General features: G+C 67.3%; 50 protein-coding genes and 4 tRNA genes (1 of these 54 only partly in view). 17 read left to right on the top strand and 37 right to left on the bottom strand.

From position 1 onward, the window contains the following. The first annotated feature begins 241 nt into the window (after positions 1-241). Genes DTA15_RS22000 through DTA15_RS21985 form a run of 4 tightly spaced genes read left to right on the top strand, consistent with a single transcriptional unit; the run spans position 242 to position 3,336 of the window. Positions 242-703, top strand: coding sequence for a Fur family transcriptional regulator (locus DTA15_RS22000; RefSeq protein ID WP_006483754.1), 462 nt, complete (start codon positions 242-244; stop codon positions 701-703). A gap of 44 nt (positions 704-747) precedes the next feature. After that, positions 748-1,659, top strand: coding sequence for a metal ABC transporter solute-binding protein (locus DTA15_RS21995; protein ID WP_006483752.1), 912 nt, complete (start codon positions 748-750; stop codon positions 1,657-1,659). Between the two features lie 17 nt (positions 1,660-1,676). Further along, the gene (locus tag DTA15_RS21990; protein ID WP_006483750.1) at positions 1,677-2,561 is read left to right on the top strand and encodes an ABC transporter ATP-binding protein; all 885 of its coding nucleotides are present in this window, start codon (positions 1,677-1,679) and stop codon (positions 2,559-2,561) included. Continuing rightward, positions 2,554-3,336: a metal ABC transporter permease gene (locus DTA15_RS21985; RefSeq protein ID WP_006483758.1), complete on the top strand. Its 783-nt coding sequence runs from the start codon at positions 2,554-2,556 to the stop codon at positions 3,334-3,336. The genes DTA15_RS21990 and DTA15_RS21985 overlap by 8 nt, the downstream gene beginning before the upstream one ends. A gap of 133 nt (positions 3,337-3,469) precedes the next feature. Here DTA15_RS21985 and fghA read toward each other — a convergent pair whose 3' ends face one another. From fghA to DTA15_RS21970, 3 genes are all read right to left on the bottom strand, one after another. Further along, the gene (fghA, locus tag DTA15_RS21980) at positions 3,470-4,318 is read right to left on the bottom strand and encodes an S-formylglutathione hydrolase (RefSeq protein WP_006483753.1); all 849 of its coding nucleotides are present in this window, start codon (positions 4,316-4,318) and stop codon (positions 3,470-3,472) included. A 16-nt stretch (positions 4,319-4,334) separates the two neighbouring features. After that, a complete protein-coding gene (locus tag DTA15_RS21975; protein WP_006483756.1) occupies positions 4,335-5,441 on the bottom strand; it encodes an S-(hydroxymethyl)glutathione dehydrogenase/class III alcohol dehydrogenase in 1,107 nt (368 codons plus the stop codon). 214 nt (positions 5,442-5,655) lie between these two features. Continuing rightward, on the bottom strand, positions 5,656-7,122 hold the full coding sequence (locus tag DTA15_RS21970) for a xylulokinase (RefSeq protein WP_020979426.1): 1,467 nt from the start codon (positions 7,120-7,122) through the stop codon (positions 5,656-5,658). 438 nt (positions 7,123-7,560) lie between these two features. Between DTA15_RS21970 and DTA15_RS21965 the strand changes: the two genes are divergently transcribed. Next, positions 7,561-8,937, top strand: coding sequence for a nucleobase:cation symporter-2 family protein (locus DTA15_RS21965; RefSeq protein WP_006487579.1), 1,377 nt, complete (start codon positions 7,561-7,563; stop codon positions 8,935-8,937). Between the two features lie 374 nt (positions 8,938-9,311). On the opposite strand, the gene DTA15_RS21960 is transcribed toward DTA15_RS21965, so the two are convergent. Genes DTA15_RS21960 through DTA15_RS21950 form a run of 3 tightly spaced genes read right to left on the bottom strand, consistent with a single transcriptional unit; the run spans position 9,312 to position 15,325 of the window. Then, the gene (locus DTA15_RS21960; RefSeq protein WP_012492848.1) at positions 9,312-10,835 is read right to left on the bottom strand and encodes an efflux transporter outer membrane subunit; all 1,524 of its coding nucleotides are present in this window, start codon (positions 10,833-10,835) and stop codon (positions 9,312-9,314) included. Next, a complete protein-coding gene (gene bpeB / locus DTA15_RS21955) occupies positions 10,835-14,035 on the bottom strand; it encodes an efflux RND transporter permease BpeB (RefSeq protein WP_006482626.1) in 3,201 nt (1,066 codons plus the stop codon). The genes DTA15_RS21960 and bpeB overlap by 1 nt, the downstream gene beginning before the upstream one ends. A 15-nt stretch (positions 14,036-14,050) precedes the next feature. Further along, on the bottom strand, positions 14,051-15,325 hold the full coding sequence (locus DTA15_RS21950; protein WP_006497328.1) for an efflux RND transporter periplasmic adaptor subunit: 1,275 nt from the start codon (positions 15,323-15,325) through the stop codon (positions 14,051-14,053). Between the two features lie 400 nt (positions 15,326-15,725). Here DTA15_RS21950 and DTA15_RS21945 point away from each other — a divergent pair, with 400 nt between their 5' ends. Further along, positions 15,726-16,367, top strand: a complete 642-nt coding sequence (locus DTA15_RS21945) for a TetR family transcriptional regulator (protein ID WP_006486802.1) — start codon at positions 15,726-15,728, stop codon at positions 16,365-16,367. A gap of 37 nt (positions 16,368-16,404) precedes the next feature. Here DTA15_RS21945 and DTA15_RS21940 read toward each other — a convergent pair whose 3' ends face one another. Continuing rightward, positions 16,405-17,082: a cysteine hydrolase family protein gene (locus DTA15_RS21940; protein ID WP_006497329.1), complete on the bottom strand. Its 678-nt coding sequence runs from the start codon at positions 17,080-17,082 to the stop codon at positions 16,405-16,407. Between the two features lie 152 nt (positions 17,083-17,234). On the opposite strand from DTA15_RS21940, the gene DTA15_RS21935 reads away from it, so the two are divergent. Next, on the top strand, positions 17,235-18,242 hold the full coding sequence (locus tag DTA15_RS21935) for a helix-turn-helix domain-containing protein (protein WP_006490095.1): 1,008 nt from the start codon (positions 17,235-17,237) through the stop codon (positions 18,240-18,242). 51 nt (positions 18,243-18,293) lie between these two features. On the opposite strand, the gene DTA15_RS21930 is transcribed toward DTA15_RS21935, so the two are convergent. The 6 genes from DTA15_RS21930 to DTA15_RS21905 all read right to left on the bottom strand — a co-directional run bounded on the left by DTA15_RS21930 (position 18,294) and on the right by DTA15_RS21905 (position 23,663). After that, a complete protein-coding gene (locus DTA15_RS21930) occupies positions 18,294-19,001 on the bottom strand; it encodes an SRPBCC family protein (RefSeq protein ID WP_006490089.1) in 708 nt (235 codons plus the stop codon). A gap of 28 nt (positions 19,002-19,029) precedes the next feature. After that, positions 19,030-19,389, bottom strand: a complete 360-nt coding sequence (locus tag DTA15_RS21925) for a DUF427 domain-containing protein (protein ID WP_006497332.1) — start codon at positions 19,387-19,389, stop codon at positions 19,030-19,032. Between the two features lie 129 nt (positions 19,390-19,518). Next, a complete protein-coding gene (locus DTA15_RS21920; RefSeq protein ID WP_006490101.1) occupies positions 19,519-19,956 on the bottom strand; it encodes a carboxypeptidase-like regulatory domain-containing protein in 438 nt (145 codons plus the stop codon). A gap of 108 nt (positions 19,957-20,064) precedes the next feature. Continuing rightward, on the bottom strand, positions 20,065-21,549 hold the full coding sequence (locus DTA15_RS21915; RefSeq protein WP_006490099.1) for a DegQ family serine endoprotease: 1,485 nt from the start codon (positions 21,547-21,549) through the stop codon (positions 20,065-20,067). A 101-nt stretch (positions 21,550-21,650) separates the two neighbouring features. Next, positions 21,651-22,997: an ATP-binding protein gene (locus tag DTA15_RS21910; protein WP_012492850.1), complete on the bottom strand. Its 1,347-nt coding sequence runs from the start codon at positions 22,995-22,997 to the stop codon at positions 21,651-21,653. A 3-nt stretch (positions 22,998-23,000) separates the two neighbouring features. Further along, positions 23,001-23,663, bottom strand: coding sequence for a response regulator (locus tag DTA15_RS21905; RefSeq protein ID WP_006481728.1), 663 nt, complete (start codon positions 23,661-23,663; stop codon positions 23,001-23,003). A 187-nt stretch (positions 23,664-23,850) separates the two neighbouring features. On the opposite strand from DTA15_RS21905, the gene dacB reads away from it, so the two are divergent. From dacB to DTA15_RS21890, 3 genes are all read left to right on the top strand, one after another. Further along, the gene (dacB, locus tag DTA15_RS21900) at positions 23,851-25,374 is read left to right on the top strand and encodes a D-alanyl-D-alanine carboxypeptidase/D-alanyl-D-alanine endopeptidase (protein WP_012492851.1); all 1,524 of its coding nucleotides are present in this window, start codon (positions 23,851-23,853) and stop codon (positions 25,372-25,374) included. A 332-nt stretch (positions 25,375-25,706) separates the two neighbouring features. Beyond that, positions 25,707-26,621 carry a sterol desaturase family protein gene (locus DTA15_RS21895; protein WP_006481727.1) on the top strand — a complete coding sequence of 305 codons (915 nt, stop codon included), beginning with the start codon at positions 25,707-25,709 and terminating at the stop codon, positions 26,619-26,621. A gap of 95 nt (positions 26,622-26,716) precedes the next feature. Further along, positions 26,717-27,853, top strand: a complete 1,137-nt coding sequence (locus DTA15_RS21890; protein ID WP_006481733.1) for an SGNH/GDSL hydrolase family protein — start codon at positions 26,717-26,719, stop codon at positions 27,851-27,853. Positions 27,854-27,943: 90 nt separating this feature from the next. Here the strand turns inward: DTA15_RS21890 and DTA15_RS21885 are convergent, their stop codons facing one another. The 9 genes from DTA15_RS21885 to DTA15_RS21845 form a co-directional block, all read right to left on the bottom strand. After that, entirely contained in the window at positions 27,944-28,972 is a 1,029-nt protein-coding gene (locus tag DTA15_RS21885; protein ID WP_006481731.1) for an L-threonylcarbamoyladenylate synthase, read from the bottom strand. Between the two features lie 11 nt (positions 28,973-28,983). Next, a complete protein-coding gene (locus DTA15_RS21880) occupies positions 28,984-30,180 on the bottom strand; it encodes a 5-(carboxyamino)imidazole ribonucleotide synthase (RefSeq protein ID WP_006481737.1) in 1,197 nt (398 codons plus the stop codon). Between the two features lie 90 nt (positions 30,181-30,270). After that, positions 30,271-30,792 (bottom strand): 5-(carboxyamino)imidazole ribonucleotide mutase, encoded by a 522-nt coding sequence (gene purE, locus DTA15_RS21875; RefSeq protein WP_006481724.1) that lies wholly within the window; start codon positions 30,790-30,792, stop codon positions 30,271-30,273. Between the two features lie 16 nt (positions 30,793-30,808). Beyond that, on the bottom strand, positions 30,809-31,699 hold the full coding sequence (locus DTA15_RS21870; protein WP_006477945.1) for a phosphoribosylaminoimidazolesuccinocarboxamide synthase: 891 nt from the start codon (positions 31,697-31,699) through the stop codon (positions 30,809-30,811). Between the two features lie 234 nt (positions 31,700-31,933). Further along, entirely contained in the window at positions 31,934-32,998 is a 1,065-nt protein-coding gene (gene fba / locus DTA15_RS21865; protein WP_006481730.1) for a class II fructose-bisphosphate aldolase, read from the bottom strand. A gap of 318 nt (positions 32,999-33,316) precedes the next feature. After that, positions 33,317-34,753, bottom strand: a complete 1,437-nt coding sequence (gene pyk / locus DTA15_RS21860) for a pyruvate kinase (RefSeq protein WP_006493398.1) — start codon at positions 34,751-34,753, stop codon at positions 33,317-33,319. A 284-nt stretch (positions 34,754-35,037) separates the two neighbouring features. Further along, positions 35,038-36,234: a phosphoglycerate kinase gene (locus tag DTA15_RS21855; RefSeq protein WP_006481732.1), complete on the bottom strand. Its 1,197-nt coding sequence runs from the start codon at positions 36,232-36,234 to the stop codon at positions 35,038-35,040. A 280-nt stretch (positions 36,235-36,514) separates the two neighbouring features. Next, positions 36,515-36,838: an AzlD domain-containing protein gene (locus DTA15_RS21850; protein ID WP_006477942.1), complete on the bottom strand. Its 324-nt coding sequence runs from the start codon at positions 36,836-36,838 to the stop codon at positions 36,515-36,517. Next, positions 36,835-37,590 carry an AzlC family ABC transporter permease gene (locus DTA15_RS21845; protein WP_006481734.1) on the bottom strand — a complete coding sequence of 252 codons (756 nt, stop codon included), beginning with the start codon at positions 37,588-37,590 and terminating at the stop codon, positions 36,835-36,837. The genes DTA15_RS21850 and DTA15_RS21845 overlap by 4 nt, the downstream gene beginning before the upstream one ends. Positions 37,591-37,797: 207 nt before the next feature. Here DTA15_RS21845 and DTA15_RS21840 point away from each other — a divergent pair, with 207 nt between their 5' ends. Beyond that, on the top strand, positions 37,798-38,721 hold the full coding sequence (locus DTA15_RS21840) for a branched-chain amino acid transaminase (protein ID WP_006481735.1): 924 nt from the start codon (positions 37,798-37,800) through the stop codon (positions 38,719-38,721). Between the two features lie 16 nt (positions 38,722-38,737). Here DTA15_RS21840 and DTA15_RS21835 read toward each other — a convergent pair whose 3' ends face one another. Beyond that, positions 38,738-39,703: an IS110-like element ISBcen8 family transposase gene (locus DTA15_RS21835; RefSeq protein WP_006476181.1), complete on the bottom strand. Its 966-nt coding sequence runs from the start codon at positions 39,701-39,703 to the stop codon at positions 38,738-38,740. Positions 39,704-40,003: 300 nt separating this feature from the next. Here DTA15_RS21835 and msrC point away from each other — a divergent pair, with 300 nt between their 5' ends. After that, a complete protein-coding gene (msrC, locus tag DTA15_RS21830) occupies positions 40,004-40,507 on the top strand; it encodes a free L-methionine (R)-S-oxide reductase MsrC (protein ID WP_006482190.1) in 504 nt (167 codons plus the stop codon). Between the two features lie 120 nt (positions 40,508-40,627). On the opposite strand, the gene map is transcribed toward msrC, so the two are convergent. Next, a complete protein-coding gene (gene map / locus DTA15_RS21825; protein ID WP_006482199.1) occupies positions 40,628-41,434 on the bottom strand; it encodes a type I methionyl aminopeptidase in 807 nt (268 codons plus the stop codon). Then, positions 41,434-41,670 carry a ParD-like family protein gene (locus DTA15_RS21820; protein WP_006482191.1) on the bottom strand — a complete coding sequence of 79 codons (237 nt, stop codon included), beginning with the start codon at positions 41,668-41,670 and terminating at the stop codon, positions 41,434-41,436. The genes map and DTA15_RS21820 overlap by 1 nt, the downstream gene beginning before the upstream one ends. A 147-nt stretch (positions 41,671-41,817) precedes the next feature. Between DTA15_RS21820 and DTA15_RS21815 the strand changes: the two genes are divergently transcribed. Together DTA15_RS21815 and DTA15_RS21810 are read left to right on the top strand one after the other, a co-directional pair. Then, positions 41,818-42,438 (top strand): helix-turn-helix domain-containing protein, encoded by a 621-nt coding sequence (locus tag DTA15_RS21815; protein WP_006493610.1) that lies wholly within the window; start codon positions 41,818-41,820, stop codon positions 42,436-42,438. Positions 42,439-42,488: 50 nt separating this feature from the next. Beyond that, positions 42,489-43,037 carry a GNAT family N-acetyltransferase gene (locus DTA15_RS21810; RefSeq protein WP_006482197.1) on the top strand — a complete coding sequence of 183 codons (549 nt, stop codon included), beginning with the start codon at positions 42,489-42,491 and terminating at the stop codon, positions 43,035-43,037. A gap of 94 nt (positions 43,038-43,131) precedes the next feature. On the opposite strand, the gene DTA15_RS21805 is transcribed toward DTA15_RS21810, so the two are convergent. The 8 genes from DTA15_RS21805 to uvrC all read right to left on the bottom strand — a co-directional run bounded on the left by DTA15_RS21805 (position 43,132) and on the right by uvrC (position 49,730). After that, the gene (locus DTA15_RS21805) at positions 43,132-44,064 is read right to left on the bottom strand and encodes an alpha/beta fold hydrolase (protein ID WP_006482187.1); all 933 of its coding nucleotides are present in this window, start codon (positions 44,062-44,064) and stop codon (positions 43,132-43,134) included. 184 nt (positions 44,065-44,248) lie between these two features. Continuing rightward, positions 44,249-45,727 (bottom strand): sensor domain-containing diguanylate cyclase, encoded by a 1,479-nt coding sequence (locus DTA15_RS21800; RefSeq protein ID WP_006482189.1) that lies wholly within the window; start codon positions 45,725-45,727, stop codon positions 44,249-44,251. Positions 45,728-46,370: 643 nt separating this feature from the next. Continuing rightward, positions 46,371-46,444: transfer RNA gene (locus DTA15_RS21795), tRNA-Cys, on the bottom strand. Between the two features lie 99 nt (positions 46,445-46,543). Then, a tRNA-Gly gene (locus DTA15_RS21790) sits at positions 46,544-46,619 on the bottom strand. Positions 46,620-46,670: 51 nt separating this feature from the next. Next, positions 46,671-46,746: transfer RNA gene (locus DTA15_RS21785), tRNA-Gly, on the bottom strand. A gap of 52 nt (positions 46,747-46,798) precedes the next feature. Next, a tRNA-Gly gene (locus DTA15_RS21780) sits at positions 46,799-46,874 on the bottom strand. A 141-nt stretch (positions 46,875-47,015) separates the two neighbouring features. After that, positions 47,016-47,603 carry a CDP-diacylglycerol--glycerol-3-phosphate 3-phosphatidyltransferase gene (gene pgsA, locus DTA15_RS21775; protein WP_006482193.1) on the bottom strand — a complete coding sequence of 196 codons (588 nt, stop codon included), beginning with the start codon at positions 47,601-47,603 and terminating at the stop codon, positions 47,016-47,018. 90 nt (positions 47,604-47,693) lie between these two features. After that, the gene (uvrC, locus tag DTA15_RS21770) at positions 47,694-49,730 is read right to left on the bottom strand and encodes an excinuclease ABC subunit UvrC (RefSeq protein WP_006482194.1); all 2,037 of its coding nucleotides are present in this window, start codon (positions 49,728-49,730) and stop codon (positions 47,694-47,696) included. Positions 49,731-49,806: 76 nt separating this feature from the next. Between uvrC and earP the strand changes: the two genes are divergently transcribed. The 3 genes from earP (at position 49,807) to DTA15_RS21755 (ending at position 53,348) form a co-directional block, all read left to right on the top strand. Further along, a complete protein-coding gene (gene earP / locus DTA15_RS21765) occupies positions 49,807-51,000 on the top strand; it encodes an elongation factor P maturation arginine rhamnosyltransferase EarP (protein WP_012492436.1) in 1,194 nt (397 codons plus the stop codon). Positions 51,001-51,137: 137 nt separating this feature from the next. After that, complete coding sequence (efp, locus tag DTA15_RS21760; protein ID WP_006485608.1) at positions 51,138-51,695, top strand: elongation factor P; 558 nt, start codon at positions 51,138-51,140, stop codon at positions 51,693-51,695. Between the two features lie 267 nt (positions 51,696-51,962). Beyond that, complete coding sequence (locus DTA15_RS21755; RefSeq protein ID WP_006485607.1) at positions 51,963-53,348, top strand: sigma-54-dependent transcriptional regulator; 1,386 nt, start codon at positions 51,963-51,965, stop codon at positions 53,346-53,348. 173 nt (positions 53,349-53,521) lie between these two features. Here the strand turns inward: DTA15_RS21755 and nagZ are convergent, their stop codons facing one another. From nagZ to recO, 4 genes are all read right to left on the bottom strand, one after another. Continuing rightward, positions 53,522-54,550 (bottom strand): beta-N-acetylhexosaminidase, encoded by a 1,029-nt coding sequence (gene nagZ / locus DTA15_RS21750; protein ID WP_006485604.1) that lies wholly within the window; start codon positions 54,548-54,550, stop codon positions 53,522-53,524. 16 nt (positions 54,551-54,566) lie between these two features. Beyond that, the gene (gene acpS, locus DTA15_RS21745; protein ID WP_006485603.1) at positions 54,567-55,001 is read right to left on the bottom strand and encodes a holo-ACP synthase; all 435 of its coding nucleotides are present in this window, start codon (positions 54,999-55,001) and stop codon (positions 54,567-54,569) included. An 81-nt stretch (positions 55,002-55,082) separates the two neighbouring features. Then, positions 55,083-55,859: a pyridoxine 5'-phosphate synthase gene (pdxJ, locus tag DTA15_RS21740; RefSeq protein WP_006485609.1), complete on the bottom strand. Its 777-nt coding sequence runs from the start codon at positions 55,857-55,859 to the stop codon at positions 55,083-55,085. After that, positions 55,856-56,484, bottom strand: partial view of a DNA repair protein RecO gene (recO, locus tag DTA15_RS21735; protein ID WP_006497720.1) — the 3' portion only. 208 nt of this gene lie beyond the right edge of the window; the window shows 629 of its 837 coding nt (coding positions 209-837); its start codon lies beyond the right edge, outside the window — the gene reads right to left on this strand; its stop codon occupies positions 55,856-55,858. The genes pdxJ and recO overlap by 4 nt, the downstream gene beginning before the upstream one ends.

Here is a 56,484-nt window from a genome sequence, read left to right as displayed (position 1 = left end):
TGATCGGATACGCGATACGCGCTGTCAAGACGACGCGACGGCTTTCTATGACGCGCTGCGGCACGGCGGCGCATGGCGACGCCCGGTCGCGCCCGCGCGGCAAGGTGCGGCGCGCACGGTGCGGCGCAGTGGGAGCGGTCATGAAGGGGACGGAGCGCCGGCGGAACGCGGAATTCGCGCTGCACGGCGCGGCGATACGTTATATCATCGCCGTACTGTGTTTCATCGCCTGCTTCACGCCATGGCTACCTCATCGCCCATTGACGCCCGGCTGTCCCGAGCCGACGCATTCGCCGCCGAACACGGGCTCGCGTGGACACCGCTGCGCCGCCAGGTCTACGAACGCGTGCTGGCCGCGCAGCGCCCGATCGGCGCGTACGACCTGCTCGCCGAACTCGAACCGCAACGCGGCCGCGTGCCGCCGACGACCGTCTATCGCGCGCTGGATTTCCTCGTCGAGCACGGCTTCATCCACCGGATCGAATCGAAGAACGCATTCTTCGCGTGCTGCGAGATCGGCGTGCCGCACGAAGGCCAGTTCCTGATCTGCGATTCGTGCGGCGACACCGTCGAGATTCCCGGCGGCGACCTCGCGAAACAGTTGTCCGCGAGCGAGCCCGCGCACGGTTTCGAAGTCCACCACCAGGTCGTCGAGCTGAGCGGCCTGTGCGGACACTGCAAGCGCAAGCCCGCGCAGCGCTGACGCCGAATCGCGGCGTACGCGCCGCCCTTCCAACGAGGAGTTCCATGTCAATTGCCCTGAAGCGCGCGCCGCGGCGCGCCCTGTCGCCTGTCCGCTGGCTGGCCGCCGCCGTCGCCGCGCTGTCGTTCGCCGCGCCCGCGTTCGCGCAGGCCGCGACCGTCAACGTCGTCGCCGCCGAGAATTTCTACGGCGACGTCGCGTCGCAGATCGGCGGCCGCCACGTCGCGGTCACCAGCATCCTCAGCAATCCGGATCAGGATCCGCACCTGTTCGAAGCGAGCCCGAAGACGGCCCGCGCGCTCCAGCACGCGCAGGTCGTGATCTACAACGGCGCCGACTACGATCCGTGGATGAGCAAGCTGCTCGGCGCGTCGAAACAGGCGAAGCGCGCGACGATCGTCGTCGCCGATCTCGTCGGCAAGAAGGCCGGCGACAACCCGCACCTGTGGTACGACCCGGCGACGATGCCGGCGGCCGCACGCGCGATCGCGGCCGAACTCGGCCGCGCCGACCCGGCGAACAAGGCCGAATACGAGGCGAACCTGCAGAAGTTCGTCGCATCGCTGAAACCCGTCGACGACCAGGTCGCCGCACTGCGCGCCAAGTTCAAGGGGGTGCCCGTGACGGCCACCGAGCCCGTGTTCGGCTACATGTCGGACGCGATCGGCCTCGACATGCGCAACCAGCGCTTCCAGCTCGCGACGATGAACGACACCGAGGCGAGCGCGCAGGACGTCGCCGCATTCGAGAACGATCTGCGCAAGAAGCAGGTGCGCGTGCTGATCTACAACAGCCAGGCCGAGGAGCCGATGACCAAGCGCATGCTGAAGGTCGCGCGCGACGGCGGCGTGCCGACCGTCAGCGTCACCGAGACGCAGCCGGCCGGCAAGACCTTCCAGCAATGGATGAGCGGCCAGCTCGACGCGCTCGGCAACGCGCTCTCAGCCGGCAAGTAACCGACAACCGTAACGTCATGACCGCCACTCCCCACGCCCTCGCCGTCGATCGCGTCACGCTCGAACTGGGCGGCCGCACGATCCTGCGCGACGTCAGCTTCTCGATCGAGCCCGGCGAATTCGTCGGCGTGCTCGGGCCGAACGGCGCGGGCAAGACGACGCTGATGCGCGCGGTGCTCGGCCTCGTGCCCGTGTCGGCCGGCACACTGTCGGTCGGCGGCGTGCCGGTCGTGCGCGGCAACCCGTCGATCGGCTACATGCCGCAGATCCGGAGCGGCCTCGCGAACCGCCGGATGCGCGGCTACGACTTCGTCGCGATGGCCGCCGACGGCCACCGCTGGGGCCTGCCGCACACGAACGCGGCCACGCGCCGCGACGTCGATCGCGTGCTCGACCTCGTCGGCGGCCCGTCGCTCGCGCGCCGCCCGCTGTCCGAACTGTCGGGCGGCGAGCGGCAGCGGCTGCTGCTCGCGCAATGCCTGCTCGGCGACCCGAAGCTGCTGCTGCTCGACGAGCCGCTGATCAGCCTCGACCCGAACCACCAGCGCGGCGTCGTCGAGCTCGTGCGCAACGTGCAGCGCGAACTCGGCATCACCGTGCTGTTCTCCGCGCACGAATTGAATCCGCTGCTGAACGCGCTCGACCGCGTGCTGTATCTCGGCAACGGCGTGGCGGCGCTCGGCACCGTCGACGAGGTGATCACGAAACCCGTGCTGTCGCGGCTCTACGGATCGCCGATCGACGTGATGCGCGTGAACGGCAAGATCTTCGTGATGTCGGGCGACGTCGAGATCGAGAAGCACGATCACGAACACGAGGACGACGACGGCCATTCGCACGGCGGCGGCCACGGCCACCACCACCACGGACATGCTCATCCCGGGCATTCGCACGATGTTTGAATACGACTTCATGATCAATGCCTTCGCGGCGTCGGGAATCGTCGCGGTGCTCGCGGGCATCGTCGGCTACTTCCTGGTGCTGCGCGGGCAGACCTTCGCCGGCCACGCGCTGTCGCACGTCGGCTTCACCGGCGCGACGGGCGCGGTGCTGCTCGGCGTCTCGCCGATCTGGGGGATGGTCGGCTTCACGCTCGCGGCCGGGATCGGGATGGGCGCGCTCGGCGAAAAGCTCGCGGGCCGCGACGTCGCGATCGGCGTGATCCTGTCGGGCGCACTCGGCTTCGGCCTGTTGTTCCTGCACTTCTACACGTCGTTCGCGACGCAGGTCACCGCACTGCTGTTCGGCAACGTGCTCGCGGTCAGCCACGACACGCTCGCGGTGCTCGCGGGCATCGGCGCGGTGAGCCTCGCCGCGCTCGCGCTGATCGCGCGGCCGTTGCTGTTCGCGTCGCTGCAGCCCGAACTGGCCGAAGCCAAGGGCGTGTCGCTGCGCACGGTGTCGATGCTGTTCCTCGCGGTGTGCGCGCTCGCGGTGGCCGCGGCCACGCAAATCGTCGGCGTGCTGCTCGTGTTCACGCTGCTGGTCGGGCCGGCGGCGGCCGCGCAGAATGTGTCGACGCGACTGTCGACGGGCGTGCTGCTCGCCGCGCTGTTCGCGCTGTTCGAAGCGTGGGCCGGCATCGTGCTCGCGTATCACACCGACTGGCCGACGAGCTTCTGGATCACCGCGCTGTCGGCGCTCGTGTACGGCGCGAGCCTGTTGCGACGCAACTGATCGCGGCCCGGCGCATCGCCGCCCGGTGCCGATCAAAGAAAACGCCGGCGTGCCCGAGGGCAGCGCCGGCGTTTTTTCATGCGCTCGCAATCGCGTGCGGCGCGCCGTGTGCGTTACCGGCTTGCGCCCTTGCTCACCGCGCCAGCACGCGCGCGTGATGCGCGAGGTGATCGGCGATGAACGTCGAGATGAAGTAGTAGCCGTGGTCGTAGCCCGGATGGCGGCGCAGCGTCAGCGGCTGGCCGGCCTTCGCGCACGCGGCTTCGAATACGTCCGGGTTCAGCTGGTTCGCGAGGAACTGATCGGCCAGCCCCTGATCGACGAGGATGCCGTCCGCGAACTTCGGCGCATCGGCGCGCGCGACCAGCTCGCTCGCGTCGTGCGCCTTCCACGCGTCGCGATCGGCGCCGAGATAGCCGGAGAACGCCTTCTCGCCCCACGGGCAGCGCGTCGGCGCGGCGATCGGCGCGAACGCCGACACCGACCGGTACAGCCCCGGATGACGCAACGCGAGCGTCAGCGCGCCGTGCCCGCCCATCGAGTGGCCGAAGATGCCGAGCCGCGCGCCGTCGATCGGCAGTTCGGCCGCGACGAGCTCGCGCAGCTCGCCCGTCACGTACGACTCCATCCGGTAGTGCGTCGACCACGGCGCTTCGGTCGCATCGACGTAGAAGCCCGCGCCGACGCCGAAGTCCCACGCATCGGTCTCGCCCGGCACGCCCGCGCCGCGCGGGCTCGTGTCGGGCATCACGAGCGCGATGCCGTGCTGCGCCGCGTATTGCTGCGCGCCGGCCTTGATCGCGAACGTCTCGTCGGTACTCGTGAGCCCGGCGAGATAGAACAGCGCCGGCACGCGGCCGTGCGCGGCCTGTGGCGGCAGGTACACCGAGAACTTCATCGGCAGGCCGATGACTGCCGAATCGTGACGGTAGAAGCGCTGCTCGCCGCCGTGGCACGCATGCGAGGAAACGAGTTCGAGCATGACGATTCGCTCCCGGTCAGTACAGCACGACCGAGCGGATCGACTCGCCGGCCTTCATCAGGTCGAAGCCTTCGTTGATCCGCTCGAGCGGCAGCGTGTGCGTGATCAGGTCGTCGATGTTGATCTTGCCTTCCATGTACCAGTCGACGATCTTCGGCACGTCGGTGCGCCCGCGTGCGCCGCCGAACGCCGAGCCCTTCCATTCGCGGCCCGTCACCAGCTGGAACGGGCGCGTGCTGATTTCCTCGCCCGCTGCCGCCACGCCGATGATGAACGACTGGCCCCAGCCCTTGTGCGTGCACTCGAGCGCCTGGCGCATCAGCTTCACGTTGCCGACGCATTCGAACGAGTAGTCGGCGCCGCCGTCGGTCAGCTGCACGATGTGGTCGACGACGTTCTCGACCTCGTTCGGGTTGATGAAGTGCGTCATCCCGAACTTCTTCGCGAGCTCGACGCGCTTCGGGTTGATGTCGACGCCGATGATCTTGTCCGCGCCGACCATCTTCGCGCCCTGGATCACGTTCAGGCCGATCCCGCCGAGGCCGAACACGACCACGTTCGCACCGGCCTCGACCTTCGCCGAGTACACGACCGCGCCGACGCCCGTCGTCACGCCGCAGCCGATGTAGCAGATCTTGTCGAACGGCGCGTCCTCGCGCACCTTCGCGACCGCGATCTCCGGCACGACGATGTAGTTCGAGAACGTCGACGTGCCCATGTAGTGGAACAGCGGCTTGCCGTCGAGCGAGAAGCGCGACGTCGCGTCCGGCATCAGGCCCTTGCCCTGCGTCGCGCGGATCTTCTGGCACAGGTTGGTCTTGCGCGACAGGCAGAACTTGCACTCGCGGCATTCGGGCGTGTAGAGCGGAATCACGTGGTCGCCCTTCCTCACGGTGCCGACGCCGGGGCCGACGTCGACCACCACGCCCGCGCCTTCATGGCCGAGGATCGCCGGGAAGATCCCTTCCGGATCGGCGCCCGACAGCGTGTAGTAGTCGGTGTGGCAGATGCCCGTCGCCTTCACTTCGATCAGCACTTCGCCGGCGCGCGGCCCTTCGAGATCGACTTCCTCGATCGTGAGCGGCGCACCGGCCTTCCATGCAATCGCGGCTTTCGTCTTCATCGTGTCACTCCTGTATGTCTGTGAGATCGGCCCGGGCCGGCGGATCGGCGCCGGCCGGGGTTTCGTGCAAAGCGGTCGAAGCCGTGCCGCGGGGCACGGCGAAAGAATCTCGTGCTCGCCATGATGGCCGCTCCCGCCGCGCATCGCGTGCGGGAAACGGTCGCCGGCTTGCCAGGATGCGTCATCGCTGACGCAAAAGAACAAGTGCTCGAGTTTAAACGCCCGTCGTGAACCATGCATCCGTGCGAACGTACAGATCGACGAAGCGCGCGTGGCGGGCAGCCAGCCGGCGATCGTCGTGCGGGGTCGCGACCGGCGACGCAGTCGGCGCCAGCGCGCGCAACGCATCTTCACGCCAATGTCCGATCGCGACGCCTGCGAGCAACGCGGCGCCGCGCGTCGCGGCGTTCGGGCAATCGATCGCGTGCAGCGACGCGCCGAGCGCGTCGGCGAGCAACTGGCGCCAGCGCGGATCGACCGAGCCGCCGCCCGCGAGACGCAGCGTCGTCACGGCATCACGGCGATCGGCGTCGCGGATCGCATCGAGCCCCGCGCGCAACGCGAACGCGACGCCTTCGAACGCGGCGCGCATCATCGCGCCGCGCGTGTCGCCGAGCCCGAGGCCGAGCCAGCCGCCGCGCGCATCGGGGTTCATCCATGGCGAACGTTCGCCGGTCAGGTAAGGCAGGAAGCACAGCCGCTCCGACGCCGGCTGCGCGAACGCATCGTCATATGCATCGGCCCATCGCGCGTAGCCGAGCCAGCCGCGCACGGCTTCGAGCGCGAGCCCGACGTTCTGCATCGCGGCCATCGTGTAATAGCCGCCGCCGGCCGCCGCACGATAGCGATGCAAGCCGCGCCGCGCGGGCGGCAACGCGTCCGCGAGCACGACGATCTGCCCGCCGCTGCCGGTCGTCAGCAGCGCGTCGCCTGCGACGGCCAGCCCGCTGCCGAGCGCCGCGCACGCGGTATCGGCCGCGCCCGTCGCGAGCGGCACGCCGGCCGGCAGGCCGAGCGCGGCGGCAGCCTGCGCGCCGAGCACGCCGCAGCGCGCGGTGGACGCACGCACCGGCGCGAAGCGGTCGGTCGGCAAGCCGAGCGTGTCGATCAATGCGTTGTCCCACGCGCCGTCGGGCGTCGCGAGCGCGGTTGCGCACGCGTCGCTCGGATCGGCCGCGACATCGCCGCCGAGCGCGATGCGCAGCCAGTCCTTCGGCTGCACGGCCCAGCGCGCGGCGCGCAGCGCAGCGGGTTCGTGCGTGGCCAGCCAGCGCAACAGCGGGCCGGCCATGCCGGGCGCGACGGGATTCGGGGCGACGGGCAACCCGGCGACGGGCGATCCGGACGCCGGCCAGCTCGCTGCATCCGCCTCCCGCACCGCGCGCGTGTCCGGCCACAGCAGCGCGGGCCGCACCGGCTGGCCGGCCGCGTCGATCAGCACGACGCCATGCATCTGGCCCGAAAAGCCGATCGCCGCGACCTGCGCGCGCTCGTCGGCCGGCAGCCGCGCGGCCGCGCGCACCAGCGCCTGCCACCAGGTGTCGGGCGCGATTTCCGCCCAGCCCGGCTGCGGCGACGACAACGCATAAGGTTCGCTCGCGACCGCCCGCTCGACGCCGTCGGCATCGAGCGTGACGAGTTTGACGGAGCCGGTGCCGAGGTCGATTCCGAGCAGGCGCATGACGTGAGGGGGATTCGTATGAACGGATGTCGATGATAACGGGATCGCGATGTGCGCCCCGTTTTTTGCCGTCACGTCGACGCGTCGAAACGGCGCTCGGCCGGCGGGTTTGACCGGGCTGCACCTTGCACGCAAAAGCGGCCGCTCGCGGGTTAACCCGGCACGCTTTCCGCCCCCCCCTTTTTGCCACTATGCGGCCGACCCGATACACACCATAAAGCGGCCCATATTTGACATGGGGGCCGGCGCTATTTTGAAGCGCTATAAAACCGGTGAACCTCACTCCTGCGGCAGTTTCCCGATGATCGCCCCCCTGCTCCATGCCGAAATGGCATATCGAACCAGCAAAGAACGGAATAGAACCCAGTGCTCTTGTTGCATGGATTCATTCCGAATAACTTCGTATCACCCCGAAAACAAGATCATGGAGTGAGACAGATGCAATCGAACACGGTCCATCCGTGCGATGAGGTGCTGCCGACCGGCAAGCTGGTAACGCTTGGCCTGCAACACGTCCTCGTCATGTACGCCGGCGCCGTCGCCGTGCCGCTTATCGTCGGCGCCGCGCTCAAGCTGCCGAAAGACCAGATCGCGTTCCTGATCAGCGCCGATCTGTTTTCGTGCGGCATCGCCACGCTGATCCAGACGCTCGGCCTGTGGATCTTCGGGATCCGCCTGCCCGTCATCATGGGCTGCACGTTCGCGGCCGTCGGCCCGATGATCGCGATCGGCACGAACCCCGGCCTCGGCATTCTCGACATCTTCGGCTCGACCATCGCGGCCGGCATCATCGGCATCGTGCTCGCGCCGATGATCGGCAAGCTATTGCGGTTCTTCCCGCCGGTGGTCGTCGGCACGGTGATCGCCGTGATCGGGCTGTCGCTGATGGAAGTGGGCATCAACTGGGCAGCCGGCGGCGTCGGCAACCCCGAGTACGGCAGCCCGGTCTATCTCGGCCTGTCGCTGCTCGTGCTCACGCTGATCCTGCTGATCAACAAGTACGGCCGCGGTTTCGTCGCGAACATCTCGGTGCTGCTCGGCATCGTCGCCGGCTTCGCGATCGCCTTCGCGATCGGCCGCGTGAACACCGACGGCGTCGCGCATGCGCCGTGGGTCGGCTTCGTGATGCCGTTCCACTTCGGCCTGCCGCACTTCGATCCGCTGTCGATCGTGACGATGGTCACGGTGATGTTCGTCACGTTCATCGAATCGACCGGCATGTTCCTCGCGGTCGGCGACATGGTCGATCGCCCGGTCAATCAGGAGCGCCTCGTGCGCGGCCTGCGCGTCGACGGCCTCGGCACGCTGATCGGCGGCATCTTCAACTCGTTCCCGCATACGTCGTTCTCGCAGAACGTCGGCCTGATCGGCGTGACGGGTGTGAAGAGCCGCTTCGTGTGTGCGACGGGCGGCGTGATCCTCGTGCTGCTCGGCCTGTTCCCGAAGATGGCGCAGGTCGTCGCGTCGGTGCCGCCGTTCGTGCTCGGCGGCGCAGGCATCGTGATGTTCGGGATGGTCGCCGCGAACGGCATCAAGGTGCTGTCGAAGGTCGACTTCGTGAACAACTCGCACAACCTGTTCATCGTCGCCGTGAGCGTCGGCATGGGCCTCGTGCCGGTCGTGTCGCCGCACTTCTTCTCGAAGCTGCCGCCCGCTCTCGCACCGATCCTGCATAGCGGCATCCTGCTGGCATCGGCCTCGGCCGTGATCCTGAACATCGTGTTCAACGGCGTGAAAGGCGAAAAGGATGCGCGCTGCGAGATTCGGCGCGCGGGACACGACTTCGACGGGCGGCCCGCCGACGTGCACCACTGATCGCGCCGCGCCGGACGATGGCGCGAAGCGGTGACGGCGGTAACGAGAAACGCCACGGCATGCCGTGGCGTTTTGTTTTGGGGGTGCGGGACCACGCGTGGTGCGGGGGTGAACGCGCTTCGCGCGAGCAGATGGATCGCCGGCGCATGATGCGGAATGCCGACTGACCGCCAGGCGTGACGCGGTTGGTGCGGTCGGCGTGATCGGTACCAGCGGAACGCCGCGCACGCATCGTCACGACGACAGCGCCCGTCCCCCGCACGATTCGACAACACAAAAGAAAACGCCACGGACCTTCGTCCGTGGCGTTCTCGTTTCCGCATACAGCCGGTTCGAAGCGCAAGCGCGATAACCCGCGCCTGCCTTCTCGGTGCTTACCCGTTCGTCGCGGTTGCCGACGCGGGCGCCGGCGCAGCCGCCTTGTCGTAATCGACCGGCGCATCCGGCGCGCGCGGCGTCTCGCCGGCGCGCTGGATCCACCCGCCGCCCAGTGCGCGGTACAGGTCGACCAGATTCGTCCAGCGTGCCAGACGTGCGCTGATCAGCGACTGCTGCGCGGCGTACAGATCCGTCTGCGCGGTCAGCACCGACAGATAGCTGTCGACACCGTTCTTGTAGCGCAGGTCCGACAGATCGAAGCGTCGCTGCTGCGCGTGCTCGTTGCGCTCGAGCGCCGCGATCTGCTGGTCGTACGTGCCGCGTGCGGCCAGACCATCCGACACTTCGCGGAACGCCGACTGGATCGCCTTCTCGTAGTTCGCGATCTCGATGCGCTTCTGCACGTTCGCGAGATCGAGGTTCGCGATGTTCTGCCCGCCTTCGAAGATCGGCAGCGCGATGCTCGGCGCGAACGACCACGCCGCCGTGCCGGCCTTGAACAGGCCGCCCAGCGTCGGGCTCGCGGTGCCGAACGCGCCCGTCAGCGAAATCTTCGGGAAGAACGCCGCGCGCGCCGCGCCGATGTTCGCATTCGCGGCCAGCAGCGTCTGCTCGGCCTGCATCACGTCAGGACGACGCGTCAGCAGGTCCGACGGCAACCCGGCCGGCACGTCCGTCAGCAGGTTCTGCGCATCGAGCGGCATGCCCGCCGGCAGATCGTCCGGCAGCGGCTCGCCGATCAGCAGCACCAGCGCGTTCAGCGCCTGCGCGCGGGCTCGCGCCTGCGCCTGCTGGTTCGCGAGCGCCGTCTCGACCACCGTCTGCGCCTGACGCAGCTCGAGCTCGGAGCCCGTGCCGTTGTCGAACTGCAGCTTGGTCAGGTCGTACGATGCCTGCGCGGTCTTCAGCGTGTCCTCCGTGACCTTCAGCAGATCATCGGTCGACAGCAGCGTCAGATATTGATCCGCGACCTGCGACACCAGCGAGATCTCGGACGCCTGCCGCGCGTACGACGTCGACAGGTATTGCGCGAGCGCCTGATCCTTCAGGCTCTGCACGCGGCCGAACAGGTCGAGTTCCCATGACGCGGACAGCCCGACGTTGTAGGTCGTCGTGATGTTCCGGCCCGGCACGGCCGTCAGCGAATTCGGCAAACGCTGACGGTTGCCCGTACCCGTACCGTCGAGCGTCGGGAACAGCCCCGCACGCGTGATCTGGTACTGCGCACGCGCGGCCTCGATATTGAGCACCGATACGCGCAGGTCTCGGTTGTTTTTCAGCGCGATCTCGATCAGCCGCTGCAGGCGCGGATCGACGAAGAATTCGCGCCAGCCGATGGCAGTCGCCGCCTGGCCATTCGCGCTGCGCGCGCCGGCCGCGCCCGGCTGCGTCGCGTAGACGCCGCTGGCCGGGTACGCCTGCGCGACGGGTGCGTCGGGCCGCTTGTAGTGCGGCGCCATCGTGCAGCCCGTGGCAAAGAGCGCGACTGCGATTGCAGTCAAAGCGTGTTTTTGCATCATCACTGTCCCTTGTTGCCTTCGTCGCCGTTGCCCGGCTTCTCTTCGTGGTGCGAGTGCTCCTGAGCCAGGCGCAGCGCCTCGTCGACGTCTTCCTTCTCGCCGCTGAAGATCGCGCGGATCTTCACGAAGAACATCGGGATCATGAAGATCGCGAGGAACGTCGCCGTGATCATCCCGCCGATCACGCCCGTACCGATCGCGTGCTGGCTGGCCGAACCCGCGCCGTTGCTGATCGCGAGCGGCATCACGCCGAGAATGAACGCGAGCGACGTCATCAGGATCGGACGCAGCCGCAGGCGCGCCGCTTCCAGCGCGGCCTCGATCGGCCCCATCTTCTCCGTCTGCTGCAGTTCGCGCGCGAACTCGACGATCAGGATCGCGTTCTTCGCGGACAGGCCCACGGTGGTCAGCAGGCCGACCTGGAAGAACACGTCGTTCTCGAGGCCGCGCATCGTGGCCGCGAGCAGCGCACCGATCACGCCGAGCGGCACGACCATGATCACCGAGAACGGGATCGACCAGCTTTCATACAGCGCCGCGAGACACAGGAACACGACGAGGATCGAGATCGCGTACAGGATCGGCGCCTGCGAACCGGACTGGATTTCCTGGAACGACAGGCCCGTCCACGAATAGCCGATACCGACCGGCAGCTTCTTCGCGAGCGTTTCCATCGCGGCCATCGCCTGACCGGTCGACTTGCCCGGTGCGGCCTGCCCCTGGATTTCCATCGCCGACACACCGTTGTAGCGCTCGAGCTTCGGCGAACCGTACGTCCAGTGACCGGTCGCGAACGCGCTGAACGGCACCATCCCGCCCGACCCGTTGCGCACGTACCAGATGTTCATGTCTTCCGGCGTCATCCGGAACGGCGCATCGGCCTGCACGTACACCTTCTTGATCCGGCCGTCGGTGTCGAGGAAGTTGTTCACGTACTTCGACGCCCAGGCGATCGAGAACGTCTGGTCGATCGCATCCGCCGTCACGCCGAGCGCATTCGCCTTCTCGCGGTCGATGTTCACCTTGTACTGCGGCGTATCGTTCAGGCCGTTCGGACGCACACCCTGCAGCGTCGGGTCCTTCGATGCCATCCCGAGCAGCTGGTTACGTGCGGCCATCAGCGCGTCGTGGCCGAGACCGGCGTTGTCCGTCAGCTCGAAGTCGAAGCCGGCAGCCGTACCGAGCTCAGGAATCGACGGCGGGTTGAACGGGATCACGAGCGCGTCCTTGTAGCTCCCGTAGCGCCCGAACATCCGGCCGATCAGCGCCTGCACCTTCTGGTTCGCATGCTGACGCTGCGAGTAGTCCTTCAGGCGGACGAACACGAGACCCGAGTTCTGGCCGCGACCCGCGAAGCTGAAGCCGTTGACCGTAAACGCCGATTCGACGATTTCCTTCTCGTCCTTCAACAGGTAGTCGGAAATGTTCGCGAGCGTCTTCGCGGTCGTTTCCTGCGTCGAGCCCGACGGCGTCTGCACGATCACGAACATCAGGCCCTGGTCTTCATCGGGCAGGAACGACTTCGGCAGGCGCACGAACAGCAGCCCGACCGCGACGATCACGACCAGATAGATGATGAGCCAGCGGCCCGAGCGCTTGATCACGTGGTGCACGCCGACGTGGTACTTGTCGCGGCTGTTGTTGAACGTGCGGTTGAACCAGCCGAAGAAGCCCTTCTTCTCTTCGTGATGCCCTTGCGGGATCGGCTTGAGGATCGTCGCGCACAGCGCCGGCGTCAGAATCAACGCGACCAGCACCGACAGCACCATCGCCGACACGATCGTCAGCGAGAACTGACGATAGATCGCGCCGACCGAGCCGCCGGAGAACGCCACCGGCACGAACACCGCCGACAGCACGAGCGCCACGCCGACGAGTGCGCCGGTGATCTGGCCCATCGCCTTGCGGGTCGCTTCCTTCGGTGACAGCCCCTCTTCCGCCATCACGCGCTCGACGTTCTCGACCACCACGATCGCATCGTCGACCAGCAGGCCGATCGCGAGCACGAGGCCGAACATCGACAGCGTGTTGATCGAGAAGCCGACCATCGACATGATCGCGAACGTACCGAGCAGCACGACCGGCACCGCGATCGTCGGGATGATCGTCGCCCGCAGGTTCTGCAGGAACAGATACATCACGAGGAACACGAGCACGATACCTTCGAGCAGCGTCTTGACCACTTCCTCGATCGACAGCTTCACGAACGGCGTCGTGTCGTACGGATACTTCACGACGAGGCCGTGCGGGAAGAACGGTGCGAGCTCGTCGATCTTCGCGCGCACGGCCTTCGCGGTCGCGAGCGCGTTCGCGTTGGTCGCGAGCTGGATACCGAGTGCCGCGGTCGGCTGACCGTTGTACTTCGTGTCGAAGTTGTAGTTTTCGCCGCCGAGGCCGATCTGCGCGACGTCCTTCAGGCGCACCTGCGAGCCGTCCTGGTTGACCTTCAGCAGGATGTTGCCGAACTGCTCGGGCGTCTGCAGCAGCGTCGATTCGGTGATCGTCGCCTGCAGCACGGTGCCCGGCGTGGCCGGCGTGCCGCCGATCTGGCCGCCCGCGATCTGCACGTTCTGCGCGGTGATCGCCGAACTGACGTCGACCGGCGTGAGGCCGTAGTTGGTCAGGCGGTTCGGGTCGAGCCAGATCCGCATCGCGTACTGCGAGCCGAACAGCGTGACGGTACCGACGCCGTTCAGCCGGCTGATCGGATCCTTCACGTGCGACGCCACGAAGTTCGCGAGGTCGTACTTGTTCATGCTGCCGTCTTCGGAGTTGAAGGCGAGCACCAGCAGGAAGCTGCTGCTCGACTTCGTGACCGACAGACCGAGCTGCTGCACGACCTGCGGCAGAACCGGCGTCGCGAGCGACAGCTTGTTCTGCACCTGGACCTGCGCGATGTCGGCGTTGGTGCCCGGCGCGAAGGTCAGCGTGATCGTTGCGTTGCCCGAATCGTCACTCGTCGACGACATGTACAGGAAGTTGTCGAGACCGCTCATCTGCTGCTCGATCACCTGCGTCACCGTGTCTTCCACCGTCTTCGCGGAAGCGCCCGGGTAGTTCGCGGTGATCTGGATCGATGGCGGCGCGATCGTCGGATACTGCGAGATCGGCAGCGTGAAGATCGCCGCAACCCCGGCCAGCATCAGGATGATGGCGATCACCCACGCGAAGATCGGGCGATCGATAAAAAACTTTGCCATGAAACAGGCTCCCTGTTATTTCGCGCTCGAAGCAGCGGCAGCACTCGCCGGCGCGGCGCCCGATGCGGCGGCACCGGAAGCGGCAGCGGCGCCGGACCCGGCAGCGGCCGGCGCGGCGGGGGCAGCAGCGCCCGAAGCGGCATCGGCCGCCGGGGCGAGCTGCGCGGGGACCGTCTTCACGGTCGCGCCCGGGCGCACCTTGTCGACGCCTTGCACGATCACGTGATCGCCCGCCTGCAGACCGCCTTCGACGACCCAGTTCTGGCCTTGCATGCCGGTGGTCTTCAGCGGACGCGGCTCGACCTTGTTGCTGGCGTTCACCACCATCGCGATCGCCTGGCCCTTCTGGTCGTGCGTGACGCCGATCTGCGGCACCAGGAACGCGTTCTCGTTCACGCCTTCCTCGATCCGTGCACGCACGAACATGCCCGGCAGCAGCACGCGATTCGGGTTCGGGAACACCGCGCGGATCGTCACCGAGCCGGTGGTCTGGTCGACCGTCACGTCCGAGAACTGCAGCTTGCCCGGCTCCGAATAGGTCTTGCCGTCTTCGAGAATCAACGACACCTTCGCCGCGCCCGGACCGGTCGTCTTCAGACGGCCGCTCTGCACGTCCTGACGCAGCTTCAGCCCTTCGAGGCTCGACTGCGTGAGGTCGACGTACACCGGATCGAGCTGCTGCACGGTCGACATCAGCGTCGCCTGGCTCGCCTGCACGTAGGCGCCCGGCGTCACTTGCGAGATGCCGACGCGGCCGGTGATCGGCGACACGACATCCGTGTAGCCGAGGTTGATCTGCGCGGTGTCGACCGCCGCCTTGCCGGCCGCGACGTCCGCCGCGGCCTGCCCTTGCGTGGCGACCGCGTTGTCGTAGTCCTGCTTGCTGACCGCGTTCGCGGCGACCAGCACCTTGTAGCGCGCGACCAGCGCGTTCTGCGTGACGAGGTTCGCCTGCGCCTTCGCGAGCGTCGCCTTCGCGCTGTTCAGGGCCGCGATGTACGGCGCCGGATCGATCTTGTAGAGACGCTGGCCGGCCTTGACGTCGGTGCCCTCGGTGAATTCACGACGCAGCACGATGCCGTCGACCCGCGCGCGCACCTGCGCGACGAGGAATGCACTGGTGCGGCCCGGCAGGTCGGTGAAGACCGGTACGGATTGCGGCTGGACGGTGACGACGCCGACTTCCGGCGTTTGCGGCGGCGGTGCCGATTCTTTTTTCCCGCACGCGGCCAGGAAAACGGCGGCCGTCGCGACAGTGATTAAGCGGTATGGAACCCGTTCGACGCGCATGGAGCGACCTCTGTGTATAACCAATGGAATAAGTGCCACGCCCGACCGGAGCGCAACACGGATGCGCCTCGCGGCGCAGATCGAACACCTGAATTACTGGACTGCCAGATACAGCACGTCGGCACGAGACCTCCGTGCCGACGGGGATGCCGCGAACTGCGGACTGGTACTAGGGCGGGAATCAGCAGAGTGGGATATTAACTGATTGCCACTTGGGTCATTCGATCGTAGGGTGGTATTGTATATACATTCACGAATGTATGTAAAAAGCCCGTTTGTACTCCGCCCGCTGTCCAGTCTTACAGATTGTTACCAGCAGCAAGCATAGCCCGTCTGCGTGACGGCGACGAGGGGTTGCGGACCCTATATTCACCTACGATCGATCCAATCAGGCCTGCACATGGTCAGACGTACCAAGGAGGAGGCGCTCGAGACGCGCAATCGCATTCTCGACGCCGCCGAACACGTGTTCTTCGAGAAAGGCGTGTCGCACACGTCGCTCGCGGACATCGCGCAGCACGCCGGCGTGACGCGCGGCGCGATCTACTGGCATTTCGCGAACAAGAGCGAACTGTTCGATGCGATGTTCGACCGCGTGTTCCTGCCGATCGACGAGTTGAAACGGATGCCGCTCGACGCGCCGGGCGGCAATCCGCTGGAGAAGGTGCGCCAGATCCTGATCTGGTGCCTGCTCGGCGTGCAGCGCGACCCGCAGCTGCGCCGCGTGTTCAGCATCCTGTTCATGAAGTGCGAGTACGTCGCGGACATGGAGCCGCTGCTGCAGCGCAACCGCGCGGGGATGAGCGAGGCGCTGCACATGATCGACGCCGATCTCGCGGTGGCCGTGGGGCTCAAGCTGCTGCCCGAGCGGCTCGACACGTGGCGCGCGACGCTGATGCTGCACACGCTGGTCAGCGGCTTCGTGCGCGACATGCTGATGCTGCCCGACGAGATCGACGCCGAGCAGCATGCGGAAAAGCTCGTCGACGGCTGTTTCGACATGCTGCGCTACAGCCCGGCGATGCTGAAGGACCGCGACTGACGGCACGGCGCATCGCGCGCCGCGTCGCCGTGCCGGGTCAGGCCGCCTTCGCGCGCCGCGCGCGGGCCCGCCGGTTCGACGCGGCCACCGAATCGCGCGCCGGCATCGGTGCGCCGGCGAGCCCCGCGATCCACGCGTCGGTCGACATCACCGCCGCGAAATTCGACTGGAACACCACCGCGTACGTGCGGTGAATCTCTTCGGCGCTCACCGCCCCCGCTTCGTTCTCGTAAGGCAGCGCGCCCGTCGCGTCGTTCAGGTATTCGACCTTCAGCCCCGCATGCGCCGCGTGATAGACCGTCGACGCATTGCAGTTGTGCGTCATGTAGCCGGTCACCGCGAGCGTGTCGATTCCGTGCGCGTCGAGCCACGCGGCGAGATCGGTGCCGGCGAACGAGCTCGCTTGCGCCTTCTCGATCAGGTGCGCGTACGGGCGGCTGGTGACCACCGTGTGCAGCGCGACGCCGTCGGTGCCGGGCGCGAAGATCGGCGCACCGGCCGGCGCGACGTGCTGAACCACGATCACCGGCACGCCGGCCGCGTGCGCGGCGTCGATCGCCCGGCCGATGTTCGCGAGCGACACGTCGAGCGGCGGATATTCGATCGGCAGGTTGCCCGTCACGTATTCGTTCTGCACGTCGATCACGATCAGTGCGCGGCGGGCAGCGGGACGGGAAGCGGATTGCGGGACGGCGGGCGACGCGGCGGCAAGCATGGCGGACTCCTGGTCGGGAGGCGCTGCCCCGCCCCGGAGCAGGGCGGCCAGCAGTGCGATGGGATGCATTGTCGGACCGCAGCGCGTATGCCGATAGTGGCCCGATAGCCATTCTTCGATAAAATCGGGCCATCGCCTTTCCGGAATCCGCCATGCTCGCCGCCGCGTCGCCCGCCCCGTCCGTTCCGACCATCGTCGCCGTGATCGCGTACGACGGCATCAGTCCGTTCCACCTGTCCGTGCCATCGGTCGTGTTCGGCAAGGAGCGTGATGCGGCCGCGTCGCCCGCGTTCGAGTTCCGCGTCTGCTCGGCCGAGCGCGGCCCGCTCGCGACGACAGGCGGCTTCACGATCACCGCACCGTACGGGCTCGACGCGCTCGACGACGCGGACATCGTCATCGTGCCGTCCTGGCGCGACCCGGACGAAGCGCCGCCCGACGCGCTGCTCGATGCGGTCCGCGAGGTCGCCGCGCGCGGCGCGGAGCTCGTGGGCCTGTGCCTCGGTGCCTACGTGCTCGCCGCGGCCGGCCTGCTCGACGGCCGTCCGGCCACCACGCACTGGGCGTGGGCCGACGATTTCGCCCAACGCTTTCCGCGCGTGAAACTCGATCCCGACGTGCTCTACGTGGACGACGGCAACCTGATGACGTCAGCCGGCACGGCCGCCGGCCTCGACTGCTGCCTGCACGTCGTGCGGCGGCGCTTCGGCTCGGACGCCGCGAACCGGATCGCGCGCCGCCTCGTGATCCCGCCGCACCGCCAGGGCGGACAGGCCCAATACGTACCGCAGCCGGTCGCCGCGCACCCGCGCGATGCACGGCTCGCGGGCCTGCTCGACTGGGTGCGCGCGCATCTCGACGCCGCGCACAGCGTCGATTCGCTCGCCGAACGCGTGCTGATGAGCCGCCGCACGTTCACGCGCCACTTCCGCCAGGCGACGGGCACGACCGTCACCGCGTGGCTGCAGGCCGAACGGCTCGCGCGTGCGCAGCATCTGCTCGAAACCACCGGGCAGTCGATCGACGCGATCGCGCAGGCGGCCGGCTACGGCTCGAGCGTGTCGCTGCGCCAGCATTTCGCGGGCGCGCTCGGCACGTCGCCGTCTGCGTATCGAAGGGAATTTCGCGGCGCCGGAGCCCGTGCCGACGCGGGACACTGACGCCGGCCGCGCGCGTGGCGGGCAGGCCTCGAAGCGGAACCGGGCAGCCGCTCAGCCGCCGTTGATCCAGCGCGCCGCGTAAAGCAGCAACGCGACGAACACGATCATCGCCGCCCAGGCCCATACGGGCACGGTGCCCGAATCGCGATGCGGAAGCGCGCTCGCCGCCCGCCCGCTCAGCGCGCCGCCGAGATGCGGCGGCAGCGAACGCTTCGTCGCGGCCACCAGCGACGCCGGCCGCAGGAAGACATGCTGGCGGCGCTGCGCGGGGGCGCGCGCGCGATTCGGCGCGAGACCGTGCTTCGCCTGCACGACCGCGCAGAACTCGCGAAAGAACGTGTCGGTCCATTCGCGCAGCGCATTGTCGATCTGCCGCGCCGGCAACTCCGCGAGCGGCCCGCTCGCCGTCGCCCAGACCACGTATTCGATCCGCGTGGCGTTCGCATCGTCATCCGGCGTCAGCACCAGTTCGACCTGGCCGCGCAGCGCGCCGAGGCCGTCGGCCCGCGCCTTGAAGTTGAGCACCCGGCGCGGCCGACCTTCGGCGTCGCCCTGCTCGGCGGCCGCATGCGCGCGCACGTCGTAGCGGGCGCGCAGCGGGCCGAGCGGCACCGTGATCGTCAGCGCGAACTCGCCGTGCGCGAGTTTCACGAACGATTCGCAATGGTCGAAGCTCGCTCGCAGCAGCGCGAGATCCTCCAGCGCATCCCGCACGACAGGCGGCGCGAGCGGTACGCGTAACGTGTCGTTCAGTTCCATGACGCCTCCCCGATGAACGCGCGCCGCATCAGGACGTCTCGACGAGACTGTCGACCCGTGCGACATCGAAGGCGACGTAGTGCGCGAGCACGGCCGCCGCCTCCTTCGGTTCTTCGTAACTCCATGCGGCGTTCTCGATCACGCCGTCTTCCGTCTGCAAGTCGAAATGCACGGCTTGCCCCCTGAACGGGCAGGCCGACGTGACGCCCGATTTCACGAGCCGGCGCATGTTGACGTCGCCGCGCGGCAGGTAATGAATGTCCGGGAGCCCCGCCTCGCGCACGGTCAGCGCGCCGTGCGAATCGGCATAGGTGATGCCGCGATGAATCACGCGCACGCGATGACGGTTCGGCACGATTTCGAGTCGGGGGTCGGCTGCATCGGACATCGTTTCTCCTTCGGGCGGCGTCAGGCCGGGGGCAGGAAACGAAAAAGCCACGGCACGCATGCCGTGGCTTTCATTATGGGCGAAACTTCGTCCGATTGCGCGACCGGGAGCCCGGCCGCGCGCGACGGGCTACTGCGCACTCCACTGGAACGCGGCTTTCGCGCCGCCCTTCGCGCCGACCGTGACGGCGCGCGATTCGTCGCTGCCCTGGTACGACGCGTGCACCGTATAGCGCCCCGGCGGCACCTTCACGAGCATGTACGGCCCGCGCGTGTCGGTTTTCAGCACTTCGGCGCCCTTGCCGTCGACGATCCGGACATGGACGTCGGCCAGGAACTCGCCGCCCTTGCCGGTGAAGCGCAGCGCCAGCGGCCACTGCGACTCGTTGCGCTGGAACGCCGTCGATTCGTCCTGCCCGACACCGCCGGACACGAAGGTGACATCGCCTTGCTGGCGCGCGGCGGGCAAGCCGTCCGACTGCGCGTACGCGCCGGTCGCACCGGCTGCGAGGCCGGCGGTCAGCGCCGCGGCGACGGCAAATCGGGACACGTTGCGTAGATATTGCATGGCTCTCTCCTTGGGGTCGGAACACATACGGGGCGCGGCGTCACGCGATCGATCGAGCGGCGGCGGCGCCCGCCACGGCCGGCCGGGCCGGCCGTCGGCCGTGGCCGGTCAGCTCAGGTCGACCGGCACGAAGATCTGTGCATTATCGCGCTGGATCAACAGAGCAAGACTGTTGCCCGCGCCCTTCACCGCGTCGCGCAACTGCTCGGGGCTCGTGACCGGACGGCCGTTCACCGCGAGGATCACGTCGCCGGGCTGGATGCCCGCGTTGGCGGCCGGCCCGCCGGCCTGCTGCACGATCAGCCCGTGCGACAGGTTGTCGGCGCTGCGTTCCTGCGGCGACAGCGGCCGCACCGCGACACCCAGGCGGCCCTGTTCGACCGGCCCGCCGTCGTTCGACGCGAGCTTCGCGTCGGCCATCGCGCCGAGCGTCACGGTGATCGACTTCTTCGACTTGTCGCGCCAGATCTGCAGGTCGGCCTTCGAACCCGGCTTCAGGTTCGCGATCTGCGCGGGCAGCGACGTCGAATCGGCGACCGGCGAACCGTTGACCGACAGGATCACGTCACCCGGCTGCAGGCCGGCCTTCGCGGCCGGACCGTTGGCGTCGACCGAGCTGACGAGCGCGCCGTCCGGCTTCTGCAGCCCGAACGAGCTCGCGAGCGTCTGGTTCAGCCCCTGCACGGCCACGCCGAGCCGGCCGCGGCTCACGTGGCCCGTCTTCACGAGCTCGTCCTTCACCTTGATCGCCTCGTTGATCGGGATCGCGAACGACAGGCCCTGGAAGCCGCCCGTCTGCGAGTAGATCATCGAGTTGATGCCGATCACCTCGCCCTGCAGGTTGAACAGCGGGCCGCCCGAGTTGCCGGGGTTCACCGGCACGTCGGTCTGGATGAACGGCGTGTAGTTCTCGTCCGGCAGCGCGCGCGACTTCGCGCTGATGATGCCCGACGTGACCGTGTTGTCGAAGCCGTACGGCGAGCCGATCGCGACGACCCACTGACCGACCTTGCTCTGCGCCGGATCGCCGATCTTCACGATCGGCAGGCCGCTCGCGTCGATCTTCAGCACGGCGACGTCGGACTGCTTGTCGGAGCCGACGACCTTCGCCTTGTATTCGCGCTTGTCGGTCAGCTTGACCGTGACGACGTTCGCGCCGTCGATCACGTGCGCATTGGTGAGGATGTACCCGTCGGAACTGACGATGAAGCCCGACCCGAGGCTCGCGCTCGGCTGGTCGTCCGGCTGCGCGTCGCCGCCCATGCCCGGCACCTGGCCGTAGAAGTGCTTGAAGAACTGGTAGAACGGGTCGCTCGGATCGATCGGCAGTTGCGGCTGCGGCGCACGCCGCGCCACCTGCTTCACGACATGCTTCGCGCTGATGTTCACGACCGCCGGGCCGTAGGTCTCGACGAGCCCGGAGAAATCGGGAATGCCGGTCTTGGCGGCAGCTTCGGCCGGCATCAATGCGGCCGCCTGCGCGGGCGTGATGATCTGCGGATCGGCGCGGCGGGTGCCGGCGAAATAGCCGGCCGACAGGGCGGCCGCCACGGCGACCGCGACGGCGCCGCGCGCAAGGAATCGGGTGTTCATCGTAGGACCTCCTCTTTGTTAGGACGCAGCGTAACGACCCTGACTTAAAGGAGGCTTAATCAGCCTTAAGCGGGGCTTAAGCGGCTGCCCGCGCCGCCCCTTCAGACGGTTTCGGACGGCTGCGAAGCCGGGGCCGGCATCTCGGCATCGCGGAACACAACGCTGACGAGCAGGCCGCCCGCGGCCGCATCGCCGAGCGACACCGTCGCGCCCTGCTGCGCCGCCACGCGCTTGACGATCGCGAGCCCGAGCCCGCTGCCCGACACGTCGGTGCGTGCCCGTGCCGTGCTGTCGCGATAGAAGCGGTCGAACACGCGCTCGCGCTCGTCGGCCGGAATGCCCGGCCCGCTGTCGCCGATCTGCACGCAGGCGCGGCCGGCCGCGTCGCGCGTCAACGATACGTCGATGCGGCCGCCGTCCGGCGTGTATTTCACCGCGTTGTCGAGCAGGTTGCCGAACATCACGCGCAGCGCGCCAACGTCCGCGACGACGCTCGCCGCGCGCGTTTCCTCGAAGCCGAGATCGATGTCGCGCCGCTGCGCGAGCGGCGCATGCGCGGCCACGCATTCGGCGAGCAGCGCCTGCAGGTCGACCGGCTCGCGCATCGTCGCGCCGTCCGGCTCGGCGCGCGCGAGCGCGAGCAGTTGCTCGGTGAGCCGCGTCGCGCGCGACACGCCGTCCTGGAGATCTGCGATCGCCTCGCGGCGCGACGCATCGTCCTTCGCGCGCGCGACGAGCTGCGCCTGGATCTGCACGGCCGCGAGCGGCGTGCGCAATTCGTGCGCGGCGTCGGCGACGAACGCCTTCTGCGTGTCGAGCGCTGCCGACAGTCGCGCAAGCAACCCGTTCAGCGCCCGCACGAGCGGCTGCACCTCGAGCGGCAGGCGCGCGTCGGGCAGCGGATCGAGCGCTTCCGGCCGGCGCGCCTCGACCGCGCGCGCCACGCGGCCGAGCGGCGCGAGCCCGCGCCCGACGATCCCCCACGCGGCCGCGCCGAGGAACGGCAGCGGCACGATCAGCGGCCACAGCGTGCGCAGCGCGACGTTCGCCGCGAGCCGGTTGCGCACCGACAGCGGCTGCGCGAGCTGCACGACGTTGTCGCCGACGATCGCGCCGTACACGCGCCATTCGCCGCGATCGGTGCGTTCGGTCGAGAAGCCGAGCTCCGCGCGCGGCGCGATCGGCGCACGCGGATGCGAGAAGTACATCAGCACGCCGTTGCGATTCCAGATCTGGATCACGATGCCTTCGTCGCCGTTGGTGCGCGAGCCGAACACCTGCGAGAACGGCTCCGACGGCAGCGCCGCGGCGATTTCCTGCAACTGGTAGTCGAACAGCTCGTTCGCCTCGGCGAGCGCCTGCCGGTAGATGAGCCAGCCCGCGGCGCCCACGCCCGCGACGACGATCGCGAGCAGCCAGATCAGCAGTTGATGACGAATCGACCGCACGCGTCAGCTTTCCTTGACGACCATGTAGCCGAGCCCGCGCACGTTGCGGATCAGGTCCGAACCGAGCTTCTTGCGCAGCGCGTGGATGTAGACCTCGACCGTGTTGCTGCCGATCTCCTCGCCCCAGCCGTACATCTTCTCCTCGAGCTGGCTCTTCGACAGCACCGCGCCCGGCCGCGCGAGCAGCGCCTCGAGCAGCGCGAACTCGCGCGCGGACAGCGCAACGGGCGCGCCGTCGAGCGTCACCTGGTGCGACGCGGGATCGAGCGTCAGCGCGCCGTGGCGGATCAGCGACTCGCTGCGCCCCGCTTGACGGCGGATCAGCGCGCGCATCCGTGCGCCCAGCTCGTCGAGATCGAACGGCTTGACGAGGTAATCGTCGGCGCCCGCGTCGAGCCCCTTCACGCGATCGGCGACGGCGTCGCGCGCGGTGACGATCAGCACCGGCAGCGCGAGCCCGCGCCCGCGCAGCGTGCGCAGCACGTCGATGCCGTCGCGCTTCGGCAGGCCGAGATCGAGCAGCAGCAGATCGTACGTCTCGCCGCCGAGCGCCGTCAGCGCGGCGTCGCCGTCCTGCACCCAGTCGACCGCAAAGCCGTCCGAGCGCAGCGCCTTGCGCACGCCCTCGGCAATCATTCGATCATCTTCGACAAGCAGAATCCGCATCGGGCCACGCATCCATGGGGCGAGTCAAACACGGCGACCATTGTAGCGCCGCGAATCGGGTGCGCGGCACCATGCAATGCAACAGTAAGGCGGATTGCAAGGGGCCTGCCCCGACTTGTCTCTACAATGTGCGCTTCGGCGCCCCCGCGCGTCCTGCCCGAGCCCCCTGCTTTTCCCGTATTCGCCCATGCCGATTTCCGATCTTTCCGCCCGGTTCGCCCCCCGCGCCCGCGTCTGCCTGCGCGCGGCCGCCGTCGTCGCCACCTGCACGGCCCTCGCGTTCGCGCCGTCCGCCCAGGCCCGCAAGAAATCCCACAAGGAAACGCGCAAGACCGCCGTCGTGTCGCCGGCCGCGCGCGCGGCCGGCCTGCCGGCCTCCGTGCTCGTCGCGCTACAGCGTGCGAAGGTGCCGGCGTCGGCGATGAGCGTGGTGGTCGAGCGCGTCGGCGATCCGCAGCCGCTGATCGCGTGGAATGCGAGCCGGCCGATGCTGCCGGCCTCGACGATGAAGCTCGTGACGACCTTCTCGGGCCTGTCGATCCTCGGCCCCGACTACCGCTGGCGCACCACCGCGTACACGGACGGCACGGTCGACCCGGACGGCACGCTGCAGGGCAACCTGTACATCAAGGGCACCGGCGATCCGAAGCTCGTGCCCGAGGAGCTGATCGACCTCGTCGACAAGCTGCGCAAGGCCGGCGTCAAGCGCGTGGCCGGCGGCCTCGTGCTCGACAAGAGTTATTTCGCGGCGTCGACGCGCGACCTGCCGTCGTTCGACGACGATGCCAGCGCGCCGTACAACGTCGGCCCCGATCCGCTGCTGTACGCGTTCAAGGCCGTGTCGTTCACGGTCACGCCGGGCGACGACGGCAAGGTCGCCGTCGACGTGTTGCCGCCGCTCGCGGACCTGTCGATCGACAACCAGCTCGTCGAAGGTTCGGGCTCGTGCAGCGCGGCCGCGCGCCCGACGCTGACGGCCGGCGGCGGAATCATGACGGCGTCGTTCGCCGGCGACTACCCGCTGCGCTGCGGCGCGCACACGACCAACCTCGCGATCCTCGATCACACGACCTTCTTCGCGCGCGGCTTCCTCGCGCTGTGGCAGCAGGACGGCGGCACGATCGCCGGGCCCGTGAGCGAAGGCAAGGTGCCGACCACCGCGCGGCCGCTCGCCGTGCATCACAGCCCGGTGCTCGGCAGCATCGTCTACGACATCAACAAGTTCAGCAACAACGTGATGGCGCGCAACCTGTTCCTGACGATCGGCGCGGTCAGCGGCAAGCCGCCCGCGACGCCCGAGCAGTCGAGCCGCGCGATCCAGGCATTCCTGCAGAAGAACGGCATTGCGATGCCCGACCTCGTGCTCGAGAACGGCTCGGGGCTGTCGCGCCAAGAGCACGTGAGCGCGCTGTCTCTCGCCGCGCTGCTGCAGGCCGCGAACGCGAGCCCGGTCGCGCAGGCGTTCATCGATTCGCTGCCGATCGCGGGCATCGACGGCACGATGAAGAACCGCCTCACCAACGCGGGCGTGCTCGGCAACGCGCACATCAAGACCGGCACGCTGCGCGACGTGCGCGCGATCGCCGGCTACGTGGCCGGCGCGGACGGCCAGAGCTACATCGTCGTCAGCTTCATCAACAACGATCACGCGGAAGCCGCGCGCGCCGCGCACGACACGCTGCTCGAATGGATCTACGCGGGCGCGCACTGACGATCCGCGCACCGCGCGGCGGGCCGTCGTGACACGGCGGCCCGTGCGGCCCCGCAGTACGTCACCCGCGAAATTTCGCGCCGCGCGGTTTGAAACGCGCGCCGCCACCGTCGCGCGGCGCCTCGCGCGCTCGCCCCATCCTCAAAACGGGGCCACACCGCCCGGCCCCGTGCAGTACGGATTCCGTAGAAACCCTGTCCTCAGAGGGAACCCTCTACGCTGCCCCCTCGCCTAGCGCGTAGCGATTGCGTAGGCTGTTGGCCTGACGATATCTACAACGGGCCACACGCCCGGCCTGATGGCTTGCAGGGGAACGAAGGAGACACACGCCCATGCGATTCGACGTCGAATTGCTTCTGCTCGCGCTGGCGCCCGTCTTCCTGCTCTGCATCGCGTGGGAGGCCTGGCACCTCGCCCGCACCCGTGCGCAGGACCGTATCTATGCGTGGCGCGACACGCTGTGCAACGCGGCGCTCGCGCTGATGCACCAGGGCGCCGACAAGATCGCGTGGCTGTTCGTGATTCCTGTCTATGCGTACTGCTACCGGCACTATCGCGTCTACACGTGGCACGACGGCTGGCTGTCGTTCGCCGTGCTGTTCGTCGCGCAGGACTTCCTCTACTACGTGTTCCATCGCGCGAGCCATCGCGTGCGCTGGCTGTGGGCCGCGCACGTCGTGCACCACTCGTCCGAGCGAATGAATTTCTCGACCGCGTTCCGCCAGAGCCTGATGTACCCAGTCGCGGGCATGTGGCTGTTCTGGCTGCCGCTCGCGTTCGCCGGCTTTCCGCCGCAACAGGTCGTCGGCGTCGTGCTGATCAACCTCGCGTTCCAGTTCTTCGTGCACACGCAGGCGATCGGCAAGCTCGGCTGGCTCGAATACGTGCTCAACACACCGTCGATCCACCGCGCGCACCATGCGCGCAACGCGCGCTACATCGACCGCAATTACGCAGGCGTCCTGGTGATCTGGGATCGCCTGTTCGGCAGCTATGTCGAGGAAACGCCCGACGATCCGCCGCAGTACGGCATCGTCGAGCGGCTCGGCTCGAACAACCCGCTCGTCGCGACGTTTCACGAGTGGGTGTCGATGGCGTCCGACGCGTTGCGCGTCGGCGGATGGCGCAACAAGCTGCGCGCGATTTTCGGCCCGCCCGAATGGGCGAGCGCTTATCATGCGCAGATTGCCGAGGCCGCGAACCAGGATCCGCGCACCGTGCCGCTGGCGGCTGTGCGCGATCGATAAACCGTTTCAGCCAACGGCCGCCGCGCAGCCCGGAACCGAGCAGGCGCGCGGCAGATGAGCAACACATCAGGCCATATCTACGAGGAGATCGAACGATGCAGACACAACAACACGCACCTTCCCGCACCCGGCAGCGCATGCTGCGCACCGCGCAGGTCGCGATCGCCGGCGCCGCGCTCGCGCTGCTCGCCGCATGCGGCGGCGGTGACGACAACAACAGCAGTGCGTCGAACACGCCGCCGTCGGGCGTGAAGATGCAGATCGTGTCGTTCGGCGACAGCCTGTCCGACGTCGGCACCTACTCGCAGATCAAGCTCGGCTTCGGCGGCGGCCGCTTCACGACCAACCCGGGCCAGGTATGGACGCAGAACGTCGCGCAGTACTACGGCGACACGCTGCAGCCCGCCAACCAGGGCGGCTTCGGCATCCCGCTGCAGGCCACCGGCGGTCTCGGCTACGCGCAGGGCGGCTCGCGCGTGACGCTGCAGCCGGGCATCGGCCATGCGGACGCGAGCGTGCCGAATCCCGACTACGCGCAGGCGACGACCACGCCGATCGCCGACCAGGTCAAGCAGTACCTGTCGCAATACGGCAGCTTCAACGCCGGCCAGATCGTGCTGATCAACGGCGGTGCGAACGACATCTTCTACCAGGCCCAGGTCGCGCAGGCGCAAGGCAACACGCCGGCCGCGCAGCTCGCGGCGGCGCAGGCGATCGGCCTGGCCGCGCAGCAGCTCGGCGGGATCGTCCAGCAGATCGTCGCGGCCGGCGCGACCCACGTGTTCGTCGCGAACGTGCCGGACATCGGCGGCACGCCGCTCGCGCTGCAAGGCGGCACGCAGGCCGCGTTCACGCAACTGTCCGGGCTGTTCAACAAGACGCTCGTCGGTACGCTCGCCGCGCTGAAGGTGGACCCGACGAAGTATGCGGTGGTCGATTCGTTCACGTGGCAGGACGGCATCGCGGCCAACTACCAGTCGAACGGTTTCAGCGTGTCGAACACCGACACCGCCTGCAACCTGAAGGCGATGGTCCAGGCCGCCACGCAGTACGGCGTCGCGAACGCGACCGCGTTCGGCTCGTCGCTGTTCTGCTCGCCGCAGACCTACACGGTCGCGAACGCGGACCAGACCTACATGTTCGCCGACACGGTCCACCCGACGACGCGCCTGCATGCGCTGTTCGCGCAGTACGTCGAACAGCAGATCGCGAAGTCCGGCGTCGGCAAGTAAGCCGCCCACTACGCGCCCAAACGAAAACGCCTGACCGGTTCGCGCCGGTCAGGCGTTTTTTGTTTGCGTGGACGGATGCGCGTGGCTGCGTCAGTCGCGCGCTTCGAACGCCGCGGCCGCGCGGCCGAGGCGATCGTTGACCGCGATCCATTCGACGGTCTCGGGCAGCTTCTCGACGAGAATGCGTGCGACCTGCGCCCGGTCGAGCGCGCGCAGCATTCCGTACAGGTCGCGCGCATAGGCTTGCGGATCTTCCGGCGCCGCGACGAAGTGCACGCCGTCAGCCTGCGCCCAGCGTCCCGCACGCGACGCGCGGGCGACGAGCGCGATGCGTTCGCCGTCGGTTTGCGCGGCCGCGAGCAGCGGCTCGAGCGCGTCGAACGGCAGCAGCGCGAGCGGCGTGCGCGGCGCGTAATGCGCTTTCAGCGTGCCCGACGCGCGTGGGGCCGTCGCATCGCTGCCGTCCGGCAGCTTCGGGGCGCGGCCGAGCACGTCGGCGATCTGTTGCGGCGTCACGTGCCCCGGGCGCAGCAGCGCCGGGAAACCACGCGACAGGTCGAGAATCGTCGACTCGATGCCGACTTCGGATGCGCCGCCGTCGAGCACGTGCACGGTATCGCCGAATTCGTCGCGCACGTGTTGCGCGGTCGTCGGACTCACGTGGCCGAACCGGTTCGCGGACGGCGCAGCCACGCCGCCGTGGCCGCCGCGCCGCGCGCTGAACGCGGCCAGCAGCGCCTGCGCGACCGGATGCGACGGGCAGCGCAGCCCGACCGAATCCTGCCCGCCGCTCACGGCATCCGGAATGCGCGCGTGGCGCTTCAGGATCAGCGTCAGCGGGCCCGGCCAGAACGCGTCGATCAGCGCGTGCGCGTCGGCCGGCAAGTCGTCGGCCCAGTAACCGGGATCGCCGCCCGGCGGCAGATGCACGATCACCGGATGGTTCGCGGGCCGCCCCTTCGCCGCGTAGATGCGTGCGACGGCCTCGGGGTTCGCCGCATCGCCGCCGAGCCCGTAGACGGTTTCGGTCGGAAACGCGACGAGCTGGCCCGCGTCGAGCAACGCGGCAGCCGCGTCGATCTGCGCGGGCGTCACGTGCTTCGGGAGATCGCTGGACATCGGCCGGCGCCTCAGTCGAGCGGCACGCGCAGCAGTTGCGCGCACGCGGTGGCAGCGGCGACGGCTTCGTCGCGCGTCTCGGCCGTGAAGTTCACGTGGCCCATCTTGCGGCCGACACGTGCTTCTTCCTTGCCGTACAGGTGCAGGTGGGCGGCCGGCATCGCGGCGACCGTGTCCCACGGCGGCGTGACGGCATCGGCCGCCGCACCGTTGGGGAACCACACGTCGCCGAGAATGTTCAGCATCGCGGCCGGCGAATGCTGGCGCGGGTTGCCGAGCGGCATGCGCGTCATCGCGCGCACCTGCTGCTCGAACTGGCTCGTTGCGCACGCATCGACCGTATAGTGGCCGGAGTTGTGCGGGCGCGGCGCCATTTCGTTCGCGACGAACGAACCGTCCTCCAGCACGAAGAATTCGACGCACAGCACGCCGACGTAGCCGAGCGTATCGGCGATCCGGATCGCCGCCTGCTGCGCTTCCTCGACGCGGGCCGCATCGGCGGCCGGCGCCGGCACGACCGTCAGCGCGAGGATGCCGTTGTGATGCACGTTCTGCGCGAGCGGGAAGGCGGCCGAACGGCCGTCCGCGCCGCGCGCGATCAACGCCGACACTTCGTATTTCAGCGGCAGGCGCTTCTCCAGCACGCACGGCACGCCGCCGAGCGCGGCATGCGCGTCGCGCGCTTCCTGCGCGGTGGCGACCCGCACCTGGCCCTTGCCGTCGTACCCGAGGCGGGCCGTCTTCAGGATGCCCGGCAGCACCGCGTCGAGCGCCGCATCGTCAAGCGCGGCGAGCGCCGCCGCCGATTCGATCACGACGTGCGGCGCGACCGGCACGCCCGATGCCGCGATGAAACGCTTCTCCGCGATCCGGTCCTGCGCGACCGCGACGCAGCGGCCGGCCGGCGCGACGAACGTCGTGCGCGCGAGGAAATCGAGGCTCGCGGCCGGCACGTTCTCGAACTCCGTCGATACGGCCTCGCACAGGCCGGCCAGTTCGGCGAGCGCAGCTTCGTCGTCGTACGCCGCGCGCAGGTGGCGATCGGCGACCGCGCCGGCGGGGCTCGTCGGATCGGGATCGAGCACGGCGACGCGATAGCCCATCGACTGGGCGGCAAAGCAGAACATGCGGCCGAGCTGGCCACCGCCGACCATGCCCAGCCACGCGCCGGGCAGGATCGGGGAAACGGAATCAGGAGTTGCGGTCATGTCAGTGGTCGGTCGCGGCGGAACGCGGAACGGCCCGCCGCAGTGGGAAAATCCGGCGCCGGCCGCGTCGTGCGGCCGCGCGCCATGCCGTCATTCCAGCGGCGGCAGCACCATCGCGTGCGCGGCTTCGTTCTGGCGCACGCGGAACGCGGCGAGCCGGTTCGCGTAGTCGACCGAGTTGCCGGACAGGATCGACACCGCGAACAGCGCGGCGTTCGCGGCGCCGGCCTCGCCGATCGCGAACGTCGCGACGGGCACGCCCTTCGGCATCTGCACGATCGAGTGCAGCGAATCGACACCCTTCAGGTACTTGCTCGCGACCGGTACGCCGAGCACCGGCACCGTGGTCTTCGCGGCCAGCATGCCGGGCAGGTGCGCGGCGCCGCCGGCGCCCGCGATGATCGCACGCAGCCCGCGCTCGCGCGCCTTCTCCGCATAGTCGAACATCTCGTCGGGCATCCGGTGCGCGGACACGACCTTCGCTTCGTACGGCACGCCGAATTCCTGCAGGATGGCGACCGCATGCTTCATCACGTCCCAGTCGGAACTCGAGCCCATCAGCACGCCGACGAGCGGCGCGCTGTGCGTGTGGGCAGTCTGGATTTCGCTCATGTCGTATCTGTCCCGATCAGGCGAGCGACTGGCCCGTGATGCGCTCGAGCGCTTCCTGGTACTTCGCGGCCGTCTTCTCGACGACGTCGGCCGGCAGCGCCGGCGCCGGCGCCGTCTTGCCCCACGGCTGCGCCTCGAGCCAGTCGCGCACGAACTGCTTGTCGAACGACGGCGGGTTGGTGCCCACTTCGTACTGGTCGGCCGGCCAGAAGCGCGACGAATCGGCGGTCAGCACTTCGTCCATCAGGTACAGCTTGCCGTGGTTGTCGAGGCCGAATTCGAACTTCGTGTCGGCGATGATGATGCCGCGCGTCGCCGCGTAGTCGGCCGCTTCCTTGTACAGCTTGATCGAGATGTCGCGGATCGTCGCGGCCAGCTCGGTGCCGATGCGGCGCTCGGTTTCCTCGAACGTGATGTTCTCGTCGTGCTCGCCCATCTCGGCCTTCGCGGCCGGCGTGAAGATCGGCTCCGGCAGCTTCTGCGCGTTCTGCAGGCCTGCCGGCAGCTGCACGCCGCACACGGCGCCCGACGCCTGGTATTCCTTCCAGCCGCTGCCGGCCAGGTAGCCGCGCACGACCGCTTCGATCATGATCGGCTCGAGGCGCTTGACGACCACGCCGCGGCCCTTCACCTGCTCGACTTCGTCGGCCGCGACGACCGCTTCCGGCGCGTCGCCCGTCAGGTGGTTCGGCACGATGTGCGCGAGCTTGTCGAACCAGAAGTTCGCCATCTGGTTCAGCACGCGGCCCTTGTTCGGAATCGGCTCGCCCATCACCACGTCGAACGCCGACAGGCGATCGGTCGTGACGATCAGGAGCTTGTCGTTGCCGACCGCGTAGTTATCGCGAACCTTGCCGCGACCGAGGAGCGGCAGCGAACGGAGCGTGGATTCGTAAAGGGTAGACATCGTCTTTTCGCAGATAAGGAGCCAAACAAAAAGGGAAACGCCGTTCCCCGCGGCAGGCGGGAACGGCGGTCTTGCAATACGTCGGCGAACCGGCGGGCGCAGCGCCCCGACGGCTGCCGGCCGGCCCTTGTTCGGCCGGACGGAACGGCTGCCGGGGCCGGATCAGATCCGGCCAGCCGGGCGGCCAGCCCATGCCCGGCGGCAGAACCGGGCGGGGCAAATCGTACTACAGTCTCAGCGCACGACCTGTGCGAGCGCGCCCGACTTGTACTGCTCGGCGATCTTGTCGAGCGACACCGGCTTGATCTTGCCGGCCTGGCCTTCGCAGCCGAACGCGAGGTAACGGTCGACGCACACCTTCTTCGCCGCTTCGCGCGCGGGCTTCAGGTAGTCGCGCGGATCGAACTTGCCCGGGTTCTCGAACAGGTAGCGGCGGATCGCGCCGGTGATCGCGAGACGCAGGTCGGTGTCGATGTTGATCTTGCGCACGCCGTGCTTGATGCCTTCCTGGATTTCCTCGACCGGCACGCCGTAGGTTTCCTTCATGTCGCCGCCGAATTCGCGGATCTCGGCCAGCAGCTCCTGCGGCACCGACGACGAACCGTGCATCACGAGGTGCGTGTTCGGGATGCGCGCGTGGATTTCCTTGATGCGCTGGATCGACAGGATGTCGCCCGTCGGCTTCTTCGAGAACTTGTACGCGCCGTGCGACGTACCGATCGCGATCGCGAGTGCATCGCACTGCGTGAGCTTGACGAAGTCGGCGGCCTGCTCCGGATCGGTCAGCAGCTGCTCGCGGGTCATCGTGCCTTCCGCGCCATGGCCGTCTTCCTTGTCGCCCTTCATCGTCTCGAGCGAGCCGAGCACGCCGAGTTCGGCTTCGACCGTCACGCCGATCGAGTGCGCCATCTCGACGACCTTGCGCGACACGTCGACGTTGTACTCGTACGACGCGACCGTCTTGCCGTCGGCTTCGAGCGAACCGTCCATCATCACGCTCGTGAAGCCGCTGCGGATCGCGGCCGTGCAGACGGCCGGCGACTGGCCGTGATCCTGGTGCATCACGACCGGGATGTGCGGATACGATTCGACCGCCGCTTCGATCAGGTGGCGCAGGAACGGCTCGCCGGCATACTTACGCGCGCCGGCCGATGCCTGCATGATCACGGGCGCGCCGACCTGGTCCGCCGCCGCCATGATCGCCTGGACCTGCTCCAGGTTGTTCACGTTGAAGGCCGGCAGGCCGTAACCGTGCTCTGCCGCGTGGTCCAGCAATTGACGCATTGATACGAGAGGCATTGTGGAACTCCTTGGAATGAAAACCGGTGCGCCCTGACGCCGGCGCGGCACCTGCCCGGGGTCTGGATCTGGGCAGCGCGGCGCGGCTGAGCGTCGAATAGCCGCATTTTATCGCGAAGCGCCTCCGATTCCGACCGCCCGGTGGCCCCCGCTCGCAATTTGTTACGTTCGCACGGCACAATGCGGCCAAAAAGGAGAAAAAAAGCCGCGCGGGGCTTCGGACCCCGCGCGGCTTTTTGCGCAAAAATGGTGCCGGATCAGCCTCGACCGATCCGGGTCGCCGGCTCGCAGGCCGGCTCAGCGAGGCTCAGCCGGCGCTCAATAGTGCTCGCCGACCCGCACGATCTTCAGCGTGTTGGTGCCGCCCGCCTGCCCCATCGGCTCGCCGACGGTCAGCACGACCATGTCGCCATGCTGCACGTAACCCTGCTTGACGACGATCTCGAGCGCCGCCTGCAGTGCCGAATCGCGGTCGCTGTTGAAGTCGACGTGCAGCGGCGTCACGTTGCGGTACAGCGCCATCGTGCGCTCGCTGCCGACGCGCGGCGTCAGCGCGAAGATCGGCACGTGCGTGTAGTGACGCGACATCCACAGCGCGGTCGCGCCCGATTCGGTCAGCGCGACGATCGCCTTCGCGCCCAGGTGGTACGCGGTGAACAGCGCGCCCATCGCGATCGACTGGTCGATCCGCGTGAACGTCCGGTCGAGGAAATCCTTGTCCAGCTCGACTTCTTCGGATTTTTCCGCTTCGACGCACACGGCCGCCATCGTCTCGATCGTGACGACCGGGTACTTGCCGGCGGCCGTCTCGGCCGACAGCATCACCGCGTCGGTGCCGTCGAGCACCGCGTTCGCGACGTCCGACACTTCCGCGCGGGTCGGCACCGGTGCGTGGATCATCGATTCCATCATCTGCGTCGCGGTGATCACGAGCTTGTTCGACTCGCGCGCCATCCGGATCATGCGCTTCTGCAGCGCCGGCACGGCCGCGTTGCCGACTTCCACCGCGAGGTCGCCGCGCGCGACCATGATGCCGTCGGACGCGTCGAGGATGCTCTGCAGCGCCGGAATCGCCTCCGCGCGCTCGATCTTCGCGATCATCTTCGGCTTGATGCCGTACGGCGCGCCCGCGATGTTCGCGAGCTGGCGCGCCATTTCCATGTCGGTCGCATTCTTCGGGAACGACACCGCGACGAGGTCCGCGCCGAGCGACATCGCGGTGCGGATGTCTTCCATGTCCTTCGCAGTCAGCGCCGGCGCCGACAGGCCGCCGCCCTGGCGGTTGATCCCCTTGTTGTTCGACAGCTCGCCGCCCACCTTGACGATCGTGTGGATCTCGTCGCCGAGCACGCGCTCGACGGTCAGCACGATCAGGCCGTCGTTCAGCAGCAGCAGGTCGCCCGGCTTCAGGTCGCGCGGCAGTTCCTTGTAGTCGAGGCCGACACGCTCGTCGTTGCCGAGTTCGCAGCCCGCATCGAGGATGAACGGCTGCCCGGGCACGAGCGTGGTCTTGCCGTTCTCGAACTTGCCGACGCGGATCTTCGGGCCCTGGAGGTCGGCCATGATCGCGATCTCGCGGCCAACCTTGCGGGCGGCCTCGCGCACCATTTCGGCGCGCTGGCGGTGATCGTCGGCCGTGCCGTGCGAAAAGTTGAGCCGCACGACGTCGAGGCCCGCCTGCATCATCTGCAGCAGAATCTCCGGCGAACTGGAAGCCGGGCCGATCGTGGCGACTATCTTGGTGGCGCGCTGCATGAAACTCCTCATCTGGATCAAGGTGGATGCGCTGGGTGAAACGCTGCGAGAGCCGGAATCGGCGGGCCCAGCGGCGGCCGTTCCGGGGGGCGTGCCGGTGCTTGCGCCCGGCATCGCTTTGTTCTGGATCTCGTGGTGCTGTGCGGCCGCGTCGCCGGCAGCCGCCGGTGCGCGCGGGGCGGTGTTCGCCCGCGCGGGCGCGCGTTTGCGCTTGCCCGCGCCGGCCGGCTGCTCCGCTTTCGCGGAGCGCGCGGCCTTCGTCACCCCTGCGCGCGCCGCCACGCTCAGGCCGCCCGCGTTTCGAGCACTTCCACCGCCGGCAGCTTCTTCCCCTCGAGGAACTCGAGGAAGGCGCCGCCGCCCGTCGAGATGTAGCTGACCTGGTCGTGAATGCCGTACTTCGCGATGGCCGCGAGCGTGTCGCCGCCGCCCGCGATCGAGAACGCGGACGATTTGGCGATCGCTTCGGCGAGCGTCTTGGTGCCGTTGCCGAACTGGTCGAACTCGAACACGCCGACCGGGCCGTTCCACACGATCGTGCCGGCCTTCTCGAGCTGGCTCGCGAGTGCCTTGGCCGTATCGGGGCCGATGTCGAGGATCATGTCGTCCGCTTCGATGTCGGCGACCTGCTTCACCGTGGCCGCGGCCGTCGGCGAGAATTCCTTGGCGGTGACGACGTCGGTCGGGATCGGCACCGACGCGCCGCGCTCGCGCGCTTCGTCGATGATCGCCTTCGCCTCGGCGACGAGATCGGCTTCCGCGAGCGACTTGCCGATCGACAGGCCGGCCGCGAGCATGAACGTGTTCGCGATGCCGCCACCGACGATCAGCTGGTCGACCTTGCCGGCCAGCGACTTCAGGATGGTCAGCTTGGTCGACACCTTCGAGCCGGCGACGATCGCCACCAGCGGGCGCGCCGGGTTGCCGAGCGCCTTGCCGAGCGCGTCGAGTTCGGCGGCCAGCAGCGGGCCCGCGCACGCGACGGGCGCGTACTTCGCGATCCCGTGCGTGGTCGCTTCCGCGCGGTGCGCGGTGCCGAACGCGTCGTTCACGTACACGTCGCAGAGCTTCGCCATCTTCTGGGCGAGCTCGTCCGAATTCTTCTTCTCGCCCTTGTTCACGCGGCAGTTCTCGAGCAGCACGACCTGGCCCGGTGCGACGTTCACGCCGTTCTCGACCCAGTTCGACACCAGCGGCACGTCGCGGCCGAGCAGCTCGGCGAGACGCTTCGCGACCGGCGCGAGCGAGTCTTCCGGCTTGAATTCGCCTTCGGTCGGACGGCCGAGGTGCGACGTGACCATCACGGCCGCGCCGGCGTCGAGCGCGGCCTGGATGGCCGGCACGGACGCACGCACGCGGGTGTCCTCGGTGATGTTGCCGTGATCGTCCTGCGGGACGTTCAGGTCGGCGCGGATGAACACCCGCTTGCCGGCGAGCTGGCCGGCGGCGATCAGGTCGGTAAGACGCTTGACTTGGCTCATGTTGGACAGATTGAAGTAGTGGATGGGGAAAGGGGGTTCACGCTGGACGTGCGCGGGCTGCCGCGAAAGGGCGCCGGATGCGGCCGTGGCTGGCGGTTCGCATGACGCGCACGGGTAAAAAATCTCGAACGGGCATTCTAGCCGATCCACCCGGCAGACTGACCCGTGCGGCGGCGAATTCCGCCTATTTGGGATCGCGCGCTGGAACCGACATATTGCCGCAACGCAACAATTCGCCGACGCAACCGGGCGGCGCCGGGCGAGCCGGAACGGCGGCCCATCAGAAGATCAGGCGCAACGCGGTGAAGACGAGCATTCCGACGACGATCGTACCGAGCATGCTGCGCCGCCACAAAAACCAGCCGAGGCCGGCGAGCGCCGCGTAGAACGGATGGTTGGACAGCGCGAACGACAGGCCGGCCGGCGTTTCGAGCACGTCGGGTAGCACGACGGCGACCAGCGCGGCAGCCGGCGCGTAGCGCAGCGCGCGCTGCGCGCGTTCGGGCAGCACGGTGCGCTCGCCGCCGATCAGGAACAGCGCGCGCGTGACCGCCGTGACGATCGTCATCCCGACGATGACGATCCAGATCTCGGTCGCGCTCATTCGATCTCCTTTTCGTGCACGGTTTCGGTACGGATGCGCCGCCAGTCGGCCCGCTCGACGAAGAAGTCGGCCGTGCAGCCGGCCGCGAGCGCGGCGAGCACCGCGAGCGGCAGCGCAAGCCGGTACGGCAGGTCGAACGCGACGAGCGACACGATCCCGGCGACCGCGACGGCCGCGAGCGTCGAGCGGTTCGCGACCGCCGACACCATGATCGGGATCAGCGCGAGCGTGCCGGCCAGCTCCAGCCCCCAGCTCGCGGGAAAGAAGCTCGCGAGCAGGATGCCGGCGAGCGACGACACCTGCCACGACGCCCAGCTCGCGAGCGCCATCCCCCAGAAATAGGCTTCCTTGCCCGGCACGCGGCCGTACGCGAAGCCCTGTTTCTGGAACAGCAGGTAGATCACGTCGCCGTTGAAATAGCCGATCGCGAGACGCCGCCACAGCGGCAGGTAGGAAAAATGCGGCGCCAGCCCGGCGCTGAAGATCACGAAGCGCATGTTGACCATCGCGGCCGTGAGCAGCACGGTCCAGATCGGCAGCTTCGCCGCGAGGAGCGGCAGCACCGCGAGCTGCGACGAGCCCGCGTAGACGAACAGCGACATCGCGCTCGCCTGCCCGAGCGTCATCACGGACTTGCTCATCGCGATGCCGGTGACGAGCCCCCAGGACAGGATCGCCATCAGTGTCGGGGAATAGTCGCGCGCGCCCTGGATCAGCGCGAAGCGGTCGGTGGCGGACAATCGAGCGAGCATGGGAAAGCGGGCCGCAGCGGGCGGTTCGTCGGGACGCCGGCGCCTCCTGCCGGTGCGACCCTTCGTTATTGGAATCGGTACCGGACGATTATAGCGCCGGCCCCGCGCCGTCCGACCGGATCGTCGCCAAATGACGCTAAAATACGCGTCTTTCCGGCTCAACGCTGCATACAACCCGCAGCACCTCACCGCTTCCAGGAGAATCCTATGTCAATGGCCGACCGCGACGGCAAGATCTGGATGGACGGCAAGCTGATCGACTGGCGCGACGCCAAGATCCACGTCCTGACCCACACGCTGCACTACGGCATGGGCGTCTTCGAGGGCGTGCGCGCGTACAAGGCGGCCGACGGCAGCACCGCGATCTTTCGCCTGCCCGAGCACACCAAACGTCTGCTGAATTCGGCGAAGATCTTCCAGATGGACGTGCCGTTCGACCGCGAAACGCTCGAAGCCGCGCAACTCGCGGTCGTGCGCGAGAACCGGCTCGAGTCGTGCTACCTGCGCCCGATCATCTGGGTCGGCTCGGAAAAGCTCGGCGTGGCGGCGAAGGGCAACACGATCCACGTCGCGATCGCCGCATGGCCGTGGGGCGCGTACCTCGGCGAAGACGGCCTCGCGAAGGGCATCCGCGTGAAGACGTCGTCGTTCACGCGCCACCACGTGAACGTGTCGATGGTGCGCGCAAAGGCGTCGGGCTGGTACGTGAACTCGATCCTGGCGAACCAGGAAGCGACGGCCGACGGCTACGACGAAGCGCTGCTGCTCGACGTCGACGGCTACGTGTCGGAAGGCTCGGGCGAAAACTTCTTCCTCGTGAACAACGGCAAGCTGTACACGCCCGACCTGTCGTCGTGCCTCGACGGCATCACGCGCGACACGGTCATCACGCTCGCGAAGGACGCCGGCATCGAGGTGATCGAGAAGCGCATCACGCGCGACGAGGTCTACACGGCCGACGAAGCGTTCTTCACCGGCACGGCCGCCGAAGTCACGCCGATCCGCGAGCTCGACAACCGCACGATCGGCAGCGGCGCGCGCGGCCCGATCACGGAAAAGCTCCAGTCGGCGTTTTTCGATATCGTGTCGGGCAAGAACGCGAAGTACGCGCACTGGCTGACGAAGGTCTGAGTAACCGTCTTCCGAGTCAAGCCCGATGAAGTGAATCGTCCCAAGGCGTGTTGGTTTTGACCATGGCATTGAGCATGGTTAGGAGCTTGCGCATGCAGGCAACAAGCGCGACCTTGGACAGTTTGCCGGCGGCCTTCAGGCGTTGATAGAAGGCTCTGATGGCGGGGTTGTAGCGTGTGGCAGTCAATGTAGCCATGTACAGCACGCGACGGATCGCGAAGCGGCCACCTTGAACCCGTCGTCGCCCATTACGTAAGCCGGAATCGCAAGCAATGGGAGCGACGCCAACGAGGGCTGCAATCTGACGGCGATTGAGCCGGCCCAATTCGGGCAGTTCTGCGATCAGGCAGGCGCTGGATACCGGGCCAATTCCATGTGTGGACTGCAACAGGCGGTCGAGTTCACCGAAGTGCTGGCGTACATGAGCGACCATCTGAGCGTCAATGTCATCGAGTTGTGCCTGGATGGCGGCAATGATAGCCAGCAGACTTGAATGCAGACCAACCGGCGTGATCTGGAGCCGCTGTCGCTCCGAAAGGAGCATGGTGAGTAGTTGGCGCCGTCGGGTCACCAGTGCAGCCAGCCACTGCTGCCGCTCGTCGGGAACGGGACGTAGCAAGCGGGACAGATCGTCCCGACGCAGTAGCACGGAAGCCAGTTCGGCAAGCATACGTGCGTCGATGGCATCGGTTTTCGCCAGACGTCCCATCGAGCGGGCAAAATCGCGTGCTTGCCGAGGGTTGACGACAGCGACCGGCAAACCCGCACCTTGCAAGGCGCACGCCAGCTCGGTCTCGTAGCCACCGGTCGCCTCCATCACGACCAACTGCACGTTCAGCGGCTGAAGGGCAACAGCCAGGGCCGAGTGGCCCTCGGCATCGTTGTTGAATCGACGGATGTCCAGATTGGCACCCAGTACGGAAACATCGACGTGAGCTTTTGCGACGTCAATGCCGACCGTTACGGCAGAAGGAGCAGACATGATCTTCGGATCCCATGCTTGTACATGCGCACTCGATGTAAATGGCGCGCGTAACCGTTCGGGCTTCAGGAAGACCAGCACGGCAACCGTGCGTTTTGTACTCAGTCACGGGCTCCAACACCCAAGCGCGGGGCAAACTGCACGGTCTCGTCTGGCTACCACCAGACTTTACCGTACTGGTCAGTACTGAACATACAAGCGCGCCGCGTCACGCACGACCACACGCTGCAGAGCGCGCGCGGGTGCCGTAGACTGCGGTACGCGCGAGTGCGCATTTCACAACCCCTATCGCTTTCCGCCATGTTCACGCTGTCCAACGACCCTACCGCCTCCAAGGCCGATCAATACGCGACGCTCGTCGAGCAGGCGCGCGCGCTCGTCGAATCCGAACGCGACCTGACCGCGAATGCGGCGAATTTCTCCGCGCTCGTCTATCACTCGCTCGATCGCCTGAACTGGGCCGGCTTCTACTTCTTCGACGGCACCGAGCTCGTGGTCGGACCGTTCCAGGGCAAGCCCGCGTGCGTGCGGATCGCGCTCGGCAAGGGCGTGTGCGGCACGGCCGCGCAGACCCGCGAGACGCAGGTCGTGCGCGACGTGCACGACTTCCCCGGCCATATCGCATGCGATGCGGCGTCCGAATCGGAAATCGTCGTGCCGCTGGTCGCCGGCGACGGCACGCTGATCGGCGTGTGGGACGTCGACAGCCCGGTCGCCGCGCGCTTCGACGACGAAGACCGCCAAGGGATGGAAGCACTCTGTCGCGTGTTCGTCGAACACGCTTGGGAGAAGGCGCGCGGTTAAGCGCCGCGGCGTCGCGGCGCCGGCCGCCGTGAACGACACGGGCCCCGCGAAGGGGCCCGTTTCATTGCAACGCTTCCATTGCAACGCTACGCCGCCGTGCGCGGCGCACCCCTGCCAGTGTCAGGCAGCGTGCGTGCCCGGAAGCGCCGAGAACGCCTGGGGCTTCGCGTCCTCGGTGAGCACCTCGAAACCCGTTTCCGTCACGACGACCATGTGCTCCCATTGCGCGGACAGCGAATGGTCCTTCGTGACGACCGTCCAGCCGTCGGCCAGCACGTGGGTGTCGCGCTTGCCCGCGTTGAGCATCGGCTCGATCGTGAAGATCATCCCCGGCCGCAGCGGCAGGCCGGTGCCCGGGCGACCGTAATGCAGCACCTGCGGCTCGTCGTGATAGACGTCGCCGATGCCGTGCCCGCAATACTCGCGCACCACGCTGAACCCTTCACGATGGGCGACCTGCTGGATCGCATAACCGACGTCGCCGAGCGTCGCGCCGGGACGCACCGCGCGAATGCCGGCGTGCATTGCCTCGTAGGTCGCCGCGACGAGCCGCCGCGCGAGTTCGTTCGGTTCGCCGACGAAGTACATGCGGCTCGTATCGCCGAACCAGCCGTCCTTGATCACCGCGATGTCGAGGTTCACGATGTCGCCGTCGCGCATCGGCCGCGACGTCGGAATGCCGTGACAGACCACGTGGTTGACCGACGTGCACAGCGTCTTCGGATAGCCGTGGTAGCCGATGTTCGCGGGAATCGCGCCCAATTCGTCGATGATGTATTCGCGGCAGCGTGCGTCCAGCTCATCGGTGGTGACGCCCGGCTTCACGTACTCGGTGATCATCGTCAGCACCTGCGACGCGAGCTTCGCGGCTTCGCGCGACTTGGCGATTTCCGCGGCACCGCGGATCGGAATTTCACGTTTCGCCATCACGCCACCTGCTCGATGCCGTGCGCGGCCGTCTCCGCCGGCCCCACGTCGCCGCCCCGCGCCTCGGCCTCGATCAACATCTTGCAGATATCGCCGTAGGACAGCGCCGGGTTGAGTTCCGCCAGCATCCCGACACGCAGCCAGTGTTCGGCCTGCGCGTTGATCGAACGGCTCAGCGCCGTGCTCGTCGAGCGCAGCCGCTCATGCATGTGCTCGGAAATCTTGATGATGCCCATATATCCCCAATTAAACTAAACGTAGCTGTTTCGTATATTACGCTGCGCAAGACGACCGGGCAAGCCGTTCGTGTCTCGCCTCCTGCCGCCCCGCTGCGGGAAATACCGTTGACATCGAATTCCAGCTTGCTGGACAATAAATCCATTATGAAAGAATCAGCGATCACCGCGGCCGACGATACCGGCATCAACGAGCGCATTGCCCGGCGCGTGCGCGGCCTGCGCGCCGTTCGAGGCTACACGCTCGACACGCTGGCAGCGCGTTCCGGCGTCAGCCGTTCGATGATCTCGCTCATCGAACGCGCGTCGGCCAGCCCGACGGCCGTCGTGCTCGACAAGCTCGCGGCCGGCCTCGGCGTGTCGCTGGCCGGACTGTTCGGCGGCGACCGGGACGACGCGCCCGCCCAGCCGCTCGCACGGCGCGCGCAGCAGGCCGAATGGCGCGACCCGGCGTCCGGCTATGTGCGCCGCAACCTGTCGCCGGCCGGCTGGCCGTCGCCGATCCAGCTCGTCGAGGTCGATTTCCCGCCCGGCGCGCGCGTCGCGTACGACAGCGGCGGGCGCGAAAGCGCGCTGCATCAGCAGGTGTGGATCATCAGCGGCCGCGTCGACGTCACGTTCGGCGACGTGCTGCACGAACTTCACGAAGGCGACTGTCTGGCCATGCGGCTCGACCAGCCGCTGATCTTCAGCAATCCGTCGTCGCATGCCGCGCGCTATGTCGTCGCGATCTGCGATGCCTCCGCCGCCGGCGTGCGGAGCACGTGACGCGCGCATCGTCTGTGGAACCGATTCAGAGCCAACAGGAAGGAACCCGTATGAATTCCCCGACGCAGCGCGACGACGTGCGCCTGATCGATTGCAGCGAGGCCGAACACGCGGCGGCCATCCTCGAGATCCTGAACGACGCGATCGTGAACTCGACCGCGCTGTACGACTATCGACCGCGCCCGCCGGAAGCGATGGTCACGTGGTTCGCGACGAAACGCGCGGGCGGCTTCCCGGTTTTCGGCGCCGTCGACGCAGCGGGCGAACTGCTCGGCTTCGCGAGCTGGGGTACGTTCCGCGCGTTTCCGGCGTTCAAGTACACGGTCGAACACAGCGTCTACGTGCGCAACGACCAGCGCGGTCGCGGGCTCGGCGAACGGCTGCTGCGCGAAGTGGTCCGGCGGGCGCGCGAAGCGCAGGTGCACGTGCTGGTCGGCTGCATCGACGCGACCAATGCCGGCAGCATCGCGCTGCATACGAAACTGGGGTTCGTGCACGCGGGCACGATCGCGGAGGCGGGCTTCAAGTTCGGCCGCTGGCTCGATGCGGCGTTCTATCAGTTGAAGCTCGAGACGCCGGCGCAGCCGGTGGATGGGTGATGATGGCTTGCGACACGTCGCGTGCGCCGTGCGCGACGGCTTCAGGTGATGCAGGAAACCTCTCTTCCGGTCGTCAGGCCGCAGGATCATGAGCTCACCGCCCGGCAATCGCGCGTATGGCCTCCGCAAAGACATCTGGCGCCTCGCGCGGGACGAAGTGTCCTATTCCATGCAGCAGGCGGCGTTCATAGTGCCCGGAAAAGTACCGCTCCTTGTTTTCAGACGTGACGGGCAAATTGTCACGATCTTCCGCACCCTGGAGCATGATGGTGTCGACAGGGATCATCGGCGAAGCCGCCAATTGTCGTTCTATCTGCTCGTGCTGACCTGCGCCCGGCGCATCATGCCAGCGCTGTCGGTAAGCATGAAGGCTGATGTCGGCCCAGTCGGGATTGTCGAGAGAGCCGATCATGGCTTGAAAGTCGCTCTCCCTGTCGGGCCAAGCGGGCGACCAGCTGTGCCACAAGTATCTGCACAACCGTTCGCGATCCTCTCGATAGGCCTTCATTCCATACGTCGTCGCGACATACCACTCGTACCAATACGCGTTGGCCAGTTCATAGGGCATTTCGTTGGCCGGCATCGCGGTGGCATAGCCCGCCGCGGCGGTAACCATACCGTTTATTCTTTCGGGAAACAGCGCCGCGACGCCGTACGCCGCGCGCGCTCCCCAGTCGTACCCGGCGAGGAGGACGTTCGTCAAATCCAGCGCTTCCACGAACTGCGACAAATCAAGGGTCGGCGCTGCAATTGCGCCGCTGCGCATCGTGTCGCCATTCAAGAAGCGTGTCGGGCCCGATCCACGCAGATAGGGCGCGTAGATTCGGAACTGCTGACCACTCGATCCGAGGTCCAGGATAGTCTTGTCCCAGCACTGAACATCGTCGGGCCATCCGTGGACAAGGACCAGCGGCGGTCCGTCAAGCGGGCCCGATACTTCGTAGGCCACGTCGAGTTCGCCGGTGCGACATGTCAAGAAATTTCGTGGCGATCCGCGTGTGCCCCGCTCATTCGCATCTGAAGTCATATCGATCTCCGGAAAGACGATTCAAAGATGCCGGCAAGCAGCAGCATCGCTCATTCCCGTTCGACATGACTTCCGACCGAATTTCGCGCGCAACGATTCGTCATGGAATCGTGCGTCTACGTAGACGCACCGACATACCCGAGCCCAAAGTAACGTTGAGACTCCTGCTCGGGTCCAATCACCGTCAAATCGACGACTGGAAAGCGGAAACCTTGTTCCGACCGGCTGCCTTCGCGTAATACAACGCCTCGTCGGCCGCCTTGATGACCGCACCGGGATCGCCGTCCTGATCCGGTGTCCAACTCGCCAACCCGATGCTGGCAGTCACACGCCCGTATTCGCTTCCGGCGTGCTCGAGCGCCAGTTCGTTGATCGCCGCGCGTATTCGTTCAGCAGTCTGGGCTGCCCCCGTCGGTGGCGTGTCAGGGAGCAACACGACGAATTCCTCTCCGCCGTAGCGAGCCGCCGTATCGGTCGGTCGGCGAATGTTTTCGCCGATGCAGCGCGCGACTGCAGCCAGCGCATCGTCCCCCGCCTGGTGACCATAGGTGTCGTTGTAGGCTTTGAAACGATCGACATCGACAAACAGCAATGAAAAAACGGAATGGGCTCGTCGCGCACGGCGCCACTCCCGGTCCAGAACTTCCCCAAAACTGCGGCGATTGTTAAGACCGGTGAGCCCGTCGGTGCGTGCCAGCAACTCAAGCTCGGATTCCGCGCGCATCCGACGCCGCAGTTGCACACCGAGAAACACGGATAGCGCAATGAACGCTGCGCCGAACGTCGCAACCAGCAGGCCGATCGTCTCCGCACGACGTCGCCACGCAGCATAAATATCCTGCTCCGCCTCCGCGACCATGATGATCAGAGGCAGCGTCGGCAAATTCTTGAAGTAGTAGAGACGGCGCACGCCGTCGATCGATGCCGTTTCCGAGAATGAACCCTCGGGCGCGCTCCGGAAGCGCTGGAAGGTTGCCGCTTTGCCGATATCGCGACCGATGGTCCGGACGTCGTACGGCTGCCGCATGACCATGATGCCGTCCTTTCCGATCAGCGATATCGAGCCGTGTTGTCCCAATGACAACCCTGCGAACAGCTTGTGGAAATATTCAAGGTTGATGGCGATCAGCGCGATACCGGCAAACGAACCATCCGGATTCGATATGCGCCGCGACAGCGCAATGCTGAGCATACCGGCGCGCAAGCGCGACACGAATGGATCGCTGACGTAAAGCCCCACGTTCGGATTGTCGCGGTGGATCGTGAAGTATCTGCGATCGGCGAAATTGCCCTTGCGCGGCACGTCGTTGGCCGAATCCAGAATGATATTCCCGTCGGCATCGAGCACCAGTTGCGAACCGATGAATTGCGCCGTCATTGCATGATCGAACAGCGCTTCCCGCCGCAGCGCGGGCGCCGCAGCCATCACGTCAGGCCGCTGCAGGCCATGGATCAGCGCCTGCAAGGACAGATCGTAGAGTTCGAGGTTGCGCTCGATGTCGCGCTCGGCCATCAGGCCGAGATTGCGCGAGGTTTCGCTGGCCCGCTCCAGGGCGTCGTGACGGCTTTGGAATAGCTGTAGCACGCACAGGCCCATCAGCGCGCACGCGATCACGATACCGACTGCCACAACGAAATAAGGGGCTGCCGTCCGGTGTTGCATGGATCTCCTCGCTGCAAATTGTGCACATCCGGGTCGGACGTGATTTCGCATACAAAGTCTCGGTCTGGCGCATTGACATGTGCTGCACCAAACTGACCGGAACCGAAAACGGCTGGAGTCTATCGAACGTGATGCGCCGACAACCCGCTACCGGTCGCGCCCTCCTCCGAAATGATTAAATTACATGAGGAAACCACGCTTCCGGGAGAATATGTGAGGCGCGCCACGATCCGCACACCGATCAAGATCCCGCCAGTTTCTGCTGACGGGCGAGCGAGGATGCCGCGACGATAGTCCCTGCCGGCATCCTCGGTGGAACTGCCCCACGGGCTGTGCGGCGTCATCCCTGAAGATGATCAGCCCGTTTCGTTCAGCCGCCTTTCCGCGCGCATGCTCAGAATGTCCGCGATGCTTTGGCGCCAGATGATCGAGTCCGCCGCATCAGTCGGCCCGTGCGTCGGGCAACCCGGTCGCGATCTCGCCGGGATTCGACCGGCCAGAGCCACCGCGCCACGCCGTGTCAGCTGGGCGCGACGAACGCACCCGCGGTGCCCTCCCAGAGGGTGCCCACGGCGCGACCTCTTCGTCCACGGGGGAAAGCGGCGCAGAAAAAAGAAAAGCCCCGCCGAAGCGGGGCTTTTTCTGGAGGCGCGAGCCGGAGTCGAACCGGCCTAAACGGCTTTGCAGGCCGCTGCATAACCGCTTTGCTATCGCGCCAAAAGCGGACTGTCCGGATGCCGTGAGGCAAGCGACAGATTTTCATTCGAGGACCGGAGGTCCATCAAATAAAAAGGGAAGCGTGGCTTCCCCATTACTTGGAGCGGGAGACGAGTCTCGAACTCGCGACCTCAACCTTGGCAAGGTTGCGCTCTACCAACTGAGCTACTCCCGCATTGTCCTGCACCTGCAGCGCTTCGCCGTACTACACGCTGCCAGAAAAATCTGGAGCGGGAGACGAGTCTCGAACTCGCGACCTCAACCTTGGCAAGGTTGCGCTCTACCAACTGAGCTACTCCCGCATTGTCCTGCACCTGCAGCGCTTTGCCGTACCACGCGCTGCCAGAAAAAATCTGGAGCGGGAGACGAGTCTCGAACTCGCGACCTCAACCTTGGCAAGGTTGCGCTCTACCAACTGAGCTACTCCCGCGTATTGCTACGCTCCTGCTTCCCCGTCACACACTTACTTCGTCGTGCAGCGGAGAAGCGAGATTATGTCGAAGGCACATTCGTGTGTCAAGGGCTTTTCCAGCCCTTTTTACAAAAACCGCCGCCGCACAGGCGATGCGGGTCAGGCGCCGCCACGCTCGCGAATCTGCGGCCATGCGAGTTTCATGTAGTACAGCATCGACCAGATGGTCAACACCGCGGCCAGATACATCAGCCACTCGCCCCACACGCGCGTGTCGATCGTCACGATCCCCAGCGGCAGCGGCCCGTAGAACAGCAGCATCGGAATCGCGACCATCTGGCACGCGGTCTTGAACTTGCCGAGCTGGTTCACCGCCACGCTCTTCGACGCGCCGATCTGGGCCATCCACTCGCGCAGCGCCGAAATCGCGATCTCGCGACCGACGATCACCAGCGCGATCGCCGCGTCGACCCGCGAAATCTGCACGAGGATCAGCAGCGCGGCCGTCACCATCAGCTTGTCCGCGACCGGGTCGAGGAACGCGCCGAACGACGACGTCTGGTTCCACTTGCGGGCGAGGAAGCCGTCGAACCAGTCGGTCAGCGCGGCGAGGATGAAGATCGCCGCCGCCGCGAGATTGCGGTGCGCGCCGCCCATCACCGTGTCCGGCAGATAGAACACGCCGACGACGAGCGGAATCAGCACGATCCGTACCCACGTCAGGAAAATCGGGAAATTGAACGGCATGGCATGCGGGACAGTAAAGGATTCGCAATTGTGCCGTGTCGACCGGCCTGCCACAAGAACGCTGGCAACGCCGCCGGCCGCACGGCCGCGTCAGTGAAGCTGCTTGTAGATCTGCTCGGCGAGCGCGTGCGAAATGCCCTCGACGCTCGCCAGTTCCTCGACACTCGCGGCCACCACGCCGCGCAACCCGCCGAAGCGCGCGAGCAGCCGCTGCCGGCGCTTCGCGCCGACGCCCTCGAGTTCCTCGAGTCGCGACGTCTGGCGCGCCTTCGCCCGCTTCGCCCGCATGCCGGTGATCGCGAAACGGTGCGCCTCGTCGCGGATCTGCGCGACGAGCATCAGCGCGGCGCTCTCCTTGCCGAGTTCGAGCGGCGTGCGGCCGTCCGCAAACACCAGCGTTTCGAGGCCGACCTTGCGCCCCTCGCCTTTCGCGACGCCGACCAGCATCGACGTATCGAGGCCGAGCTCGGTGAATACCTGCCGCGCGATCTCGACCTGGCCCTTGCCGCCGTCGATCAGCACGATGTTCGGCAGCAGGCTCGACGCCTCGGCCTGGCGCGTCGACTCGCCGTCGATGCCGGCCGCTTCGTCGACGGCCGCCGCCTGCGCGGCCTGCTCGACCATCTTCTCGTAGCGGCGCGTGAGCACCTGCCGCATCGCCGCGTAATCGTCGCCCGGCGTGATGCCCGTGATGTTGTAGCGGCGGTATTCGCCCGACTGCATCTTGTGATGGTGATAGACGACGCACGACGCCTGCGTCGCCTCGCCCATCGTATGGCTGATGTCGAAGCATTCGATCCGCAGCGTCGCGAGATCGTCGCTGTCGTAGCTGAGCGCGTCCGCCAGCGCGCGCGTACGCGCCTGCTGCGAGCCCTGCTCGGACAGCAGCCGCGCGAGCGCGAGGCGCGCGTTCTGCTCGGCCATCGACAGCCACGCGCGCCGCTGCCCCTGCGGCTGCCGCACCAGCGACACCTTGTGGCCGGCCTGCTCGGACAGCAGCTCCAGCAGGTCGCGGCTCGCCGGTGCATGGCTGACGACGAGCACGGGCGGCACGCGATTGCCGAGATAGTGCTGCGCGATGAACGCGTCGAGCACCTCGGCCTCGACCGACGCCGCGGCCGCCGTGCCGCGCGCGCTGCCGGCCTCTTCCGCGGGCAGATCGGGCACCGCGTCGGCCGTCGCATCGACCGCCTCCGCCGGCTCGGCCTCTTCGCCGAGACCGCCCTCGGCGAGCGTCAGTGCGCTTTCGACGTGCGTCGGGAAATAGGCCTTGTCGCCGAGGTGCCGGCCGCCGCGCACCATCGCGAGGTTCACGCACACGCGCCCGCCCTGCGCGACGACGGCCAGGACGTCGACGTCGCTGTCGCTGCCGACCTCGATCGCCTGCTGGTGCAGCACCGTCGCGAGCGAGCTCATCTGGTTGCGCACGGCCGCCGCCTGCTCGAATTTCAGTTCGGCCGCGAACGCGTGCATTTTCTGCTCGAGCTCCTTCATCACTTCGGACTGCCGGCCGAGCAGGAACCGCGCGGCGTTCGACACGTCGACCGCGTAATCCTCGTCGGAGATCGCGCCGACGCACGGCGCCGTGCACCGCCCGATCTGGTGCAACAGGCACGGCCGCGTGCGGTTGTTGAAGACCGAATCCTCGCAGGTGCGCAACTGGAACACGCGCTGCAGGATCTGGATGCTCTCGCGCACGGCCCACGCACTCGGGAACGGCCCGAAATACTGGTTCTGCTTGTCGACTGAGCCGCGGTAGTAGGCCATCCGCGGAAAGCGGTGCGCGGTCAGCTTCAGGTACGGATACGATTTGTCGTCGCGAAACAGGATGTTGTAACGCGGCGCGAGCGCCTTGATCAGGTTGTTCTCGAGCAGCAGCGCTTCGGCTTCCGAGCGCGTGACGGTCGTTTCGATGCGCGCGATGCGCGTGACCATCATCGCGATGCGCGGCGACAGTTGCGTCTTCGTGAAATAGCTCGACACGCGCTTTTTCAGGTCGCGCGCCTTGCCGACGTAGAGGACGGCGCCCGCCGTGTCGTAATAGCGATAGACACCCGGCATGTGCGGCAACTGCGCAAGGATCTTCTTCGGTTCGAACGGAATATCGGAAGCTTCTGGGGATGTCATGCGTGATCCGGGCGCCTTGTAACGCGGAACGGGTCCATTAGAATCGCCAGTTTAGAGCATTCACCGGCCCGCTTCGATGCCACGCACCACCGCTGCCCCACTCTCTTCCGCGCCGCTCGCGCCGGGCGAACCGATCGCCTGCGACCTGTTCTGCACGGTGATCGACAATTTCGGCGACATCGGCGTGTGCTGGCGCGTCGCGCGTCAGCTCGCGCACGAGCACGGCTGGCAGGTTCGCCTGTTCGTCGACGACCTGCACACGTTCGCGCGCCTGCTGCCGGAAGTCGACCCCGACGCGACCCGGCAGACGGTCGACGCGATCGTGATCGAGCACTGGCATGCGGAAGTCGGCGACGCGCTGGACATCGCCGATGTCGTGATCGAGGCGTTCGCGTGCGAGCTGCCCGGCCCGTATCTCGCGGCGATGGCGCGACGCGCGCGCCGCCCCGTGTGGATCAACCTCGAATACCTGAGCGCCGAGGACTGGGTCGCCGATTTCCATTTGCGGCCGTCGCCGCATCCGCGCTACCCGCTGCTGAAGACGTTCTTCTTTCCGGGCCTGTCGGCCGGCACCGGCGGCGTGCCGAAGGAGCGCGACCTCGACGCACGCCGCGCGGCCTTCGACGCCGACCCGGCAGCGCGCGCCGCGTGGTGGCGGCACGCGACCGGCGGCGCGCCGCCGGCGCCCGGCACGACGGTCGTCAGCCTGTTCGCCTACGAGAACCCGGCCGTCGACGCGCTGCTCGCGCAGTGGCGCGACGGCCCGTCGCCGGTCCTCGCGCTCGTACCCGCCGGGCGCGTGTCGCCGGCCGTCGCGCGCTTTTTCGGGGTCGAATCATTCGCGGCGGGCGCGCACGCGCGCAGCGGCAACCTGACCGCCCACGGGCTCGCGTTCGTTCCGCAGCCCGACTACGACGCGCTGCTGTGGGTCGCCGACCTCAACTTCGTGCGCGGCGAGGATTCGTTCGTCCGCGCGCAATGGGCGCGCAAGCCGTTCGTGTGGCACATCTACCCGCAGGCCGACGACGTGCACCTGCCGAAGCTCGATGCCGCGCTCGCGCACCTGTCGGCCGGCCTCCCCGATGCGCCGCGCGCGGCGCTCGAACGGTTCTGGCATGCGTGGAACGGCGCCGGCACGCCCGACTGGGCCGATTTCTGGCAACACCGCGCCGCGCTGGACGCCAATGCGATCCGCTGGGCCGACGCGCTCGCGGCCGTCGGCGATCTCGCCGGAAAGCTGGCGGAATACGCAAAATCTCAGTTAAAATAAGCGGTTATCCGACGGCTGACCACGCAAGCGCTCGCGTTTGAGCTTTGGGCGCCCACCGGAACGCATCTGCTTGGCGCCTCACCCGTTGTGCACCGCTCAGGCACCTATTTATTTGATTTGATCAGGACAGTGTTTTTATGAAAACCGCACAGGAACTCCGCGTAGGCAACGTCGTGCAGATCGGCAGCGACGCCTGGGTCATCGCAAAGACGGAATACAACAAGTCGGGCCGTAACGCCGCCGTCGTCAAGATGAAGATGAAGAACCTGCTGTCGAACGCAGGTCAGGAATCGGTCTACAAGGCCGACGACAAGTTCGACGTCGTCGTGCTCGACCGCAAGGAAGTGACGTACTCGTACTTCGCCGACCCGATGTACGTGTTCATGGACGCCGACTACAACCAGTACGAAGTCGAAGCCGAAATGATGGGCGAAGCGCTGAACTACCTCGAAGACGGCATGGCTTGCGAAGTCGTGTTCTACAACGAGAAGGCCATCTCGGTCGAACTGCCGACGATCCTCGTTCGCGAAATCACCTACACGGAACCGGCCGTCAAGGGCGACACGTCGTCGGGCAAGGTGCTGAAGAACGCGAAGCTGGCGACCGGCTTCGAACTGCAGGTGCCGCTGTTCTGCAACACCGGCGACAAGATCGAAATCGATACGCGCACGAACGAATACCGCAGCCGCGCGTAATCGTCTGCGATATCCGCATCGAACAAAGCGCCCTTCGGGGCGCTTTTTGTTTGCCTGGCGTCAACAGCTGCCACAAGCCGGCGCCATAAGCAGCACAAAATCCACCGGTAAAGATATTCAATTTGTATCATCGGTAACTGTTTTATAGCGCCGGAGAAATAATGCGCGTGACGCGTTCGGCGGGGCATAAAATCAGTCTTTAATCCGACATGCGGCTGCGGCCCGCTGGCCGACAGCCCGCCTCTCTTGACTCGACTCGCGTCCACCATGCCACACGCCCTGATTGTCGAAGACGATCCCAACAGCCTGTCAGGCCTCACCGCGCTGCTCGCCGCAGACGGCTTCTCGGTCGACACGGCCACGTCGCTCGCCGAAGCGCGCACGGCGCTCGGCCGCTCGATTCCCGACGTCGTGCTCGTCGACCTGAACCTGCCGGACGGCAGCGGCTTCGACCTGCTCCAGCACCTGCCGCAGCAACAGCCGAACGGCTCGCTGCCCGTGATCGTGCTGACGGGCAACGCGACGGTCGAGAGCGCCATCGAGGGTTTGCGCCACGGCATCTGGGACTACCTGCTCAAGCCGATCAACATTCCGCGCCTGCGCAGCCTGCTCGCGCGGATTCCCCGCCCGTACGAACTGATCGACGAAGTGCAGTCGCTGCGGGCATCGCTGCGCCATCTGGGCCGCTTCGGCGCGCTGGTCGGCCGCAGCGACGCGATGCAGCACGTGTACGACATGATCGAGCACAACGCCCGCACCGAGACGGCCGTGCTGTTCTCGGGCGAAGCCGGCACCGGCAAGAAGCTGGCCGCGCGCACGCTGCACGAGCTGAGCCGGCGCCGCAAGGGGCCGTTCGTGTCGTTCGACTGCCGGATGCTCGCGCAGGCCGGCCGCCATGGCGCGTCGCTCGACAGCGTGCTGTTCGGCCACGAGCGCGGCGCCTTCGACGGCGCGGAGCGCCGCGAGTTGGGCCTGTTCGAGCAAGCCGGCGGCGGCACGCTGTTCCTCGACGAAATCACCGCACTGCCGCTCGTGCTGCAGGAAGCGCTGCTGCACGCGCTCGATTCGCAGAACTTCATGCGGATCGGCGGTACGAGCTCGATCACCAGCGATTTCCGGCTGATCGCGGCCACGCGCCGCCCGGCGCGTGAAGCGGTGGCAAACGGCACACTGCGAGAGGATCTGTGGCTGCGCCTCGATGCGGCATCGATCACGATGCCCCCGCTGCGCGAGCGCGACGGCGACGCACTCGCGATCGCGGATGCGCAGATCGACGAACTGAACCGCGAAGCGCGCGCAACCGGCCGCAGCACGACCGACAAGCGCGCGGCGCCAGGCTTCGTGCGCGAATGCCTGTCGTACGAATGGCCGGGCAACGTGCGCGAGCTGCAGGAACGCGTGCGCTTCGCGTACGACGCATCGGGCGACTTCATCGAGACGCTGCGCGCGGGCGAGGCCAGCTTCTCCGCCGGCGCCGCGCTGAACGGCAGCAGCGTGCAGATCAAGGTCGGCACGCCGCTGTCCGACGTCGAGGATCTGCTGATCCGCGCGACGCTCGACGCGGTCGGCGGTACGCGCCACCGCGCCGCGACGCTGCTCGGCATCAGCCCGAAGACGCTGTACAACAAGCTGCAGCGGATGAAGGTGAACTGAGCGAACGGCGCCCTGGATACGGGCGCTGGCTGGATCTGACCGTTAGTTGCGTTCAAATCCGTGCCGGCGACCATTCGAATCAGGCTGTCGCCACCCGTAAAAAAGCCGCGCGATTGCGCGGCTTTTTCATTTGGAGCGACCGGAACGACACGATCCGCGCCCGCCCTGCCCGCTTACGCCAGCGCGCTGCTCAACAGCGCCTGTGCCTGCAGATACTCGGGCTGCGCGATCAGCTTGTCCCACTTGAGCGCCTTGCCGCGCGCACGCATCCGCTTGATGCGCCGCACCGACTCGGCCGAGGCCCGCGCCTTCAGTCCGTTCAGCACGACTTCGGCTGCATCCGGCTGATTGCAGACGAGCACCATGTCGCAACCGGCGGCGAGCGCGGCGTCGGCGGCCTGCGTGAGCGTGCCGCCTTCGCGGGCAGCCTCCATCGACAGGTCGTCGCTGAAGATCGCACCCGTGAAGCCGAGCTTGCCGCGCAGGATGTCCTGCAGCCACACGCGCGAAAAGCCCGCCGGCCGCTTGTCGACCTGCGTGTAGATCACGTGCGCCGGGATCACCGCGGCCAGCGATAGCCCGAGCCAGTCGTACGGCGCGACGTCCTGCTCGAGGATCGCGTCGAGCGTGCGGTCGTCGGTCGGCAGCGCGACGTGCGAATCGGCCTCCGCGAAGCCGTGCCCGGGAAAATGCTTGCCGCAGTTTGCCATGCCGGCAAGCGACAGCCCATGGTTCAGGCTCTTCGCCAGCAGCGTGACGACGCGCGGATCGCGATGGAACGCACGATCGCCGATCACCTTCGAGTGCCCGTAGTCGAGATCGAGGACGGGCGTGAAGCTCATGTCGATCCCGCACGCGCGCAGCTCGGCGGCCAGGATGTAACCGACGGCGGTCGCGACCTTCGTCGCGAGCAGCACGTCGCGATCCCACAGCTCGCCGAGGCGACGCATCGCGGGCAGCACCGTGAAGCCGTCGGTGCGGAACCGCTGCACGCGCCCGCCTTCGTGATCGACGGCGATCAGGATGTCTTCGCGCACCGCGCGGATCGAATCGGTCAGCGCGGTCAGTTGCGCACGATTCTGGAAGTGCCGCGCGAACAGGATCACGCCGCCGGTATTCGGATGCGCGAGGCGCCGCGCATCGTCGCGCGACAGGGTCGTGCCGACGACGTCGAGCATGACCGGGCCGGGAGTCGTTTTCATCGAATCGTGAATTCCGTCAGGAAGAAGTTCGGGAAACAGGTGCAGTGCCAGGCGCGGCGTCCGTTTCGGCGACCACGAACGACACCGCGTAGTCGCGTTCGTCGCTGACCGTCACACGTGCCGTGATGCCGCGCGCGGCCAGCCATTCAGCCAGCTCGCCGGATGCGACCACGTACGGCTCGCCGCTTGGATGATTGAGCGTCTGCAGCGCGCGCCACGTCATCGGCCAATGCATGCCGAGCCCGATCGCCTTCGAGAACGCTTCCTTCGCGGAGAAGCGCGTCGCGAGAAACGCGATGCCGCGCGCCTCGGAGCGGGCGCGCCGGGCGTGGAACACGCGCAGTTCGTCGGGGCCGAGCACCTTCTCGGCAAACCGGCCGCCCGTGCGTTCGAGCACGGCCGCGACGCGGCTCACCTGCGCGATGTCGGTACCGATGCCGTAGATCGCCATGTCAGTCTCCGCCGGGGTGGCCCGGCGAGGCCGGGTCAAACGCGTCGCCAACGGCGTGCGGGGCGCGGCGGCCTCGCATCGTCAGCGCGCGCCGCCATGCAGCGCGGCGACGCGTGCGGCGACCATGATCGCCTTCATCTCGCGCACCGCGTTGTCCCAGCCCGCGAAGATCGCGTGCGCGACGATCGCGTGGCCGATGTTCAGCTCGACGATGCCGTCGATCGCGGCGATCTGCTGCACGTTCGTGTAGTGCAGCCCATGGCCCGCATTGACCTTCAGGCCAAGCTGCGCGCCGGCCTGCACGCCCGCGACGATACGCTCGTATTCGCGCTGCTGCTCCGCTTCGTCGTGCGCTTCCGCGTAGCGGCCCGTATGCAGCTCGATCACCGGCGCGCCCGCTTCGTGCGCAGCGCGGATCTGCGTGTCGTCCGGGTCGATGAACAGCGACACGCGCACGCCCTCGTCGGCGAGCTGCTTGCATGCGGCGCGCACCGCCTCGAAGTGGCCGGCCACGTCGAGACCGCCTTCGGTCGTCAGTTCCTCGCGCTTCTCCGGCACGAGGCATGCGTCGTGCGGACGCACTTCGCAAGCGATGTCGAGCATCTCGGCCGTCACCGCGCATTCGAGGTTCATGCGCGTCTTCAGCAGCGGGCGCAACTGGCGCACGTCCGCGTCGACGATGTGACGGCGATCCTCGCGCAGGTGCAGCGTGATCGCGTCCGCGCCCGCCTCTTCGGCGGCGAGCGCCGCGCGGATCGGATCGGGATAGCGCGTGCCGCGCGCATTGCGCAGCGTCGCGACGTGGTCGATGTTCACGCCGAGGTCGATGGCGGTGGGCGTTGTCAGGAAGAAGCTCATAGGTTTTGCAGGTCGATCAGGATCTGACGCGTGGCGAGCGGCGTACCGCCGAGATAGGTGTTCAGCAGGAAGCGCATCAGCGTCTTGCTCTGCGCAACCGTCTGGGCTCGATGGTAATCGTCCTGCTCCATGTCGAGCAACGTCTGGCCGGTGATGACCGGCCAGTGCGACGGCACGTCGTCGTCCGCATTGCGTACGCCACGCTCCGGATCGAACACGTAGCGGCGCTCGGGTTCGACCGCGCGACGGGCGACCGTGCGGTTCAGCGCCATCGCATAGCCGGTCTCGCGCAGCAGCACGCGTTCGAACGAGCGCAGCACCTGCACCGCGGGCTCGCCGTGCGCGAGACGCGTGAGGGTCAGCACGTAATGATTGAACAGCGGCGGCTGCGGATCCTCGCGGGCGCAGAATTTCACGAGCAGCTCGTTCGCGTAGAAACCGCACAACAGGCCGTCGCCGCCGAGCGGCAGCATCCCGCCGACCCACTCGGCGCCCGTCAGCGTGCGCACCTCGGATTTGCCGGACCAGGACAGCAGCAGCGGCTGGAACGTCTGCAACACGCCGCGCAACGCGGAGTGCGGACGCTTCGCGCCTTTCGCGACGAGCGCGAGCCGGCCGTGGTCAC

It is taken from the genome of Burkholderia cenocepacia, from assembly GCF_900446215.1.
Taxonomy (GTDB): Bacteria; Pseudomonadota; Gammaproteobacteria; order Burkholderiales; family Burkholderiaceae; genus Burkholderia; species Burkholderia cenocepacia.
This window is presented reverse-complemented; position numbering and strand designations above follow the sequence as displayed.

Bases quoted from the DNA above. Each gene is read 5' to 3' on its own strand.
- DTA15_RS21920 (WP_006490101.1), bottom strand. From the start codon at position 19,956: ATGCAATATCTACGCAACGTGTCCCGATTTGCCGTCGCCGCGGCGCTG.
- DTA15_RS21915 (WP_006490099.1), bottom strand. From the start codon at position 21,549: ATGAACACCCGATTCCTTGCGCGCGGCGCCGTCGCGGTCGCCGTGGCG.
- pdxJ (WP_006485609.1), bottom strand. From the start codon at position 55,859: ATGAGCTTCTTCCTGACAACGCCCACCGCCATCGACCTCGGCGTGAAC.
- DTA15_RS21895 (WP_006481727.1), top strand. From the start codon at position 25,707: ATGCGATTCGACGTCGAATTGCTTCTGCTCGCGCTGGCGCCCGTCTTC.
- DTA15_RS21855 (WP_006481732.1), bottom strand. From the start codon at position 36,234: ATGAGCCAAGTCAAGCGTCTTACCGACCTGATCGCCGCCGGCCAGCTC.
- DTA15_RS22000 (WP_006483754.1), top strand. From the start codon at position 242: ATGGCTACCTCATCGCCCATTGACGCCCGGCTGTCCCGAGCCGACGCA.
- dacB (WP_012492851.1), top strand. From the start codon at position 23,851: ATGCCGATTTCCGATCTTTCCGCCCGGTTCGCCCCCCGCGCCCGCGTC.
- DTA15_RS21960 (WP_012492848.1), bottom strand. From the start codon at position 10,835: ATGATGCAAAAACACGCTTTGACTGCAATCGCAGTCGCGCTCTTTGCC.
- DTA15_RS21850 (WP_006477942.1), bottom strand. From the start codon at position 36,838: ATGAGCGCGACCGAGATCTGGATCGTCATCGTCGGGATGACGATCGTC.
- earP (WP_012492436.1), top strand. From the start codon at position 49,807: ATGCCACGCACCACCGCTGCCCCACTCTCTTCCGCGCCGCTCGCGCCG.
- DTA15_RS21935 (WP_006490095.1), top strand. From the start codon at position 17,235: ATGCTCGCCGCCGCGTCGCCCGCCCCGTCCGTTCCGACCATCGTCGCC.
- efp (WP_006485608.1), top strand. From the start codon at position 51,138: ATGAAAACCGCACAGGAACTCCGCGTAGGCAACGTCGTGCAGATCGGC.
- msrC (WP_006482190.1), top strand. From the start codon at position 40,004: ATGTTCACGCTGTCCAACGACCCTACCGCCTCCAAGGCCGATCAATAC.
- fghA (WP_006483753.1), bottom strand. From the start codon at position 4,318: ATGCTCGAACTCGTTTCCTCGCATGCGTGCCACGGCGGCGAGCAGCGC.
- DTA15_RS21870 (WP_006477945.1), bottom strand. From the start codon at position 31,699: ATGTCTACCCTTTACGAATCCACGCTCCGTTCGCTGCCGCTCCTCGGT.
- DTA15_RS21890 (WP_006481733.1), top strand. From the start codon at position 26,717: ATGCAGACACAACAACACGCACCTTCCCGCACCCGGCAGCGCATGCTG.
- DTA15_RS21880 (WP_006481737.1), bottom strand. From the start codon at position 30,180: ATGACCGCAACTCCTGATTCCGTTTCCCCGATCCTGCCCGGCGCGTGG.
- DTA15_RS21940 (WP_006497329.1), bottom strand. From the start codon at position 17,082: ATGCTTGCCGCCGCGTCGCCCGCCGTCCCGCAATCCGCTTCCCGTCCC.
- nagZ (WP_006485604.1), bottom strand. From the start codon at position 54,550: ATGAAAACGACTCCCGGCCCGGTCATGCTCGACGTCGTCGGCACGACC.
- DTA15_RS21925 (WP_006497332.1), bottom strand. From the start codon at position 19,389: ATGTCCGATGCAGCCGACCCCCGACTCGAAATCGTGCCGAACCGTCAT.
- DTA15_RS21885 (WP_006481731.1), bottom strand. From the start codon at position 28,972: ATGTCCAGCGATCTCCCGAAGCACGTGACGCCCGCGCAGATCGACGCG.
- purE (WP_006481724.1), bottom strand. From the start codon at position 30,792: ATGAGCGAAATCCAGACTGCCCACACGCACAGCGCGCCGCTCGTCGGC.
- DTA15_RS21805 (WP_006482187.1), bottom strand. From the start codon at position 44,064: ATGACTTCAGATGCGAATGAGCGGGGCACACGCGGATCGCCACGAAAT.
- DTA15_RS21990 (WP_006483750.1), top strand. From the start codon at position 1,677: ATGACCGCCACTCCCCACGCCCTCGCCGTCGATCGCGTCACGCTCGAA.
- DTA15_RS21820 (WP_006482191.1), bottom strand. From the start codon at position 41,670: ATGGGCATCATCAAGATTTCCGAGCACATGCATGAGCGGCTGCGCTCG.
- acpS (WP_006485603.1), bottom strand. From the start codon at position 55,001: ATGGCGATCTACGGCATCGGTACCGACATCGCGCAGGTGAGCCGCGTC.
- DTA15_RS21945 (WP_006486802.1), top strand. From the start codon at position 15,726: ATGGTCAGACGTACCAAGGAGGAGGCGCTCGAGACGCGCAATCGCATT.
- DTA15_RS21970 (WP_020979426.1), bottom strand. From the start codon at position 7,122: ATGCGCCTGCTCGGAATCGACCTCGGCACCGGCTCCGTCAAACTCGTC.
- DTA15_RS21975 (WP_006483756.1), bottom strand. From the start codon at position 5,441: ATGAAGACGAAAGCCGCGATTGCATGGAAGGCCGGTGCGCCGCTCACG.
- DTA15_RS21965 (WP_006487579.1), top strand. From the start codon at position 7,561: ATGCAATCGAACACGGTCCATCCGTGCGATGAGGTGCTGCCGACCGGC.
- DTA15_RS21840 (WP_006481735.1), top strand. From the start codon at position 37,798: ATGTCAATGGCCGACCGCGACGGCAAGATCTGGATGGACGGCAAGCTG.
- DTA15_RS21995 (WP_006483752.1), top strand. From the start codon at position 748: ATGTCAATTGCCCTGAAGCGCGCGCCGCGGCGCGCCCTGTCGCCTGTC.
- fba (WP_006481730.1), bottom strand. From the start codon at position 32,998: ATGCCTCTCGTATCAATGCGTCAATTGCTGGACCACGCGGCAGAGCAC.
- DTA15_RS21800 (WP_006482189.1), bottom strand. From the start codon at position 45,727: ATGCAACACCGGACGGCAGCCCCTTATTTCGTTGTGGCAGTCGGTATC.
- DTA15_RS21905 (WP_006481728.1), bottom strand. From the start codon at position 23,663: ATGCGGATTCTGCTTGTCGAAGATGATCGAATGATTGCCGAGGGCGTG.
- map (WP_006482199.1), bottom strand. From the start codon at position 41,434: ATGGCGAAACGTGAAATTCCGATCCGCGGTGCCGCGGAAATCGCCAAG.
- DTA15_RS21950 (WP_006497328.1), bottom strand. From the start codon at position 15,325: ATGCGCGTCGAACGGGTTCCATACCGCTTAATCACTGTCGCGACGGCC.
- DTA15_RS21930 (WP_006490089.1), bottom strand. From the start codon at position 19,001: ATGGAACTGAACGACACGTTACGCGTACCGCTCGCGCCGCCTGTCGTG.
- DTA15_RS21985 (WP_006483758.1), top strand. From the start codon at position 2,554: ATGTTTGAATACGACTTCATGATCAATGCCTTCGCGGCGTCGGGAATC.
- uvrC (WP_006482194.1), bottom strand. From the start codon at position 49,730: ATGACATCCCCAGAAGCTTCCGATATTCCGTTCGAACCGAAGAAGATC.
- DTA15_RS21755 (WP_006485607.1), top strand. From the start codon at position 51,963: ATGCCACACGCCCTGATTGTCGAAGACGATCCCAACAGCCTGTCAGGC.
- DTA15_RS21810 (WP_006482197.1), top strand. From the start codon at position 42,489: ATGAATTCCCCGACGCAGCGCGACGACGTGCGCCTGATCGATTGCAGC.
- DTA15_RS21845 (WP_006481734.1), bottom strand. From the start codon at position 37,590: ATGCTCGCTCGATTGTCCGCCACCGACCGCTTCGCGCTGATCCAGGGC.
- pgsA (WP_006482193.1), bottom strand. From the start codon at position 47,603: ATGCCGTTCAATTTCCCGATTTTCCTGACGTGGGTACGGATCGTGCTG.
- DTA15_RS21835 (WP_006476181.1), bottom strand. From the start codon at position 39,703: ATGTCTGCTCCTTCTGCCGTAACGGTCGGCATTGACGTCGCAAAAGCT.
- DTA15_RS21815 (WP_006493610.1), top strand. From the start codon at position 41,818: ATGAAAGAATCAGCGATCACCGCGGCCGACGATACCGGCATCAACGAG.
- bpeB (WP_006482626.1), bottom strand. From the start codon at position 14,035: ATGGCAAAGTTTTTTATCGATCGCCCGATCTTCGCGTGGGTGATCGCC.
- pyk (WP_006493398.1), bottom strand. From the start codon at position 34,753: ATGCAGCGCGCCACCAAGATAGTCGCCACGATCGGCCCGGCTTCCAGT.